Origin of the sequence: Streptomyces sp. NPDC088810, from assembly GCF_044750305.1 — a bacterium.
In the GTDB taxonomy this organism is placed as follows: Bacteria; Actinomycetota; Actinomycetes; order Streptomycetales; family Streptomycetaceae; genus Streptomyces.
Genome location: NZ_JBIVJQ010000009.1, coordinates 55,121 through 109,435 on the forward strand (window position 1 = coordinate 55,121; position 54,315 = coordinate 109,435).

Below are 54,315 nucleotides of genomic sequence, written 5' to 3' on the forward strand. Positions count from 1 at the left end.
GTCACCTACCGGGTCGTGTCCGGCGTGATGCTCGCCAGCGGCGACCCCATCGGGGACGTCGAGGCCTGGCCGGGCGCCATCGAGCGCTTCATGGACGAGGCCAAGGCCCACTCCTGGACGCCCGCGGTCATGGGCTGTTCGGAGACGGGCGGCGAGGTGTGGACCCGCGAGACCGGCCTGGACGCCCTGGAACTGGGTGACGAGGCGGTGGTGGATGTGGCGGATTTCTCGCTCGCCGGACGCGCGATGCGCAACGTGCGCCAGATGGTCAAGCGCATCGAGCGGGCCGGCTACGAAACCCGGGTCCGGCGCATCCGTGACCTCGGCGAGGCCGAGCTGGAGCGGATCCGCCGGGCGGCGGAGGACTGGCGCGGCACGGACACCGAGCGCGGCTTCTCCATGGCTCTCGGCCGCATCGGCGACCCCTCCGACAGCGACTGCCTGATCGCCACCGCCCACAAGCAGGACGACGAGCCGGGTGAGTACGGCGACCTCAAGGCGATCCTCCACTTCGTGCCCTGGGGCCCGGACGGCGCCTCGCTGGACCTGATGCGCCGTGACCGCAGCGCCGACCCCGGCATGAACGAACTGCTCATCGTCGCCGCCCTGCAGGCCGCCCCGAAGTTCGGCATCACCCGGGTCTCGCTGAACTTCGCGATGTTCCGCTCGGCCCTCGCGCGCGGGGAGAAGATCGGCGCCGGTCCGGTGCTGCGCGCCTGGCGCGGGCTGCTGGTGTTCCTCTCGCGCTGGTTCCAGATCGAGTCGCTGTACAAGTTCAACGCCAAGTTCCAGCCCCGCTGGGAGCCGCGGTTCGTGGTCTACCGGGCCTCCGCCGACCTGCCCCGCATCGGCTTCGCCGCCATGCAGGCGGAGGGCTTCGTCAACTTCGCGCTGCCGATCCCGCGCTTCCTGCGCCGGCGCCGGGCCGCCGCCGGACGCCCGTGCGCGCACGCCGTGGCCGAACGGGACGTCCGAGCCGCCTGAGCCGCGGACGCGCCGGATGGTACGGCCCGAAGACCGGCCCGGGCGGAAGCCCCTCCCCCTCCAGCCCGGGGGCTTCCGCCCGGGCCGCCGGGCGTTCCCGGCATCCGCCTGGGCCTACGCTGAACGTATGAACAACCTCAGCGGGCGCGGCCGAGTGGCCGGCCTTCCGGCATGGGACCGGTGCGCGGTCATGGGGGTCGTGAACGTGACCCCCGACTCCTTCTCCGACGGCGGCCGCTGGTTCGACACGACCGTCGCCGTCAAGCACGGCCTGGACCTCGTCGCCGAGGGCGCGGACCTGGTCGACGTCGGCGGGGAGTCCACCCGGCCCGGCGCCACGCGCGTGGACGAGGCCGAGGAGCTGCGGCGGGTCATCCCCGTGGTGCGCGGCCTCGCCTCCGAGGGAGTCGTCGTCTCCGTCGACACCATGCGCGCCTCCGTCGCCGAACAGTCCCTCGCGGCCGGCGCCGCCCTCGTCAACGACGTCAGCGGCGGCCTCGCCGATCCCGCGATGATCCCGGTGGTCGCCGAGGCGGGCGCCCCCTTCGTCGTCATGCACTGGCGCGGCTTCCTCCAGGGCGGCAACGTCAAGGGCGTTTACGAGGACGTCGTCGGCGAGGTCGTGGACGAACTGCACGCGCGCGTGGAGGCCGTTCTGGCCGGCGGCATCGCCCCGGACCGCATCGTCGTCGACCCCGGCCTGGGCTTCTCCAAGCAGGCCGAGCACGATCTCACGCTCCTCGCCCACCTGGACCGGCTGCGCGCCCTCGGCCACCCCCTGCTGGTCGCCGCCTCCCGCAAGCGGTTCCTCGGCCGGGTTCTCGCCGGGCCGGAGGGCGCGCCCCCGCCGGCCCGGGAGCGCGACGCGGCCACGGCCGCCGTCTCCGCCCTCGCGGCGCACGCCGGTGCCTGGGCAGTGCGCGTGCACGAGGTGCGCGCCACGGCGGACGCGGTACGCGTCGCCCGGGCCGTGGAGCAGGCGCGCGCGGCAGAACCCACGCGCGGGACGGACAGCGAGCGCCGGGCGGAAGGAGAGCGGTGAGCGCCCCCCATACCGACGTGGAGCAGGTCGAGGCCGCGAACACCGCCTTCTACGAGGCACTCGAACGCGGCGACTTCGAGGAGGTCTCCTCCCTCTGGCTGACCCCCGCCGACCTGGGCGTGGACGAGACCTACCACGATCCCGCGGACTCGGGCGTGATCTCCTGCGTGCACCCGGGCTGGCCGGTGCTCACCGGCCGCGGCGAGGTCCTCCGGTCGTACGCGCTGATCATGGCCAACACGGACTACATCCAGTTCTTCCTCACCGACGTGCACGTCTCGGTGACCGGCGACACCGCGCTGGTGACCTGCACGGAGAACATCCTGAGCGGCGGCCCCGCGCAGGAGGGCGCGGAACTGGGCCCGCTGGTCGGCCAGCTCGTCGTCGCCACGAACGTGTTCCGGCGCACGCCGTCGGGCTGGAAGCTGTGGTCCCACCACGCCTCCCCGGTGCTGGCCGAGACCGACGAAGGCGACGACGAGAACCACGTCAACGGCGTGAACCCGGACGACGACCCCCTGGCCTGACCCGGGGCTGTCGCGAACCTGATCCGGGAAGTGGTTGGAATCACCTACCCCGGGGTAGGAGCGGCTACCAGCCCATGACAGGGCCGGGTTCCCCAGGGGAAACACCCGGTGAACCCTGCGGGGAGCGGTGCGCGCCCGCGCGCCCGCGGCCCGGCTCTGTCGGTGCCCGCAGGTAGATTCGTCTGAGGCCGGTGTGCCGCCCGCACGCGGTACGGGCCGGTCGTTCCCGACGATTGCAGGAGTGATTCGCGTGGATCGTGTCGCGCTGCGCGGCCTCAAGGCCCGCGGGCACCACGGTGTGTTCCCCAAGGAGCGCGAGGAGGGCCAGACCTTCATCGTGGATCTCGTCCTCGGCCTGGACACCCGGCCGGCCGCGGCCGACGACGACCTGGCGAAGACCGTGCACTACGGCATCGTGGCCGAGGAGGTCGTGGCCGTGGTCGAGGGCGAGCCGGTGGACCTCATCGAGACCCTCGCCGAGCGGATCGCCCGGACCTGCCTGAAACACGAAGGGGTCCAGGAGGTCGAGGTCTGCGTGCACAAGCCGGACGCGCCGATCACCGTCCCCTTCGACGACGTGACCGTCACCATCACCCGGAGCCGAGCATGACCCGACCTTTCCGCCAGGGTCACAGCGACCCGACCGTCCAGCCGGTGCCCGCCTCGGTCGTCGAGAAGGTGGACGCCGCCGACACGACGCTGAGCAACCCGAAGTGGGCCGTGATCTCCATCGGCTCCAACCTCGGCAACCGCCTGGAGACCCTCCAGGGCGCCGTCGACGCCCTGGAGGACACCCCGGGGGTCCGAGTGAAGGCCGTCTCCCCGGTGTACGAGACGGAGCCGTGGGGCGTGGCGCCCGGCAGCCAGCCGTCGTACTTCAACGCGGTCGTGGTCCTGAAGACGACCCTGCCCCCCTCCTCACTGCTGGAGCGGGCGCACGCCGTCGAAGAGGCCTTCCACCGCGTCCGGGACGAGCGCTGGGGCCCGCGCACGCTGGACGTCGACATCGTCGCCTACGCCGACGTCACCTCGGACGACCCGCACCTCACCCTGCCCCACCCGCGCGCCCACGAGCGTGCGTTCGTGCTCGCGCCCTGGCACGACGTGGACCCGCAGGCACAGCTCCCCGGCCGCGGTACGGTGGCCGATCTGCTGTCCGGCGTCACCCGTGAAGGTGTCGCGCCGCGCGCGGACCTGGAACTCCGGTTGCCCGAGTAGTCGTTAAGGTCGAGACGGATCACGACCACGACGACCACCGTCCGTCCGGGACGGTCCGGGTGAAGCGACCCGGGATGGTCCGGGGGAACTGAAGGGACACCGTGAGAGAGCTGCGCATCAGGGTGCTGGCGGGCGTGTTCGTCGTGGCCGGCGTCCTGTCCTGGGCGGGCGCCCGCCTCTGGAACTCGATCGGGACCCTCCCCAGCGTCCCCCTGGCCGCTCCGGTCGTCCTCGCGCTGATCTCAGTGGTCCTGCTGGCCACGGCGCTCTCGCTGCGCGCCCGGCTGAAGGCCCAGCGCGAGCGCCGGCCCGGCGCCAAGGGCGTGGACCCGCTGATGGCCGCCCGGGCGGTCGTCTTCGGTCAGGCCAGCGCCCTGGTCGCCGCCCTCGTCTCCGGTATGTACGGCGGCACGGGCGTCTTCCTGCTGGAGCTGCTGGACATCCCGGCCCGCCGGGACCAGGCGCTCTACGCCGGTTTCTCGGTGCTGGCAGGCATCGGCGTGATAGCGGCCGCCCTGTTCCTGGAGCGGGTCTGCAAGCTCCCGGAGGACGACGACCAGAACCACCCGGGAGCGGAGCCGGTGGCCTGAACCCCGGCTCCCCCGCCCGGCGGCGCGGTCGGTGCGGTCAGCGCGCCATGATGAGGCTCATCGCCTCGTTCCGCGTGGCGGCGTCCCGCAGCTGACCGCGCACGGCGGACGTTATGGTCTTCGCGCCCGGCTTGCGGATGCCGCGCATGGACATGCACATGTGCTCGCACTCGACCACCACGATGACGCCCCGCGGCTCCAGGATCTCCATCAGGGAGTCCGCGATCTGCGTGGTGAGGCGCTCCTGCACCTGCGGCCGGCGGGCGTAGACGTCGACCAGCCGGGCGAGCTTGGACAGGCCGGTGATCTTGCCGGTCTCGGACGGGATGTAACCGACGTGGGCGACGCCCCGGAACGGCACCAGATGGTGCTCACAGGTCGAGTACACCTCGATGTCCTTCACCAGGACCATCTCGTCGTGCCCCAGGTCGAACGTCGTCGTCAGGACGTCCTCCGGCTGCTGCCACAGGCCGGCGAAGATCTCCTTGTAGGCCCGCGCGACCCGGGCCGGCGTCTCCCGCAGCCCCTCGCGGTCCGGGTCCTCACCGACCGCGATCAGCAGCTCCCGCACGGCGTTCTCGGCGCGCTTCTCGTCGAACTCGCCGATGCGGCCCTCGCCGTCCAGCGTCACCGGGTCGGTCATCTGGTTCCTCGTTCCTGTGCCTCGCACGCGCGTTTGCCTCGCGTTCCGTCTGCGGACATGCGAAATGCCGCGCCCCCCAGGCTAGAACCTGGGGGGCACGGCATCCATTCCGGCCCTGTTGGCCGAAACACGGTCACTCGCCGTCAGTTCTCCCGGCGGTCCTCCGGGGCCTGCTCGGTCACCGGGGCGGACTCCGCCGGCGTCGACTTGGCCGTGCTGATCGCCGCCGTCGCGCCGTTCGCACCGTTGGTCAGTGCCAGCTCCTTCGGGGAGAGCACCGGCGGGCGGGTGGACGGGGTACGGCGGGAGGAGCCGGTCCAGGCGGGCCGCGGCGGGCGCTTGACGATGGGGGCGAAGATCTCGGCGATCTCCTCCTTGCCCAGCGTCTCCTTCTCCAGCAGCTGGAGGACGAGGTTGTCGAGCACGTCGCGGTTCTCGACCAGGATCTCCCAGGCCTCGTTGTGCGCCGTCTCGATCAGCTTCTTGACCTCCTCGTCCACCAGCGCGGCGACCTCTTCCGAGTAGTCGCGCTGGTGAGCCATCTCACGGCCGAGGAAGGGCTCGCTGTTGTCGCCGCCGAACTTGATCGCGCCGAGGCGCTCGGTCATGCCGTACTGCGTGACCATCGCGCGGGCCAGGTTGGTGGCCTTCTCGATGTCGTTCGCGGCACCGGTGGTCGGATCGTGGAAGACCAGTTCCTCGGCCGCCCGGCCGCCCAGCATGTAGGCGAGCTGGTCGAGCATCTCGTTGCGGGTGGTCGAGTACTTGTCCTCGTCCGGCAGGACCATCGTGTACCCGAGGGCACGGCCGCGGGACAGGATCGTGATCTTGTGCACCGGGTCGGAGTTCGGCGAGGCCGCCGCGACCAGGGCGTGACCGCCCTCGTGGTACGCGGTGATCTTCTTCTCCTTGTCCGACATGATCCGGGTCCGCTTCTGCGGGCCCGCGACCACGCGGTCGATCGCCTCGTCCAGCGCCTTGTTGTCGATCAGCTTCTGGTCGCCTCGGGCGGTGAGCAGCGCGGCCTCGTTCAGCACGTTGGCGAGGTCGGCACCGGTCATGCCCGGGGTGCGGCGGGCCACGGCGGACAGGTCGACGTCGGGCGCGACCGGCTTGCCCTTCTGGTGGACCTTGAGGATCTCCAGACGGCCCTGCAGGTCCGGCGGGTCGACCGCGATCTGCCGGTCGAAGCGGCCCGGGCGCAGCAGCGCCGGGTCGAGGATGTCCGGGCGGTTCGTGGCGGCGATCAGGATGACGCCGCCCTTGACGTCGAAGCCGTCCATCTCGACCAGCAGCTGGTTCAGGGTCTGCTCGCGCTCGTCGTGACCGCCGCCGAGGCCGGCGCCGCGGTGGCGGCCGACCGCGTCGATCTCGTCGACGAAGACGATCGCCGGAGCGTTCGCCTTGGCCTGCTCGAACAGGTCACGGACCCGGGAGGCACCGACACCGACGAACATCTCGACGAAGTCGGAGCCGGAGATCGAGTAGAAGGGGACGCCCGCCTCGCCGGCGACGGCGCGCGCGAGCAGGGTCTTGCCGGTACCCGGGCGGCCGTACAGCAGCACGCCCTTGGGGATCTTGGCGCCGACGGCCTGGAACTTGGCCGGCTCCTGGAGGAACTCCTTGATCTCCTGGAGCTCCTCGACGGCCTCGTCGCAGCCCGCGACGTCGGAGAAGGTCGTCTTCGGGGTGTCCTTGGTGATGAGCTTCGCCTTGGACTTCCCGAAGTTCATGACCCGGGAGCCGCCGCCCTGCATCTGATTCATCAGGAACAGGAAGACGACCACGATCAGGACGAAGGGCAGCAGGGAGAGCAGGACGCCGACGAACGGGTTCTGCTTGGACGGCGAGACCGTGTAGCCGTCCGGAATCTGCTTGTCCTGGTACTTGGTCTGCAGCGAGCCGGCGAGCTGCACGCCCTGGTCGCCGATGTAGCTCGCCTGGATCTTGGAGCTGCCGTCGACCTTCTGGCCGTCCTTGAGGGTGACCTTGATGGTCTGCTCGTCGCCTGTGGTCAGTTTGGCCGACTGGACCCTGTTGTCATTGATCGCCGCAACGACCTGGCCGGTGTCCACCGTCTTGTAGCCGCCGGACGAGCCGACGACCTGCATCAACACGACCACGGCAAGGACGGCCAGCACGATCCACATGACCGGCCCACGGAAGTATCGCTTCACGTCCATCCATACGGAGCGGTGCCGCCCCGTCCCTCCTGCCATAGTGAGTTTGATAAGACAGTTCTTCTGACGGTACCCCAGCAATGTTGCCCGAAGCCGCACGGAGCCGTTTCGACGGCTGGGAATCCCGTCTCTGCATGCTTCAACGGAACGGAACCCGCTGGGGTTCCCGATCGTCCTACCGGGCTTGGGCCGAGTGGCTCAGCCCACGGCCCGGGGCGGCTCAGCCGCCGTAGACGTGAGGCGCGAGCGTACCGACGAACGGCAGGTTGCGGTACTTCTCGGCGTAGTCGAGTCCGTAGCCGACGACGAACTCGTTGGGGATGTCGAAGCCGACCCACTCCACGTCGATGGCCACCTTCGCGGCGTCCGGCTTGCGCAGCAGCGTGCACACCTTCAGGGAGGCGGGCTCGCGCGAGCCGAGGTTGTTGATCAGCCACGACAGGGTCAGGCCGGAGTCGATGATGTCCTCGACGATCAGGACGTGCTTGCCCTTGATGTCGGTGTCGAGGTCCTTGAGGATCCGCACGACCCCGGAGGACTGGGTGCCCGCGCCGTAGGAGGACACGGCCATCCAGTCCATGGTGACGGGGGTGGACAGCGCCCGGGCGAGGTCGGCCATGACCATCACCGCGCCCTTGAGGACGCCGACGATCAGCAGGTCCTTGCCCGCGTATTCCGCGTCGATCTTCGCGGCCAGCTCGGCCAGCTTCGCGTCGATCTCTTCCTTGGTGATGAGCACCTGCTGGAGGTCGGCACCCATGTCTTTCGCGTCCACCCGCATCACTTTCGGTCGTCCCGCACTTAAGGCCGCGTGCGCGGCCACCGGCTCCGGCCGCATGCACGGCCTCCGGCCGCCCGGCCCGCCGGAGGGTCGCTCCGGGAGGGTCGGGATTCAGCCTTGCCGAATCACCAGTCTGCCACCCTGCCGCTGGGCGACGACTTTGCCCGGGAGATTGATGGCCCCCTGGCCGCGCCAGCCGGTGATCAGGCGGTCGACTTCCTCGATGTGGCGGGCGAACAGCGCGCCGGCCGGGGCACCGGCCTCGATGGCGGCCCGGCGCAGGATCCGGCGGCGCACGGCGGGCGGGAGGGCGTACAGCTTGGCGCACTCCAGCAGGCCGGCGGCGTCCCGTACCGAGGCCTCGGCCTGGCGGGCCCAGGCGTCCAGGGCGTCGGCGTCGTCGCGGGAGAGCTGGGCGGTGCGGGCGAGCGCCTCCACGACCCCCTTGCCGAGGGCCTTCTCCAGCGCGGGCAGGCCCTCGTGCCGGAGCCGGGAGCGGGTGTAGGCGGGGTCGGCGTTGTGCGGGTCGTCCCAGACGGGCAGGGACTGGACCATGCAGGCCTTGCGGGCGGTCTGCCGGTCCAGCTGCAGGAAGGGCCGCCGGTAACGGCCGCCGGCCCCCGAGACCGCGGCCATGCCGGACAGGGAGCGGATGCCGGAGCCGCGGGCGAGGCCCAGCAGGACGGTTTCGGCCTGGTCGTCGCGGGTGTGGCCGAGCAGGATCGCGGCGGCGCCGTGGCGTTCGGCGGCGGCGTCCAGGGCGGCGTAGCGGGCGTCCCGGGCGGCGGCCTCGGGGCCTCCCTCGCGGCCGACGGTCACGGCGACGGACTCGACCGGATCGAGTCCCAGTCCGCGCAGCCGCAGGGCGACCTCGTCGGCGCGGAGGTCGGAGCCGGGCTGGAGACCGTGGTCGACGGTGACCCCGCCGGCCCGGATGCCGAGCTTGGGGGCCTCGAAGGCGAGGGCGGAGGCGAGGGCCATGGAGTCGGCGCCGCCGGAGCACGCGACGAGGACGAGCGGGGAGGGGGGCCGCTCGGCGGTCCGGTCCGGATGCGCGCCGGAGGGCTGCGGGCCCGGGTGCACGCGGGACGTCTCGTGGTCGTTCAGGATGTCGTGGAGGACGCGGCGGACCGCCAGGCGTATCGCCGCGACCGCAGGATGGGGACCCATGTCCGGTTCCCTTCATGAAGTTTTTCGGGGGGTGAGCCCGAGCCGGTCACTCAGAGTGTGTAGATGGTGACAGAAGCGGGCGGTTCCCCGAGCATTGCACGCCTACGCATGGCTCACGGTCCCTCGGACGGGTGATTGAAGGGGCGTTCGCCTGCCGTCGGCCGGATTCGTTTCACGACTTCCCCACGCCGTTCACGCCTCGGGCCTGCGGTGCACCCGCGCGACCCAGTCCGCCGGTTTGGCGATCTCCGCCTTCGTGGGCAGGGTGTTGGGCGAGGTCCACACGCGGTTGAAGCCGTCGACGCCGACCTGCTCGACCACGGCCCGCACGAAGCGTTCGCCGTCCCGGTACTGCCTGAGTTTGGCATCCAGACCGAGCAGCTTGCGCAGGGCCACGTCCAGGCGGGAGGCACCCTTCGCGCGGCGCTGCTGGAACTTCTCGCGGATCTCCGCGACGGTCGGTACGACGCTCGGGCCGACGCCGTCCATGACGTAGTCGGCGTGCCCCTCCAGCAGGGACATCACGGCCGTCAGACGGCCGAGGATCTCCCGCTGGGCAGGGGTCTGCACCAGTTCCACGAAGGAGCGTCCGCCGTCCTCCTCCTCGCCCTCGGGCCGGCCGCCGGCGAGGGACTGGGCGGCTTCCCTGATGCGCTCGAGGAAGGTCATCGGATCGACGTCGGTCTCCGCCAAGAACGACTGGATTTCACCCTCCAGGTGGTCCCGGAGCCAGGGCACGGCGGTGAACTGCGTGCGGTGGGTCTCCTCGTGCAGGCACACCCACAGGCGGAAGTCGTGCGGCTCGACGTCGAGTTCGCGTTCCACGTGGACGATGTTGGGCGCGACGAGCAGCAGCCGGCCGCCGCCGTTCCCGCCGGCCGGGAGGTCGCGGGCGGCGGGGGCGAAGGTCTCGTACTGGCCGAGGACGCGGGAGGACAGGAACGACAGGAGCATGCCGAGTTCCACGCCGGTGACCTTGCCGCCGACGGCGCCGAGGACCGCGCTGCCCGGGTTGTTGCCGCGCCGTTCCTGCATCTTCTCCAGGAGCGGTTTGAGGATCTCCCGGAAGCCGGCGACGTTGGCGCGGACCCAGCCGGGCCGGTCGACGACGAGGACCGGGGTGTCGTGGGTGTCCTCGGTGCCCATACGGGTGAAGCCGCGGACGTGTCCTTCCGAGGCTTTCGCGTGCCGGCGCAGCTCCGCGACGACGGACCTGGCCTCGTCGCGGCTGACGTCGGGACCGGGGCGTACGAGCCGTGTCGCGGTTGCCACCGCGAGGTTCCAGTCGACCATCCCGGGAGATGCGGTGCCGCCGAAGCCAGTCATGCTGTCAACCGTACGTGAGCGTTCCCGCTTCGGGCAGGCCGTGTGGGCCTGCGGGTGCCGGAGGTGTCGGCGGGGCCCTCGGTGCGGCCCTCAGCCCGCCAGTGCCGTCGCCGCCTTGTCCAGGGCCGCCTGGGCCTCCAGTGCGTTGGTGGTGTCCGAGGCCAGGAAGGCGAAGGCCAGGAGGCGGCCGTTGGCGTCCACGACCGTGCCGGCGAGGGTGTTCACGCCGGTCAGGGTGCCGGTCTTGGCGCGTACGACACCGGCGGCGCCGTCGGTGTACCGGGTGCTCAGGGTGCCGGTGAAGCCGGCCACGGGCAGGCCGGTGAGGACCGGGCGCAGGCCGGGGCGGTGCGGGTCGCCCGCCTTGACCAGCAGGGCGGTCAGGAGGTCGGCCGTGAGCCGGTCGTCGCGGTCGAGGCCGCTGCCGTCGTGGAAGGCGGCGCCCGCCATGGGCAGGCCGAGCTTGCGCAGCTGCGTGGCGATGGCCTCGGCACCGCCGTCGAAGCTCGCCGGCTGCCCGCCGGCCAGGGCCGTGTGCCGGGCCAGGGCCTCCGCGATGTCGTTGTCGCTGTTGGTCAGCATCCGCTCCACCAGGGCGGACAGCGGGGGCGAGGAGACCGTGGCGAGGTTCTCCGCGCGCGTGCTGGCCTTGGAGGGGCCGGGGGAGGTGGTGGTGATGCCGGCGTCCTTCAGGAAGCCCGCGAACCTGGCCGTCGCGTCCGCCGCCGGGTCGCCCACGCGGGTGACCGGGCCGCTGGCGGAGCCGTCGGTACGGCCCTCGTCGGCGGTGAGGGCGCTGACCGGGGCGAGGTTGTCGTTGACGCCGATGGGGTGCAGGGCCGGGCCGGTGAACAGAGTGGTGTCGTAGGAGAGGGTGATCTTGTGGATGCCGCGCCGGCCCAGCGCCTCGGCGGTGTCCGCCGCCAGCGCCCGCAGGCTCGCCCAGCCGTCGGCCCGGGTGTGCGCGGTGAGGGTGGGGTCGCCGCCGCCGACCAGGACCAGCTCCCGGGTGTCGGGTTCGAGGGCGGTGCGGGTGGTGAGGCGGTGGTCGGGGCCGAGGGCGGACAGCGCGGCGACGGCGGTGGCGATCTTGGTGGTGGAGGCGGGGGTGAGGGCCTGGCCGGCGTCGGCGCCGTACAGCTGGGCGCCGGTCGTGACGTCGACGACGGCCGCCGCGTGGGGGCCGTGGAGCGCGGGAGCGTCCAGGAGGGGCCCCAGGAGGCCGGAGAGGTCCTTGGGGGCCGGGGCGGCCTTCTTGGTGCCGACGGCGCTCGCGGTGCCGCCCAGGCCCGCCAGGACGGGTGCGGCGCTCGGCGCGGGCCGGGGCGCCCCGGCCCGCGCCGTACCGGAGCGGCCGTGATCTGCGCCACCTGACCGCTCCAGGGCGGCGGCCCGGTCCCGCTCGGCCGTACGCTGACCGTTGGCGTCCCAGGGACCGGCAACGGTCACCACGCCGGCGGCCAGTGCCAGGCCGGCGGTGGCGGCGCCCGCGGTGTACTGCCAGGTCCTGACGGTCCGCGGACGGGGGAGACGGGGGAGGTGCGCAGGCCTGACACGCACGGCTCTCGTCAGCCGTGCGAGGCGTGGCCCGGCGGCCGTCACGGCGCTCGCCAGACGCGGTCGTACGGCGTTCGCGATCCGCACCATCTGCGGTCCCGCGGCTCGCCAAGGCCTCAGCTCTGGCACGACCACCAGCCCCTTTCGCGATCACACACCTGCGTGAGGGACACTTAACCACCAGAACTATGTGCTGATCATGGAGGAGCCACCGGTGGAGTTCGACGTCACGATCGAGATCCCGAAGGGTTCGCGGAACAAGTACGAGGTGGACCACGAGACCGGTCGGATCCGCCTGGACCGTCGCCTCTTCACCTCGACCGCCTACCCGACCGACTACGGCTTCGTCGAGAACACCCTCGGCGAGGACGGCGACCCGCTGGACGCGCTGGTCATCCTGGACGAGCCGACCTTCCCGGGCTGCCTCATCCGCTGCCGCGCGATCGGCATGTTCCGTATGACGGACGAGGCGGGCGGCGACGACAAGCTGCTGTGCGTCCCGGCCACCGACCCGCGGGTGGAGCACCTGCGCGACATCCACCACGTGTCGGAGTTCGACCGCCTGGAGATCCAGCACTTCTTCGAGGTCTACAAGGACCTGGAGCCCGGCAAGTCGGTCGAGGGCGCCAACTGGGTGGGCCGCACGGACGCCGAGGTGGAGATCGAGCGGTCGTACAAGCGCTTCAAGGAGCAGGGCGGCCACTGACCGGCCGGTTTGTCTTCCGCGGGCCGCGGCACCCTGCGTGGGGTGGCGCGGCCCGTTTGCGTACCCATGCGCATACTGAGGCCTACGGAAGGTGTCGTTCAGGGAGCGGTGCGAGTGACGGAGGCGGAGGACCGCAAACCCCGGTCCGACGAGGCGCGGTACGACCCGGAGATCACGTCCGAGTTCGCCATTCCCCGGGGTCTCGACGTTCCCAAGGGCGAGGACTCGGAGACGACCTCCGAGTTCGCCCTGCCGGAGGGGCTGCTGACGCCGCAGCCGCCGAGTGCCGAGCCGGAGGGGTCGGCGTTCAGTCCGCCGAGCACCTACAGCGCGGATCACCCCCCGGCCGCGTTCACGCCGGCCACCGGGGTGCCGCTGGTGAGTCTGGTCAAGGACGCGCCCTGGCAGGACCGGATGCGCACGATGCTGCGCATGCCGGTGGCCGAGCGGCCGGCGCCGGAGCCGGTGCAGCGGGTGGAGGAGGACGGTCCGGCCGTCCCGCGCGTGCTGGACCTGACCCTGCGCATCGGGGAGCTGCTGCTGGCCGGCGGCGAGGGCGCGGAGGACGTGGAGGCCGCGATGTTCGCGGTGTGCCGGTCCTACGGCCTGGACCGGTGCGAGCCGAACGTCACCTTCACGCTGCTGTCGATCTCGCACCAGCCGTCCCTGGTGGAGGACCCGGTGACGGCGTCCCGGACGGTACGGCGGCGGGGTACGGACTACACGCGCCTGTCGGCCGTGTTCCGGCTCGTGGACGATCTGACCGACCCGGAGACCCATGTCTCGCTGGAGGAGGCCTACCGGCGGCTGGCGGAGATCCGCCGCAACCGGCACCCGTACCCCGGCTGGGCGCTGACCCTGGCGAGCGGGCTGCTGGCCGGTGCGGCCTCCGTGCTGGTCGGCGGTGACGTCATCGTGTTCGTGGCGGCCGCGCTGGGCGCGATGCTCGGCGACCGGCTCGCGTGGCTGTGCGCGGGGCGCGGGCTGCCGGAGTTCTACCAGTTCACGGTGGCCGCGATGCCGCCCGCGGCGATCGGGGTGGCGCTGGCGCTGGCGCACGTGGACGTGAACGGCTCCGCGGTGATCACCGGTGGACTGTTCGCGCTGCTGCCCGGGCGGGCGCTGGTGGCGGGTGTGCAGGACGGGCTGACCGGCTTCTACATCACCGCCTCCGCCCGGCTGCTGGAGGTCATGTACTTCTTCGTCGGGATCGTCGTCGGCGTGCTGGTCGTCCTGTACTTCGGCGTGAAGATCGGCGGGAAGCTCAATCCGGACGCGGTGCCGACCATCTCCGAGCGGCCGCTGATCCAGATCGCGGCCTCGATGCTGCTCTCACTGACCTTCGCGATCCTGCTCCAGCAGGAACGGTCCACCGTGCTCTGGGTGACCCTCAACGGGGGTGTCGCCTGGTCGGTGTACGGCGCGATGCACTACGTGGGCGACATCTCGCCGGTGGCCTCCACGGCCGTGGCGGCGGGCCTGGTGGGGCTGTTCGGGCAGCTGCTGTCCCGCTACCGGTTCGCCTCCGCGCTGCCGTACACGACGGCGGCGATCGGGCCGCTGCTGCCCGGTTCCGCGACCTATTTCGGGCTGCTGTCCATGGCGCAGAACGACATGGACAAGGGGCTGGTGTCGCTGGCCAAGGCCGCGTCGCTGGCGATGGCCATCGCCATCGGGGTCCACCTCGGGTCGGAGATCTCCCGGCTGTTCCTGCGGGTCGGCTCCGCAGGGAAGCGGCGGGCCGCCAAGCGGACCAGGGGGTTCTAGGCGGGTTTGGGTCCACCCGCGCCCGTTGCTACTGCTGGCGGTAGTCGTACGGGTACTGGTCCTGCTGGTTCCGGTCGTACTGCTCGGGGCCGTACTGGTCCTGGCCGTACTGGTCCTGGCCGTACTGGTTCTGGCCGTACTGGTTCTGGCCGTACTGGTTCTGGTTGTACTCCTGCTGGGGGTACTGCTGCTGGTCGTAGTACTCGTCGTAGCCCTGCTGCTGGCTCCAGTCCTGCTGCTGCGGCTGCTGGTACTGCTGCTGCTCGGGCTCGATGCGGCGCAGGCGGGTCGTGGCGTCGTCCATGACCGGGGGCTGCTGGTACTGCGGCTGCTGGTAGGCGGGCTGCTGCGGGGACTGCGGCCGGGGCTCGGGCCGGGTCTGCTCGGCCTTCTTGTTCTTGCCGCGGGCGCGGAGGAACTCGATCGCGATCGGGACCACGGAGACGAGGACGATCAGGATGAGGATCGCCTCGATGTTGTTCTTGACCAAGCCGATGTTGCCGAGCCAGGAGCCGAGCAGGGTGACGCCCGCGCCCCACAGGACGCCACCGATGACGTTGAAGATCAGGAACGAGCGGTACTTCATGCCGCTGACGCCCGCGATGATCGGCGTGAACGTCCGCACGATCGGCACGAACCGGGCCAGGACCAGGGACTTCGGACCGTACTTCTCGAAGAACTCGTGCGCCTTGGTGACGTTCTCCTGCTTGAACAGGCGCGAGTCCGGGCGGTTGAACAGGGACGGTCCGACCTTCCTGCCGAACATGTAGCCCGCCTGGTCGCCGAGGACCGCGGCGAGGCAGATCAGGGCGATCGCCGCCCACAGCGGGAAGTCCAGGTCGCCGGAGGTGATCAGCAGGCCGCAGGTGAACAGCAGCGAGTCACCCGGCAGGAAGAAGCCGATGAGCAGGCCGGACTCGGCGAAGACGATGAGCAGCAGGCCCCAGATGCTGTAGGTGCTGAGCAGATAGTTGGGGTCCAGCCAGCTCGGGCCGAGGGCGAGTGTCATCACGGGTCCGGGCTCCTGAGGGGTGAAGGCGGCTGCGGCGGCTGAACTCGATGGGGCGCCGTACAAAACTATCAACGTGAGGGGACCGCCCCGGGTTCCACCGCGGTACCGACCGGTGCCCGGGCCCCGGGGTCGGCCCCCGGGCCCCGGGCACCGGACGTCAGGACGTGGTGTGCCGGTCCGCGTTGGCGAGGATCGCCTCGCGCAGGTGTTCGGCGAGCCCGGGACGCAGGGAGTCGTAGAACGCCTTGAAGCGCTCGTCGGAGACGTACATCTCGGCGAAGCACCGGTGCATCTCGTACGGGACCTCGAAGTAGTACCGGCTGATGTGCCGGCGGTGCTCCTCGGCCAGATCCATGGCCGCCTCGCCGGCCGGCTGCTCGCCGGCGGCGACCAGGGCGGCGTACCGCTCGCCCCAGTCGTCGACCTCGGCCGTGATGCGCTTCCAGTCCTCCTTGGTGTACGTCGCCGCGCGGCGCTGTGACTCGGCGTACGCCTCGGTTCCGCCCCAGCGCTGCTCGGCCTCCTCGGCGTACTGCTCGGGGTCCTTGTCCCCGAACACCTCGAACCGCTCCTCCGGCGTCAGGTTGATGCCCATCGTGCGTGCCTCCAAGGCTTGCTCCACGGCCGCGGCCATCTTCTGCAGCTTCTCGATCCGGGCGGTCAGCAGGTGGTGCTGGCGGCGCAGGTGGGTGCGCGGGTCCGCGTCCGGGTCGTCGAGCAGGGCCGCGACCTCGTCGAGCGGGAAGCCGAGCTCGCGGTAGAACAGGATCTGCTGGAGCCGGTCGAGGTCGGCGTCGCTGTAGCGCCGGTGGCCGGCGTACGTCCGCTCGCTGGGGGCGAGCAGGCCGATCTCGTCGTAGTGGTGCAGGGTGCGCACCGTGACGCCGGCGAACCCCGCGACCTGTCCCACGGAGTAGCTCACTTTCCGCTCCTTGTCGTCGGTACGCGTCCACGCTGAGGCCTCACGTCACGTGAGGTGCAAGCCGGATTCGGTTCGGGATGTTGCATGCGTTTTGTCCGTTTATGGTGAGCGCGTGGCCCAGGAGACGACGCAGGCGCCCCCGAGCGCTCCGACCGCCCCGGCGCGGGCTCTGCTGCCGTTCATCCTGCCCGCCGTCGTCGTGGGCGTGGCCGCGAGCCTGGTCTTCGTCGGGGTGAGCACGGCGGCCGAGCAGCTCCAGGGCGTGCTGTGGGGGCCGCTGCCGGACGCCCTGGGCGTGGGCCGCTGGTCCGTGCTGTGGATGTTCGTCATGCTCACCGCCACCGGGATCGCCGTGGGGCTGGTGGTCTGGAAGGTGCCCGGCCACGCCGGTCCCGACCCCGCGACCCTCGCGCTGAACGCCCCCGTCCTGCCGCCCGCCGTGCTGCCGGGCCTGGTGCTGGCCACCGGGCTCATGCTGGCCGGCGGACCCAGCCTCGGCCCGGAGAACCCGATCATCGCCGCGAACATGGGCCTCGCCGCCTGGCTCGGCGGGCGCCTCATGCCCCGGACGCCGGGCACCCTGTGGCCCGTACTGGCGGAGTCCGCGACGATCGGCGCGCTGTTCGGCACGCCCGTGGCGGCGGCGCTGGTCATCTCCGAGGCGCTGGCGGGGCGGCCCATGCGGGGCCGGCTGTGGGACAACCTGTTCGCCCCGCTGACCGCCGGCGCGTGCGGGGCCATGACGACCACCCTGGTGGCCCACCCGACCTTCGACCTGGGCCTGCCGCCCCTGGGGCACCCGAACGGCACGGACCTGCTGGCCGCGCTGGTGATCGCCCCGGTGGCCGCGGCGCTCGGCCTGTGCGCCGTCTACGCCTTCCCCTACGTCCACACGGCTTTGGGACGGCTGCGGCACCCGATGCTGATGCTTCCGGCCGGCGGGGTCCTGCTGGCCGGCCTGGCGGCCCTGGGCGGGCATCTCACGCTGTTCAAGGGGCTGTCCGAGGTCGGGCAGCTGGCCCGCGATCCGGCGGGCTGGTCGGCGGGACAGTTCGTCACCATGACGGTGGTGAAGCTGGCCGCGCTGCTCGTCGCCGCCTCCTGCGGCTTCCGGGGCGGCCGGATCTTCCCCACGGTCTTCGTCGGCACCGCCCTCGGCCTCGCCGCCCACGCGCTCGTGCCGGCCGTGCAGCCCTCGCTGGGCGTGGCCACCGGCGTCCTCGGCATGCTCCTGGCGATCACCCGGCAGGGCTGGGTGAGCCTGTTCACCGCCGCCGTCCTGGTGGCCTCGCCCGCCGTCCTCGCCCTGCTGTGCATCGCCTCGCTGCCGGCCTGGCTGCTGGTGACCGGCCGTCCGCAGATGCAGCTGCGCGAGGACGGCACCCCGGTCCGCTGACCCTCATACCCCTGGAGGCACCTGATGGCCCTGCACAAAGGCCCCGAGCGGCACGAGGCGCGGACGGTGTCGGTCAACCCGTTCTTCGGGGAGGCCGACCCGGTCGGCGGCATGATCGAGGCCCCGCCCACCCACCGGCTGCCGGACGCCCCGCTGCCCCCGTCCACGGCGTACCAGCTGGTGCACGACGAGCTGATGCTGGACGGCAACGCCCGGCTGAACCTGGCCACCTTCGTCACCACCTGGATGGAGCCGCAGGCCGGGGTGCTGATGGCGGAGTGCCGGGACAAAAACATGATCGACAAGGACGAGTACCCGCGCACGGCCGAGCTGGAGCGGCGCTGCGTGGCCATGCTCGCCGACCTGTGGAACGCGCCGGACCCGGCGGCCGCGGTGGGCTGTTCCACGACCGGGTCCAGCGAGGCGTGCATGCTCGCCGGTATGGCCCTGAAGCGGCGCTGGGCGAAGCGGAACGCCGGCCGGTACCCGGGCGCGCGGCCCAATCTGGTGATGGGGATCAACGTCCAGGTGTGCTGGGACAAGTTCTGCAATTTCTGGGAGGTGGAGGCCCGGCTGGTCCCCATGGAGGGCGAGCGCTTCCACCTGGACCCGCAGGCCGCCGTCGAGCTGTGCGACGAGAACACCATCGGGGTCGTCGGCATCCTCGGCTCCACCTTCGACGGCTCCTACGAGCCGATCGCCGACCTGTGCACGGCCCTGGACGCCCTCCAGGAGCGCACGGGGCTCGACGTCCCGGTGCACGTGGACGGCGCGTCCGGCGGGATGGTGGCGCCCTTCCTGGACGAGGACCTGGTGTGGGACTTCCGGCTGCCGCGCGTGGCGTCGATCAACTCCTCCGGCCACAAGTACGGCCTGGTGTACCCGGGCGTCGGCTGGGCGCTGTGGCGGGACCGGGAGGCGCTGCCCGAGGAGCTGGTGTTCCGGGTGAACTACCTGGGCGGCGAGATGCCGACCTTCGCGCTGAACTTCTCCCGGCCCGGCGCCCAGGTGGTCGCGCAGTACTACACGTTCCTGCGGCTGGGCCGGGAGGGCTTCCGCGCGGTGCAGCAGTCGACGCGGGACGTGGCGCGCTCGCTCGCCGACCGGATCGCCGCGCTCGGCGACTTCCGGCTGCTCACGCGCGGCGACCAGCTTCCGGTGTTCGCGCTGACCACGGCCGACGACGTCACGTCGTACGACGTCTTCGACGTCTCCCGGCGGCTGCGCGAGAGCGGCTGGCTGGTGCCCGCCTACACCTTCCCGCCCCACCGGGAGGACCTGTCCGTGCTGCGGATCGTGTGCCGCAACGGCTTCTCGCACGACCTGGCCGACCTCTTCGTCGACGACCTGGCCCGCCTGCTGCCGGAGCTACGGCGCCAGCCGCACCCGCTGACCCGGGACAAGGGCGCGGCCACCGGGTTCCATCACTGACCCTCCGCGTCCTCGGCGAGCAGGCCGGCGAACGGTTCGCCCTCGTCGGCGAAGGTGTAGGCGCCCTGCTCGATGCGGGCGACGAGGCCACGGGTCCACTCGGCCTCGGAGTCGGCCGTGTGGATCCACATGTTCATGATCTCGCCGATGTGGCCGAGCTGTTCGGGGCCGTCCTCGGGGATGTAGTGCTCGGTGACCGAGGACCGCCACTCCTCGATCCGCCGGGTGCGTTCCTTCAGCAGGGCCACCGTCTCGGCCCTCGGCAGGTCCACCATGAAACCGATGGCGGCCGTCTTCACGTCGCCGCGCTGGTCGTAGGTGACCAGCGCCTCGCGCAGCAGGCCGAAGTACTCCTCGGTGCCCTTGCCGGTGAGCTCGTACTCGACCCGCGGCGGTCCGCCCGCCGTGGAGGGCGCGATCTCGTGCGCGTGCAGCAGCCCCTGCTTGGCCATCTGCTTCAGGGCGTGGTAGATCGAGCCCGGCTTGGCGTTGGACCACTCGTGCGCGCCCCAGTACTCCAGGTCGCCCCGGACCTGGTAGCCGTGGGCCCGCCCGTGCTGGCGGACCGCGCCCAGCACGAGGAGTCGGATCGCTGACATGGGGTCCAGGTTATGGCCGGACGGCTAACCGGCCTGCTCCAGTGCCACCAGCTCGAACGCGGTCTTGCCGTCCAGGGACTCGCGGATGATGTCGGCGTGACCGGCGTGCCGGGCCGTCTCGCGGATCAGGTGCAGGCAGACCCAGCGCAGCGAGACACGGCCCTCCGGCGGGAACCAGGGGTCGGGCGGCAGCGGGAAGGTGTCGTCCAGGCTGGGCGCGGAGCGGATGAACTTCTCCGTCTCGGCGGCCACCTGCTCCCAGTACGCCAGCTGCGAGGCGACCGTCTCGTCACCGAGCAGCTGGAAGGTCTCGTGCCAGTTCGACTCGTCGCGCCGCACCGCCGGCGACTCCTGCTTCGCCCGGGCGATCCAGCCCTGCTCGGTCTCGGCGACGTGCTTGAGCAGACCGCCCAGGGACAGCTCGCTGGCGCTGGGGCGGATACGGGCCTGCTCCTCGGTCAGCCCGAGCAGCGCCCGGCGGATCCCGCCGCGCTGCTCCTCGATGAACGCGAGCAGCGCCCCGCGCTCGTCACCCTTCGCCTCCGCCGGAACGTGCGTGACCATGGCGTGCCGCCTTTCGTGGGGCCGGTTCGCCGGGGGCCGTTTTCCCCGACACCGAAGACGCTACGGGCCATTGAGGACAGAACGTGTCCTCAATGGCCCGGGAACACCGAAAAGACCGGCCGGAGCGGAAGCCGGCTAGAACGGGAACCCGCTGCGGCCGTGCTGCACCGAGATCCACTTGACCGTGGTGAACGCCTCCAGCGTGGCCTCGCCGTTGAGGCGGCCGAGGCCGGAGTGCTTCTCGCCGCCGAAGGGCACGATCGGCTCGTCGTGGACCGTGCCGTCGTTCACGTGGAACATGCCGGTGTCGATCCGCTTGGCGAAGGCCACGCCCCGCTCGATGTCGCCCGTGTGCACGGCGCCGCTCAGGCCGTACGGGGTGTCGTTGACGATCCGGACCGCCTCCTCCTCCCCGTCGAAGGGGACCAGGAAGACGACCGGGCCGAAGACCTCCTGCTGGAGCAGCGGGGAGCCGGCGGGGACGCCGGTCAGTACGGTCGGCTCGACCAGGTTGTTGGTGGTGGTGCCGCGCACCAGGGCGGTGGCGCCCTCGGCGAGCGCCTGCTCCACGGTGCCCGAGACGGCGTTGGCCTGCGCGGAGTTGATCACCGGGCCGATCACGGTCTCCGGGTCGCGCGGGTCGCCGACCTTGAGGGTCCTGACCTTGGCGACGAATTTCTCGGTGAACTCCTCGACGACGGAGGTGTCCACGAGGACCCGGTTGGCGGCCATGCAGACCTGGCCCTGGTGCACGAACCGGCTGAAGACGGCCGCGTCCACCGCGTAGTCGATGTCGGCGTCGTCCAGCACCACCAGTGCGCTGTTGCCGCCCAGTTCGAGCACCGAGCGCTTGAAGTGCTTGGCGCAGATGGTGGCGACGTGCCGGCCGATCTTGTCGGAGCCGGTGAAGGAGATGACCTTCGGGACCGGGTGCTCCAGGAACGCGTCACCGATCTCGGCGATGTCGGTGACGACGACGTTGAGCAGGCCGCCGGGCAGCCCGGCCTCCTCGAAGATCTTCGCGAGCAGGGTGCCGCCGGCGATCGGGGTGTTCTGGTGCGGCTTGAGCACCACGGCGTTGCCCAGCGCGAGGGCCGGTGCGACCGACTTCAGCGACAGCAGGAAGGGGAAGTTGAACGGGCTGATCACGCCCACGACACCGACCGGCACCCGGTAGACGCGGTTCTCCTTGCCCTCGGTCGGGGAGGGCAGGATCCTGCCCTCGGGGCGCAGCGCGAGGTGGACCGACTCGCGCAGGAACTCCTTGGCCAGGTGCAGTTCGAAACCGGCCTTCACGCGCGTGCCGCCGAGTTCGGCGATGATCAGGTCGGCTATCTCCTGCTCGCGGTCCTCTATCAGCCGAAGCGCCCGCTCGAACACCGCACGCCGGGTGTAGGGGTTGGTCTCGGCCCACTTCTTCTGGGCGCGGGCGGCGGCCTGGTAGGCCTGGTCCACCTCGTCGACCGTGGCCACCGTGATCGAGGCCAGCTTCTCGTCGTCGTAGGGGTTGAAGTCGATGACGTCCCACGAGCCGGTGCCCGGTCGCCACTCGCCGTCGATGTACTGCCGGGCCAGCTCGGTGAAGTAGGACGACATGTGATCCCTCAATCGCTAGCGGACACCAGATCCGTGCATGCCTGAGCGGACGTCATCCTACTTGCTGGTAAAGGGAGTTGGGGCCGGTCAGGACAGTTGCAGCAGACCGCGCAGCAGGTCCCGGCTCTCGTCGGGCCCGGGACTGTCCTGCTGGAGTTCCTTCAGGGCCTGCTCGTACTGGGCGACGTCCTCGCGTTTGTCCAGGTAGAGGGCGCTGGTCAGCTGCTCCAGGTAGACCACGTCGGACAGGTCGGACTCGGGGAAGCTGAGGATGGTGAAGGCGCCGCTCTCGCCGGAGTGCCCGCCGAAGCTGAACGGCATGACCTGCAGGCGCACGTTGGGCCGCTCGGAGATGTCGATCAGGTGCTGGAGCTGGCCGCGCATCACCTCTCGGTCGCCGTAGGGGCGGCGCAGGGCGGCCTCGTCCAGGACGATGTGGAACTCGGGGGCGTTGTCGGCGAGCAGGTGCTTCTGCCGCTCCAGGCGCAGGGCGACCCGGCGTTCGACGTCGGCGGTGCTCGCGCCCTTCATACCGCGCCGGACCACCGCGCGGGCGTACTCCTCGGTCTGCAGCAGGCCGTGCACGAACTGCACCTCGTAGACGCGGATCAGCGAGGCGGCGCCCTCCAGGCCCACGTAGGTGGGGAACCAGCTGGGCAGGACGTCGGTGTAACTGTGCCACCAGCCCGCCACGTTGGCCTCCCGGGCGAGGGAGAGCAGCGACTCGCGCTCCGCGTCGTCGGTGATGCCGTAGAGGGTCAGCAGGTCTTCCACGTCTCTGGTCTTGAAGCTCACCCGGCCCAGCTCCATCCGGCTGATCTTCGACTCGGAGGCGCGGATCGAGTATCCGGCCTTCTCGCGCGTGATCCCCCGCGCTTCACGCAGTCGCCTGAGTTGCGAGCCGAGCAGCATTCGCCGCACCACCGATCCGGGCTCTCCCGCGCTCACCTTCGCCAGCCTCCCCAACCGTCTCCAGGGGCCGAAGTCTGCCACTAAAACACTCCGAGCAGTACTCGCCCGGTTACGGAAACGGAAAGAGCTCGGCCGCTTCTGCGGGGCTCCGATCGGGAAGAGGTCCGGACCTCTGGCGGAATCGTCGCCAAGATGGCAGAAAAAATGGCCAAGAAGTGGTACGGGCAGTGCCATTTCGGTCGCGTGCACGTGCATCTGCCCTTGCATCTGCTCTGCGCATCCGAAACCATGGTGCAGCGCCACCGCTGCATCGCAACGACCGCGAATTCCCGGGAGTGCCTCGCATGGGGACGAATGGATCGACCATGCTCAAGCCGTTACGGCAGGGCCTTCCGCCGCTGGATCCCGCGGCCGTGTCCGATGCCGCCTCCTGTGCCCTGCCCGCCCGTTACGAGGCGGTGCGCGAGGCCCGGCGCTTCACCCGTGACACCCTGGACCGGTGGGACGTCGGAGACCGCTTCGACGACATATGCCTCGTCGTCTCCGAACTCGTCACCAACGCCCTGCGGCACGCGGTGCCGGCCGCCCCGTGCCGGGGCGAGGCGCACCACCCGTCCGTGCGGCTGCACCTGATGCGGTGGAGCGAGCGGCTGGTGTGCGGGGTGCGCGACCCCAGTCACGAGACCCCGGTCCCGCGCGACTCGGACGACTTCTCCGCCGAGTCGGGCCGCGGGCTGTTCCTGGTCGAGTCCTTCGCCGACAGCTGGGGCTGGCATCCGCTCGCCGGCGCGCTCGAGGGCAAGGTGGTCTGGGCGATGTTCCGGCTGCCGACGGCCGGCTGATCCGTTCCGCACCGGCGAACGTGCTGTGTCTACGCGCGTCCGCCGTTCCCATGCGGAAGCCGGTGCATCCGACATCGTTGCCATCGGGGAACGCGGACGGATCGCCCGCGTCAGCTCGTGATGAGGTGGTCGAACTCGCCGTCCTTGATGCCGAGGAGCATCGCCTCGATCTCCGCGCGCGTGTAGACGAGCGCCGGCCCGTCCGGGAAGCGCGAATTGCGTACGGCGACCTCGCCGCCCGGCAACCGCGCGAACTCCACGCAGGATCCCTGCGAGTTGCTGTGCCTGCTCTTCTGCCAGGCCACTCCGTTCAGCTGCGTGGCAGCCATGCCGTTGTACACGTCGTACCCCCCGTACACGCCGTCGACGTCGCGGTCCACAGGTCGCTCCCCGGTGGTGCACTGGCTGGTGAGGCCATAGATGCTCTGGTCAACTGACCCGGATCATAACTTGGTTCACGTGCGGATGCATGAGCAAATGCACGTGCACGAGGAGTGGTCCTGCGGTTACAACCTTGACGTGCGCTTTACCGAAGCAGTTCCAGCGTCTGCCCGGCGAGCAGGCAGGACGAGTCCCGTCCCGCCCCCGCCCCGGCACTTCCGTGCCGTCAGCCGGACCGGGTCGTCCGCGTCGAACCCCGTGCACTAGGAAGAGACGCGTACCGGGCCCTTCATGTTCCAGGGTCCGGGTGACGGTCCCGTCGGCGGGGTTGGCCGGATCGGCATCCGCCCAGCGGAGGGAGAGCATCCGCTCACTGTCGTAGGCCAGCACCTCTACCTCTACGACGCCCGAGAGGCGGGCGCCCGGACGCCGAACGGAGGTCTTCCGGTACCGGCGGCCGACCCGGAGCCGGAAGTCCTCGGCGGCGGGTTCGGGTACCGGGCTCGTGACGGCTCATCGTCGGGCATGCGGTCGAGCAGATGCCTTCCGGTGTCCCGAAAGGCTCGGGCGGTGCATGTCGACGTGGGCGGCCAGGGCCTGTACGGGCTGCGGTCCGCGCGCGCAGCAGCCGCAGCACCTCGCGGCGGGCGGCGCCGGCGAGCGCGGTGAAGAGCGGTCCTCGGCGGCGGCACCGTACCGTTCGTGAGGCCCGGCAACCGCGGATCGTGCCGCGGTCGGAGATACCGCGCCTCCCGGCGACACCCCGGACCCCGGCTGCGGGAGCAGTTCCGCGTCCTCGGATGCCGGTCCACGGACTGGTGCGGGGAACACCGCCGGCCGCCGCCGGATCACCGCTCCCGTCAGCGAGAGGAATACGGCAGCAGCGCCATCTCCCGGGCGTTCTTCACGGCCCGCGCCAGCAACCGCTGCTGCCGGGCCGTGACCCGGGTGACCCGGCGGCTGCGGATCTTGCCGCGGTCCGAGAGGAACCCGCGCAGCAGGTCGGTGTCCTTGTAGTCGATGCAGGTCACGCCCGCCTGGTCCAGGGGGTTGGGACGGTGGCGGGCGGAGTCGCGGTCCCTCGTGCGGGGCATCAGACCTCCAGCAGGGTGTCGAAGGCGGGCGGGAGCTTCCTCCAGGAGTCCCGCCCGGCGGCGTACTCGGCGTCGGTGAGCAGGCAGGACTCCAGCAGGTGCGCGAGCCCGTCGCGGTCGAGGCCGGGTGAGGTGAAGACCAGGTGGTTGCAGCAGTCGCCGTGCTCGGGGTGCCAGTCCAGCGCGGCCGCGGCCCGGCGCACCGGTGGGACCACGTCCCAGGCCGCGTCCGGCAGCGCGGCCAGCCAGGGCCCCGCGCTCTCCACGCACAGCGCCCCGCCGGCCGCGTCCCAGTGCAGCAGCACATCGGGCTTGTCGGCGAGCCAGAACCGGCCCCGGCTGCGCGCGGCGGCGCAGGTCAGATCCTCCAGCGCCGCGTACAGCCGCTCCGGGTGGAAGGGCCGGCGGCGGTGCCAGACCAGGGTGGAGACGCCGTGGCCGTCGGCCTCCTGGGGCAGCAGCGCGCAGGCCGGGTGCTGCGCGGCCGCCGCGGCCTCCACGTCGAACCCGGCGAGGGCGGCCCGGGCGAGCGGCCCCGGGGAGTGCGCGCCCGCCGGGCCACCGTGGCCGATCGGGACCCGGCGGGCCGTCGGATGGAGCTGGGCGAGCAGCTCGCGGTCCTCCTCGTCGGCCTCCGGCGAGTCGGCGACGGCGAGCACGGGCGCGTATTCCAGCTGCCGCGCGAAGGTGTCGGCGACCGTGCGCTGGTCGGTGGCCGCCGCGGCGAGCCCGGCCTCGGCGAGATCGTCGCCGTTGCCGAGGTACGGCAGCACCAGCGCCGGGTCGACCGCGGTGATCACGGATGTGACGGTCAGCCCGCCGGACGCGATCACCTCGGCCATCGCCTTGGGCTCGACCGAGTCCCACAGTTCGACGACCGCCAGCCGGGTCGTGCCGGCGCCGGCGAGCCGCCGCAGCTCGGGCACCAGGTCCTCGCGCAGCGCACAGCACGCGCAGTCGTTGACCAGGGGCGTCTCCCCCGTCGACACGACACCGTGGCGGTCTCGGACCGTCCGCACGACCGTGCCGGCGGTGGCCGTCGCGAGGTCGTGGTGGAGTGCGACGCTCCCGGGCACGTCGGCGAGCAGCCGGTCGACGGCCGCCGTGCGGGCGGCGGCGTGCAGCCCGGCCACGACGGCCACCGGCAGGCTCACGCCGCGCCCCGCTTCCCGTACCGGCGCTCGAAGCGCTCCACGCGCCCGGCGGTGTCCAGCACACGCGCGGTACCGGTGTGGAAGGGGTGGCTGACGTCGGAGATCTCGACGTCCACGACCGGGTAGGCCGCGCCGTCCCCCCACTCGATCGTCTTGTCGCTCGTCATGGTCGACCGGGTGAGGAAGGCGTGGTTCGCGGCGCGGTCGCGGAAGACGACCGGTCCATAGGCGGGGTGGGTTCCCTTGCGCACGGCGGTCAGCGCTCCTCTCGGAAGTCGACGTGCCGGCCGGCGGCCGGGTCGTACTTGCGCAGCGTCATGCGGTCCGGGTCGTTGCGACGGTTCTTGCGGGTCACGTAGGTGTAGCCGGTTCCGGCGGTGGACCGGAGCTTGATGACGGGACGGAGTTCGTTGCGTGCCATGCTGCTACCTTACTGAAAATGAATTCCATTAGCATCGCCGTTTGAGGAGAGCTACGTCACCGTGTCCGCGCACTGCATGCTCACCGGGGCCCGACCGGGCTTCGGCAACCGCATCTCGCACTCCCACCGGCGCACCTCGCGCCGCTTCGACCCGAACCTCCAGACCAAGCGCTACTGGCTGCCGAGCGAGAGCCGGTACGTCCGGCTCCGGCTGAGCGCGCGGGCCGTCAGGACGGTGGACGCGATCGGCGTCGAGGCGGCCGTCGCCCGCATCCGCGCCCGGGGAGTGAGGGTCTGATGGCGAAGAAGAGCAAGATCGCGAAGAACGAGCGGCGCAAGGAGGTCGTCGCCCGGTACGCCGAGCGCCGCGCCGAACTGAAGGAGATCATCCGCCGGCCCGCCACCCCCGAGGCCGAACGGCTCGCCGCCCAGCGGGAACTGCGCAGCCAGCCCCGGGACGCCGGCGCCGCACGCGTCCGCAACCGCGACCAGGTCGACGGCCGTCCCCGCGGCTATCTGCGCGCCTTCGGCCTGTCCCGGGTCGGCCTGCGCGCACAGGCGCATCAGGGATACCTGCCCGGGGTGCGGAAGTCGTCCTGGTAACTCCTGGTAGCTTGCGCTGCGGGCCGTCCGGCGAGGGCGGCCGGCCGCTACCGCGGAGGGAGCTTTCCGGTGACTACTGCGAGTGCGAGGGTGCGGGGCGCGGCCCTGGCCGCGGGACTGGCGGGCGCGCTGGCGCTGACGGCGTGCAGCGGCGGTTCCGGGGACGGGGGTGTGGGAGGTTCCGGCGGGAAGACCGGCTCCCCCGCCTCGTCGGGCGCCTCCGCGGGTACGGCCCCGCCGGGTGTGACCGGCGCTTCCGCCAGGCTCCAGGGCAGCTGGATCACCACCGCCGACGGCAAGATCGTGGCCTTGGTGGTCACCGGGAAGCAGGCCGGGGTCTTCGTGACCGGCGGGACCGTGTGCAGCGGGACCGCGGGGGCCGAGGACGGCATGCAGATGATCCACCTGACCTGCCCCGGCGGCGGCAAGGAGCGGACCACCGGCATGGTCGACTCCGTCGACGGCACGACGCTGAAGGTGACCTGGTCGGGCAGGACCGGCCAGGAGACGTACACCAAGGCCGAGGGCGGCAGGCTGCCGTCGGGGCTGCCGACGGCGCCCGTCAAGCAGTGAAGGCGCCCGCAGGGAGGAAGCGGCGGAGCCTCCGGGGGGCAGCGACGGCGTCTGTGAAGCGGCGAAGGCACCCCTGAAGCGGTGAATCGGGCCGGGGCGCGTGATCGCGCCCCGGACGCAGGGGCCATGATGCGGGGAGACCGTCCCGACCTCGATGGGAATCTGCTCATGCGCGCCATTCCGCTCACCGTCACCGCCCTCGCCGCCGCTCTGCTGCTGACCGCCTGCAACGACAGCGGCGGGGACAAGAACGGCAAGAGCGGCTCCGCCTGCGAGATCGGCGGGGTCTCCGTGCAGATCGGCTCGGCGAGTGTGGCGCCGGCCGCCGGCGACACCGGCGAGATCCCGGTGAGCCTCACCAACCAGAGCGCGCCCTGCACCCTGGAGCACTTCCCGGCCGTCGTGCTGACCGGCGACGGCAGCAAGGCCACCGTGCCCGTGCTCAAGGGGGCGAAAGCACAGAAGCTGAAGCTGGCCAAGGGCGACTCCGCGTCCTTCTCCATCAGCTACGTGCGCGGCAAGGACGGCGCCGGGAACGCGCTGGCCGCCAAGACCGTGACGATCGCCCTGCCGGGCTCGGAGACCAGCCGCAGCTTCCCGTGGACGTACGGCCCGGTCGCCGCCAAGGCCGAGGGGAGCGGACCGGACGCCTCCGTGAGCGCCTTCCAGCAGGTCGGCGACTGAGCCTCACTCCAGCCGCGGGCGGGCTCCGACCTGCGCCCGGTCCGCCGCGCGGGCGCCCTCGGTCCAGCCCGCCGCGTCGCTCACCCCGCGCAGCCGGGTCGTGGTGGTCTCCGGGAACATCCGCTCCAGCCGGCCGGTGACGGCTATCGCGCGCGTGGCCAGCACCGGCAGCAGGTCCTGGGGCACCTGGGTCTCGGCGGCGGCCGCGAGCCGGTCGCCCACGCGGTGCGCGTAGGCCGCGAGGAACGACTGCCGGAAGGTCTTGGTCCGCTTGCGTCCGCCGGCCCGCTGGGCCGCCTCGGCCTTGGTCATCGCGTGCGTGGCCTGCACCAGCAGGGAGGTGTAGAGCATGTCGACCGCCTCCAGGTCCGCCTCGAAGCCGACGACCGTGGAGAAGCCGAGCGGTTCGTTCCACACCGCGCGGCAGTGGTTCGCCGTGGCCACCGCGTCCAGCAGGACCGCCTTGGCCTGTTCGTACGGCGGCTCGACCCCGATGCGGCAGGCGCCGGGCGCGTCCGGCGCGGGCGCCTCGGCGGCGAGCAGCGCCTCGTCGACGCTGTGCCGGGCCATCAGTTCCTGCGCCTTGGCGGTGAGCGCCTCGGCCTCCTCCGGGTAGCCGGTCGCCTCGGCCTTGGCGAGCAGCGCGCGGATGCGGCCGAGCATGCGGGAGGCGGCCGGTCCGGGGGTGCGGCGGGACTCGTCCTCCAGGGGCTCCAGGGCGGGCAGCCGCAGCAGCAGGCGGTACAGCTCCAGGACGGCCGTGGCGTGCGAGAAGCGGTCGGCGGTGCGGTCGGGGCCGGCGGGCAGCGCCGCCAGCTGGCCGGCCCAGCGGCGCCCGCGCGGACGGTCCCGTCCGGCCTGCGCGCGGATCAGGGCGGCGGCCAGGCGGACGTGCGCCTCGTCCAGCTCCCGCCGCACCAGTCGTACGACGTCGGCGGGCTGCCAGCCGCGCTGCCAGGCCGACGCCACGAAGTCCTCGCCGCGCCGCGCGAGTTCGGCGTCGGCGGCCGGGTCGGCGGCGAGCAGGGAGGCGCCCGTGTCGAGGCCGGTGTCGGTGTCGTCGTAGAGGGCGGCCCGGAAGGCCTGCTCGACGGTGCTGGCGGTACTGGTCACGCCGTCGATCGTGCCACGGCCGGCCGACAACGGGCGGCGGCCGTCCACAGGCTGTGGACAGTGGATCGGAATACCGGCGCGGCAGTGTCAACTGTCGGTTGACACTGGCGGGGAGGCAACCTACGGTTGACACTATGGCGACCAACCCGAACATCACGGCATCCGTGCGCCTCGACGACCTCATCGAGGCGATCAAGAAGGCCCACAACGAACCCCTCGAACAGCTCCAGGACGCGGTGATCGCCGCCGATCACCTCGGTGACGTGGCCGACCACCTGATCGGGCACTTCGTCGACCAGGCCCGCCGCTCCGGCGCGTCCTGGACCGACATCGGGCGCAGCATGGGCGTGACCCGGCAGGCGGCGCAGAAGCGGTTCGTGCCCAAGGAGTCCGCCGACCTCGACCCCAGCCAGGGCTTCAACCGCTACACCCCCCGCGCGCGGAACGTGGTCATGGCCGCGCACAACGAGGCGCTGGCCGCCCGCAACGCCGAGGGCCGCCCCGAGCACCTGGTCCTCGGCCTGCTGGCCGAACCGGACGGCCTGGCCGCGAAGGCGATCACGGCGCAGGGCATCCTGCTGGACTCCGTGCGCCAGGCCGCGACCGCCGCGCTGCCGCCCGCCGCGGACGACGTCCCCGACCTCGTCCCCTACGGCCCCGAGGCCAAGAAGGTCCTGGAACTCACCTTCCGCGAGGCCCTCCGGCTCGGCCACAACTACATCGGCACCGAGCACCTCCTGCTCGCCCTGCTGGAGCACGAGAACGGCCAGGGCGTCCTGAGCGGCCTCGGCCTCACCAAGCCGGCCGTCGAGGAGTACGTCGGCCGGATGCTGGCGCTGCTGCTGGAGCAGACGACCGAAGCAACCGGCGAGCAGGGGTAGAACCGCAGGTCACAGCGATTGTCAGACCCCCCTGCCACACTCGCAGTCATGACCGACCGGTGGGCTCTCGCACCGGCCGAGGACTCGGGCGCGGACATCGCCCCCCTCGGCCCGGACGGGCTGCCCGCCGGACCGGTGCGGCGGGAGAGCGATCTCGCCGAAGCGGTGCGGAGCCGCCCGGAGGTGACGCGCTGGGTGTGGCGGTCGACCCCCGAGGTCTACCCGCGACTGCTCGCCACGGGGGTGCGAGTGGAGCGGTGCTACGACATCGAGGACGCCGAAACACTCCTGCTGGGCCACGAGGGACGGTACGGCGAGCCACGCTCGGCCGCCGCCGCCCTGGCCCGCCTCCGCGGCGGCCCCGTCCCGCCCGACCCGCCGCAGCGCGCGGCCGAACCCGGCGCCCAGTCCCCGCTGTTCGAGCCCGCCGGCACCCGGCTGCCCCTGCCCGACCTGCTCGCCGTCTACGCCGAGCAGCTGCGGCGGCACGAGAAGACCGCCCACCCCGACCGGATGCGGCTGCTGACCGCCGCCGAGTCGGCCGGGATGCTGGTGGCCGCCGAGATGAACCACGCGGGCCTGCCCTGGAGCGCCGAGGTCCACCGCGAGCTGCTGCACGGCCTGCTCGGCGAGCGGTACGCGGGCGGGGGCGAACCGCGCCGCCTCGCCGAGCTGGCCGACCAGGTGTCCGCGGCCTTCGGCCGCCGGGTGCGGCCCGATCTGCCCGCCGACGTGGTCAAGGCCTTCGCGCAGGCCGGGATCAAGGTGAAGTCCACCCGCCGCTGGGAGATCCAGTCCGTCGACCACCCGGCCGTCGAACCGCTGCTGGAGTACAAGAAGCTGTACCGCATCTGGGTGGCGCACGGCTGGTCCTGGCTGCAGGACTGGGTGCGCGAGGGCCGGTTCCGCCCCGAGTTCCTCGCCGGCGGCACGGTCACCGGGCGCTGGGTGACCAACGGCGGGGGCGCCCTGCAGATCCCCAAGGTGATCCGCCGGGCCGTGGTCGCCGACCCCGGGTGGCGGCTGGTGGTGGCCGACGCCGACCAGATGGAGCCGCGCGTGCTCGCCGCGATCTCCCGCGACCCCGGCCTGATGGAGGTGGCCGGCCGCGACAGCGACCTCTACCAGTCCGTCTCCGACCGCGCCTTCGCCGGCGACCGGAACCAGGCCAAGCTCGCGGTGCTCGGCGCGGTCTACGGGCAGACCTCCGGAGACGGCCTGAAGAACCTCGCCGCTCTGCGCCGCCGCTTCCCGAAGGCCGTCGCCTACGTCGACGAGGCGGCCCGCGCGGGCGAGGAGGGCCGGCTGGTGCGCACCTGGCTGGGCCGGACCTGCCCGCCGGCCGCCGGGGCCGGCGAGGACGCGACCGAGGAGGCGGGCATCCCGGCCGGCGAGGAGGAAGGGGACGGCCAGACCGGCTGGGTCCCCGGATACGCCTCCACCAACTCCCGCGCGCGGGGCCGCTTCGCGCGCAACTTCGTCGTGCAGGGCAGCGCCGCCGACTGGGCCCTGCTGCTGCTCGCCGCGCTGCGCCGGACCCTGTGGGACATGCGGGCCGAGCTGGTCTTCTTCCAGCACGACGAGGTGATCGTGCACTGCCCCGCCGAGGAGGCCGACGCCGTCGTCGCAGCCATCCGCGAGTCCGCCGTCCTCGCCGGCCGGCTGACCTTCGGCGACACACCGGTGCGGTTCCCGTTCACGACGGCGGTGGTGGAGTGCTATGCCGACGCCAAGTAGGCCGGGGCCGTCAGGCGGTCGGGCTGTCACGGCGTCAGGGTGTCGGGTCGTCGTCCAGCAGTTCCCGCAGCTCCGCCAGGACCGCCTGCTCGTCCGTGCCGTCCAGCGCCGCGCGGGCCGCGCGCCAGGCGTCGTACGCCTCCGCCCGCCGCCCCTGCTCGCGCAGCAGCAGCCCGTGCTGGTGCAGGGCCAGCCCGCCCATGTAGCGGTCGGCGCGGGCGTCGGCCCGGTGCAGCAGCTCGGCGCACTCGCCGGCCGCCCGGCCGGTCTCCCCCAGCTGTCGCAGCGCGCGGACCAGGCCGAGCCGGGTCTGGGACTCGCCGTGCCAGTCGCCGTGGCCGCCGAGGATGCGCAGGCTCTCCTCGAAGTGCCGGGCGGCGGCGGCCGGTTCGCCGAGGGCGAGATGGGCGTAGCCGATGTTGCAGTGTGCCGAGTGCTGCACGATGACCGCGCCGATCGCGTCCCCGATCGCCAGCGAGCGCCGGTGCTGCTCCATGGCGGCGCGCGGGTCGGTGTGCTCGTAGAGGTTGCCGAGGTGGCTGCGGGTGACGGCCTCGCCGTAGGGGTCGTTCAGCAGCCGCGAGTAGGCGAGGCTCTGCCGCAGCGCCTCCCCGGACTCCTCGAACCGCCCCAGCCCCTCCAGCAGCAGCCCTCGGTTGTTCAGGCAGCGGCGGATCCGGGAGGCCGTGCCCAGCCGCTCCCAGATCTCCAGGGCCTGGTCGGTGAGGGCCAGGGCGTGGTTCTGCCGGCCGGTCAGGAAGTGCAGGCCCGCCAGGTCGCCGAGGGCGTACGCCTCGGCCGCCGCGTCCCCGAGCCGCCGCGCCGCACCGAGCCCGGCCCCGCCCAGCACCTCCATCTCGGCGACCCGGCCGCTGCGCTGCACATAGGGGAAGAGCAGCCGTACGAGCGCGGAGAGATGGGCGGCGGTGCGCGGCTCGTCGGCGTCCGCGTTCCGTGCCACCAGTGCGACGACGTTCTCCAGCTCCACCTCGCCCCAGGCGAAGGCCTCCTCGGCCGACTCGAAGGGCGCCAGGGCGGCCACGTCCGCCGCGTGCCCGGCCGGCTGCGCGGCGGTCGGCCGCCGCCGGTCGTCCTGGTCGAGCCCCGGCTCCACGACCGCCGTCAACACCCGCTCGGCCATGGCGGCGTACCAGCGCAGGGCGGTCAGGTCGGGGGTGCAGGTGCGTGCGGTGCCGGTGGGGTCGGCGGTGTCCCGGGGGCCGGCGCTGCGGTCCGGGCTCCCTGCGAAGCCCTCGGCCGGGGCCGGCTGGAGGCTGTCGGCGTCCGCCAGTTCGCGGGCGAAGTCGCGGACCAGGTCGTGGGGTGCGTAGCGGCCGTACGCCGTCTCCTCCAGGAGGGCGACGTCGACCAGGCGGTCCAGCGCGGCCTCGGCGCGGCGTTCGTCGGTGCCGGTGAGGCGGGCGATCAGCGGGGCGCCGTAGGTCGGCAGGTCGAGCGCGCCGATGTGGCGCAGGGCGAGGGCCGCGTCCCGGTCGGCCTCCCGCTCGGCGGCGGCGAGCGCGTCGTGGGCGACGGCCAGGGAGCGGCGGACGCTCAGGTCGTCGTACTCCAGGTGCCGCAACCGCCCGCCGGTCTCGGCGAGTTGGCCGGCCAGCACGTCCGGGGTGAGGGCGCCGCGGGCGGCGAGCCGGGCGGCGACGACGCGCAGCGCCAGCGGCAGCCTGCCGGTCAGCTCGACCAGCGCGTGGCCGGCGTCCAGTCCGGCGCGCCCGCTCACCGCGCGTAGCAGGGCCGCGCTGTCCTCGCCGGTCAGTGGGGAGAGCGGGAAGCGCCGGGCACCGTCGAGCGCGGTGAGCGGCGAACGGCTGGTGACGATCACCGCGCAGCCGGGTCCGGCCGGCAGCAGGGGCCGTACCTGGGCCGCGTTCGCCGCGTCGTCCAGGACCAGCAAGATGCGGGCGGGCGCGAGCAGGGAGCGGAGCAACGCGGCGGCGGCATCGGGGTGTTCCGGGATGTTCCGGGGCTCGGCGCCGAGGTCGCGCAGCAGCGCGGCGAGCGCCTGCGTGGCGGTGAGCGGGGTCATGCCGGGCGTGGCGCCGTGCAGGTTGACGTAGAGCTGTCCGTCAGTGAAACGCTCCCTCAGCTCGTGGGCGACGTACAGGGCCAGCGCGCTCTTGCCGACGCCGGCCATACCGCTGATCACCGCGACGGCGGGCGCCGGGGCGGGCGGCTCGGTCAGCGCGCGGCGCAGCTCGCTGCGCACGTCGGCACGGCCGGTGAAGTGGGCCGGCGGGGCCGGGAGCTGGGCCGGGCGCGGGGTCTGCCGCGCGGGCGGCCCGTCGCCGTCCCGCGCGGAGGGGGGCGTCGCCGGGGAGGCGGAGGGCGCGGGTGGCGCGGAGGCGGCCCGGTTCTCCGGGGACGCGGCCTTCCCGGCGGTGCCGGCGCCACCGCGCCGGTCGCCGCCGCGCCGCGGCTGTCCGTCGTGGCCGGCCGGCCGCTGACCGCCGTACTCCTCGTCCCGGCGCCCCTCGCCGCTCCCCCGCAGCACCTCGACGTGCGCCTCGCGGACCGCCGGGCCGGGTTCGATGCCGAGTTCCTCCACCAGGCGGGCGCGCAGATCACGGTGGACGGCGAGCGCCTCGGCCTGACGGCCGGTGCGGTGCAGGGCGAGCATCAGCTGACGGTGGTAGGCCTCGCGCAGCGGATGCTCGGCGACCAGCGCCGCCAGCTCCGGCACGAGCGCGGCCAAGCGGGCTCCGCCGAGGGCGAGTTCGGCGTCGTAGCGCCACTCCAGCAGGAGCAGCCGGGCCTCCTCCAGGCGCTGCACCAGCGCGTAGCCGCCGATGTCGGCGGGGAGTCCGCTGAGCGGGGTGCCGCGCCAGAGGGCGAGCGCGCAGGCGCAGGCCCGTACGACGCCCGGCCAGTCCCGTCGGGCGTGCGCGGACCGCGCCTCGGCGACCCGGGCGTCGAAGACGTGCACGTCCAGCTCGCCGTGGTCGACCCGCAGCACATAGCCCGGCGGTACGGCCCTGAGCCGCTCGGGGTCGTCCAGGAGCCGGCGCAGCCGGGTGACGTGGTTGTGCAGGGAGGCCTGCGCGGAGACGGGCGGCGCGCCGCCCCACAGCGCGTCCTTCAGCGCCTCGACCGACACGACCCGGCCGGGCTCCATCAGCAACGTGGCAAGCAGGGCACGGACCTTGGGGCTGCCGATGGCCCGGACGCCGTTGTCGGGGTGGTCGTCGCCGGAAGCCGGGGCGGCGGGTGCGTGGGCGGCACCGGCGCCGGTCTTCCCGGACGGGCCGCCGGCAGCGGGTCCGCTGGGGGTGGGGGTGCCGGGAGGGGGGTCGCCGGGGGTTCCGGAGGAAGGTTCGCCGGAGGTTCCCGGGGAAGAGGTACCGGAAGGTGCGGAGGAAGAGGTGCCGGAAGGTCCGGAGGAGGGCTCGCCGGGGGTTCCGGGAGGGGGGTCGTACGAAATCCCGTACGGCGGTCGGTCGTAGAGGACCGGTGGTCCCAGCAGTCCGAAGCGCAGCTCGCACCGCCGCATCACGCCGCTCCACTGCCTTCCCGCGCGGTCGGGGCCGACCGCGCTCCGCGGCGGGCGTGTGCCCGCCGTTGCCTGGCGGAATTCCGCCCTGTCCACAACGGTTTCCCGCCACCTTCCGCTCGCCGGCCGACCGCCGGTCCGGCACCGGAATCCGCCCGACCGTCGGGCTCTTGGCGCTACTGCCGGACGAGTTCCGGCCAACCGCTCCGCGCCCCGCCGACGAACCGTTGGCCACATGTTAGCGATCCGTTGGCGAATCCTGATGTGATCATTCCATCGGATCTGGCCCGACGGCGCGCGCGTAGGACGCGTAACTCGGGGGAGTGTCGCCGCAGGCTGGGTCCGGGGACGACAAGGGCCCCGGCCGGCGGAGGTGAACGACCGGGGCCCCGTCCCGCCTTTCTCTGTGCGGGCGTGCCGCCGTTCCCTTTTTCCCGACCCGCCTTGGCGGTCCTTTCCCTGGCCTCCCTTGGCGGTTCTTTCCCTGCCCCCCGTCGGCGGTTCGCCGCCGTCGGCTCAGATGACGGGCGGGCGTCCCAGCCGGGTCAGCCGCCACACCGTCCGCCAGCGCATCGGCCGCCGCTCGCCGGCCGGCTTCCGCAGCCCCTCGGCGAACCCGCCGAACCACGCCCTGAGCCCCGGCAGGGAGCGGGTGCGAGCGAGGGTGAGGAGCGTCCACAGCCCCAGGTGCACCGGGACGAGCGGCAGCGGCAGCCGGCGCCGGACGAGCCAGACGCGGTTGCGGGCGTTGACGCGGTAGTAGATGGCGTGCCGGGCCGGCGAGGTCTTGGGGTGCTGGAGGAGCAGTTCGGGGGCGTACAGGATCTTCCAGCCGGCGTCGGCGGCGCGCCAGGCGAGGTCGGTCTCCTCGTGCGCGAAGAAGAACTCGGCGGGCCAGTCCCCGGTCTCGGCGAGCATCGTCATGCGGAAGGCGTGCCCGCCGCCGAGGAAGCCGGTGACGTAACCACCACGCATCGGGTCCGACTTGTCCACGCGGGGCACGTGCCGCTGCTGGGTTTCGCCGTGCTCGTCGGCGATGCGGAAGCCGACGATGCCGAGGCGGGGGTCGGCGGCGTACAGGTCCCGTACCCGGCGCAGCACGTCGGCGTCGACGAGCAGCCCGTCGTCGTCCAGTTCCACGACGACGTCGACGTCCCCGAACTCCCGCAGTCGGGCGAGCGCGACGTTCCGGCCGCCCGGGCAGCCGAGGTTCTCCTCGACGTCGATGGTCGTGACCTCGCCGGGCAGGGAGAGCCGGCGGGCGAACTCGGGCAGCCGGCAGCCGTTGCCGACGATCACGATGCGGGCGGGGGCGAGGTCCTGCTTGGCCACGGACTCCAGCAGGGCGTCGACCTCGGCGGGCCGGTTGCCCATCGTCACCACGGCGACGGCGATCCTCGGCTCCGCCATGTTCCTCACCCCATCCGGCCGACGGCGGCACCGCGCTCCGACCGCGCGCTGCCCGCCGTTCACCAAGATGTTGCCTCAGCGGCGGGGGTTCACCTGACGCGAATTCACTTTGCCGCCTCTTTGATCCGGTGTGTCACCGTGTTTCCCTCCGGGGGGAGCGAAGGGTGTCTCCGGGGAGGGGTGACAGGTTGGCTCCCCAAGCCGCGGCAGCAGCGGGCCAGTCGTACCTGCCCTCCGGCCGCAGCGGCCTCGTCGGCGGCGACTGGTACGACTCCATCGCGCTGCCGGACAGCCGCACCCTGCTGGTCATGGGCGACGTGATGGGCCACGGCTTCCAGGCGGCGGTGGCCATGAGCCAGTACCGCTCCGTCCTGCTGCTCTGCACCAACGGCGTCGTGGAACAGCGGGGCGTGGACATCGACGACTCCGTCCACGCCCTCACCACGATGGACCTGTCGGCCGACGACCCCTTGGAGCACCTGCTCGACCCCGTCCTCACCCAGCTGACCGACGGCATGTGCGCGGACGGCACAGCCCTCCCGGCCGCCCGCCTCTGCCCCGAGGCCACGCATCCCCCCATCAGCAACAAAGTGGCTCCGGGCACTGAGGCATACCTCGGTCGCAGAGGGTGCTCACCCATTGGGGGGACGCGGCTCGTTCCGGCGGTTGATGCCGGGCTGCTGCGGTCGATGCCACGATCAGCGCATGGTCGATGCGACAGGGACGACGAGGGCGCCTTGGCGCATGTGGTGGCAGCGGTGGCCGTCCTGGGTGGGCCGGGTGGCAACGGCATGGGCGGTGGCATACGCCGGCTTCGGCCTGGCATGCGCGCTGAGCGGGACGCCGCTGCTCTACCTGGGCAGCCACCCGGGACCCTCGACGCTGGGCTGGGGGGTCGCGGGAGTGGGCGCACTGGCGGCCCTGGCCTGTGGCGCGGTGGCGCGGTACGGGCTGCAGCCGGCGTTACGGGTGCTGCTGTGGGTGGTCTGCGTTCTGGCCGCGACAGCCGCGTTCGGCCTGCTGATGGACGTCATCACACTGGTATTCGGTCAGGGGGTGGACAACGGCGTGGCCGCAGCGCACCACGTGCTGGCGGCGGCCGGGGTCCTGCTGCTCGCAGCCACTGCCCGGTCCCGCCGCATGCCCGCCGCGCCCGTCCTACAGGCCCCCTCCCCCGCCTCAGGGCCGGTCCAGCTCGTCGCCTGCGCCGGTACTGCGGCCTTCCTCCCCTACGCGGCGATGAAGATCACCTGGGCGTCCGGCGGTACCTTCGCCGGGATGACCGGTGAGGAAATGCTCGCGGTTTCCCAGCGCAACGGTGCGTCAGGAATATGGGTCACCCTGGAGTCCTGGGGCATGGACGGCACCGTGCTGCTGGCCGCGCTCGGCGCCTTCCTGTTGTGGGGCCTGGTCCGCCCGTGGGGCCAGGTCTTCCCGCGCTGGACGCTGTGGCTACGCGGCCGGCGCGTCCCCCGCTGGCTCCCTCTGGCACCGGCCTTGATCGGCGCCGCTACGCTGGCTCCGTACGGGGTGTTCGGCGTCGGCTACCTGACACTGGCCACGGCCGGCATGGTGACGATGCGGCGAGGCGACTTCCACTCCTCGAGCGACGCACTGCTGGTCGCCTGGATCGGCCTGGCCGCGTTCGCCGCCTATGGAATCGCACTGATTGTCGCTGCCCGCTCGTACTGGCTCCGGACCCATTCCACCCGCCGGACGCGCGTTGACGCGGAGTGACCGCTGGCGGCCGGTCAACTCCCCACCAGTGGCTGCCCGTTTCTCGGTGGGCGGCACGCTCCGGGTCGTCTACGATCCACAGGACGCTCAGCAACGTCCTGGTGCCCGACGACATCACGGCTGACAGAACCGCGCTTCTCGGAAGGGTGCCCAAGTGATCGGAATCCTTGTCTTCCTGCTTGTGGTCCTGACGTCTCTGATCGTCAACCACGTCACCCGCAGCACCCTGAGGCGCAGAGGTGTGCAGGTGCGAGCCACCTGCGTGAACCAGGTTCGGGGCTCGGACGGCAAGTACCGCATCCACATGGAGTACGTCGACACCGACGGCGCCACGGTGCGGAAGGTCCTGGGGACGATCTACAAGGCGCCGCCCGTTTCCCTGTACGCCGAGACGGACATCGTGTACGACCCCGAGGGCCGTAGGGCCCCGCTCTTCTCCGTGGACGCGTACGGCGGGAAATGGGCCCCGGTGTGGATCGCGGTGGTGGGTACCCTCACCGTCCTGACGACGCTGGCGCTCTTCGCATGACTGGCACGCGACAGCGGGCGCAGCTTGCTCACCTGGGTCAGTCTGCCCAGTCCGCACTTCGCGTCGTCGCGTCCGCTGAACGACGAAAGACCAGCTAGGAACGTTCCTGGCTGGTCTTTCCGATGGAGCCGCTTTCGGGATTCGAACCCGAGACCTACGCATTACGAGTTGTCCGATCTTGGTCCGAGGGCTTCCACGGACGTCCGAGAAGCATGCAACGTCCCTGCTCAGATAGCTCATCGGACTCCAGTGGACGACATCGGACAGCCGTGGAAGTGGACTCGATTGAGACCACGTTTGAGACCGGGTCGGGGCGGACACCACCCCATGCCCTAACTTCCACTCAGGAGACCGAGCGCCTCACCTGATCCGCGCAAAGCTCGATTAGGGTCACCCTCAAAGCCGGGGTAGGACGCCGTGGTTAGCTGCATTCTCCACAACAGCCCTTGAACTCTCACGCATTTTCTCTCAAGGAAAGCCCCAACAGCTTCAGATGGATGCTCCGCGTAAGCCCCTTCAAGTTCACCGATTATAGAATGGAGCTCTTTTGGTCCGTTGCTCAACTTCGCAAAGCCTCCGTGACGCTCCAGGATACGCCACAACCTCGCAACATCAGCCGAAAACACCGACACCAGATCAAGAATCCAGCTTTCACTTGGTACGGATGGCACGCAAAGGTTCCCAAGAGTGCAATCATACTTGAGCGATGCCAATGCCAGGTGGCGACTCGCAACAGTTACGGGGTAACCAGTCCACTCCCCAACTGTCCCACTCTCTACGACGGCCAGTTCCGCTGCCGCAATCCCGATATGATCCACCAGGGGAAGCAAGCCACCATAGCGGTCAGCCTGATTAAGATCGACTAGGCCCTCTATCATCTTTGCATCTCGCACGCCGTCGACAAAGTCGAACAGATTGCTTTGCTGCAGCACCGCTATGGTCGTATCTGTCATTTAGACACCCCTTACATGACCGAGCTAACCAGGCAGGTGAGCCCGTATGTGAAAGTCCACATGGCGATCGTGAAGAGTAGCGATGCGAATTTGCGAGTCCGGCGCCCCGGTATCGAGATAGACGCAACGTTCACGAGGAGCAACCCTACAGCCACGCCGAAAGCGAGAGAAGTTACGGCGACCTTGACCGTCAGGGTCATGGACCCCTCTTTGAAGAACGCGAATATGAAACCCAGAACGACACCCTGCACGGTGACCGCAAGGCCGGCACCCGTCGTCACTACCCCAGGCAATTTGTCTCCAACACCCTGAGGCTGCGCGGCGACCTGTTGAGCAACAGGCTGATGGGCGGCTGCTTGCTGGGCGGCTGCTTGCTGGGCGGCGTTTTCCGCTTTGTCTTGTCGTGACATCCTCCCCCACCATGCTTGGATGGAGTAGAAGAAGGAGATGAAGCCACTGAGTACACCTGTTGCCGCGACAAGACTGACGTCGACGCCCAATACAGCCAAGAATGCGGTAGCGCCACCAGCAAGAAATGTTCCTACGAGGCTCGCCCACCCGAGGAGATGCGTCCAGGCGTCATGTATTTCCTGCTGCTGCGGCTGCCCCTGTGCCATTGCCATGAGACCTCCCGCGGCTTGCCGCGTCGGGCATTCACTGGGGCCCTTTTCCATGTTGCTCCAACCACCGATGGGCTGCCACTCGACCCCGAGAGCGGGGCATCCCAGCCCTCAACCGACCCGTGGCCGGACCCCGCAGGCTGCACGGCGCGGCCTCCCGGCTCGACCGCGGCTGCGGGCGGTTCCAGAGCTCTCCCACGGAAGAGAGTTGCCACGGGGCGAACGGCCTGATCGGCACGTTCTTCCGTCGTAGGGAGCCGGAGATCTGCGAGCACATCGCACGTACGACGTGCGACTCTTGTGGTTGACATCGGGCGAGCAGAGAGGGAGATCGAGTGTCGCAGCAGGCCAGCCCTCGGGGGACCTTCCTGAAGGTTGCCGACTCGGTAAGGGCTCTGATCGAGGGCAACCCGGAGATGACTGAGCTGCCATCCCTGCCTGAGGTCATGCGCGAACACGGCGTCTCCCGCGGGGTCGCTATCCGCGCCTACGGCGTGCTGCGGCAGGAAGGTCTAGCCGCGCCCACGCCAGGGGCTCGCTGGCGCGTTGTTCGGTCCGATACGCAAGTCGACCGACGTCCTCTCCATGAGCGGATTGCCGAGGTCATTGCGACTGACGGTCTCCAAGCCGGGGAAGCGTTCCCGAGTGCTTCCGCGCTGGCCGAGCGGTTCGACGTCTCACGCCCCACGGTGACTAAGGCGTTGGAGAAGCTGGAGGCCGCCGGAGTGTTGGCGGGGGGTGGACAAGGCAAGGTGCGGACGGTCCGTGCCGTGCCGACACGAGAGGAGCGTTCGTAGCTTGCCGAAGTTGACCGAGTGGGCCTATCCCCTGGCCGAGTCCCTGCTCGCCGAGCCGTTGCCCCGGCGTTGGAAGCACTGTCTTGGGGTCGCCGAGCGGGCGCGCACCATCGCGCTGATCCTGGGCCACGACGCGGACCTGCTGGAAGCCGCGGCCGTCCTGCACGACATCGGGTACGCGCCGGACCTCGCCAAGACGGGGTTTCACCCGCTGGACGGCGCACGGTATCTCCGGGACGTTGCCGGCGCCGACGAGCGAGTCATCAACCTGGTCGCTCACCACTCCTGCGCCTGGATGGAGGCGGAGGCGCGCGGTATGCGCGAGGAGCTGCACGGCGAGTTCCCACGGGAGCAGGAGCACCTCAACGACGCGCTCTGCTACTGCGACATGAACACCACGCCGGACGGCACCCCCACGAACCCGGTTGATCGGATCAACGAGATTGCCGGCCGGTACGGGCCGGACAGCCTCATCGGGACGTTCATCCGCCGGGCCGAACCCGAAATCCTGGCGTGCACGTCCCGGGTGCTCGAACGCGTCGGTGCCGCCAAGCGTCAGCCGATGTAGGGCGCCGTGCGCGCCTTGTCCTGGGCGTGCTCGATACGCAGCCGCATCGTGGGGTGCACGTCCAGCTCCGTCAGGTCCGCCGGGTCGACCCAGCGGACCTGAGTCGTCTCGTTGCTCGTACGGAGTTCGCCGCCGACCGGCCGCGCACGGAAGCAAATGCTGAACTGCTGGCGCACCTCGCCGTCGTCGTACTGCATCACGTGTCCGGGATCCGTGTAGAGGCCGGACATGTCGACCACTTCCACCTTGATGCCGGTCTCTTCCCAAACCTCGCGCACGACGGTGTCGCTGATGGACTCGCCCACGTCGTGGCCACCGCCCGGCAGCGCCCAGCGCCCGTTGTCGGACCGCTGGATCATCAGCACCTGGCCACCATCGTTTTGGACGAAGGCGACGACGGACGGCACCACCGAGTTTGCCGGCGGGGCGTCGGGATCGTGCAGGTAGTCGATGCGTCCCATGGTTCAGGCTCCCGTGATGCTGGCTATGTCCTGGGCGGTGATCGGTCGGGCGTTCTCCCACGTGTGGTCGATGCTATTCGCGTACGTGTCGAAGAGTCCCCCGCCCGGTAGGCGACGCAGGTGCAGGACGGGCGCCAGATAGGCGCCGATGCCGTAGACGTGGGGGTTCACCAACATCTCGTCGTCGGCGCGGTAGATGGAGTTGTAGAGCGTCGAGTCGTGCAGCCGGAAACCGATGTCCGGGTGGCTGCGCATGAGCGGGCGGTACAGCAACAGGGCGTTGCGGATCTTGCCGTCCATGATCTGGTGACCCTCGTCGATGCCACGCTGTCGGACGGCTGCGCAGTCAGGGTCCCCCAGCAGGATGCGCACCTGGGCGCCGGCCTCCACCTTCGCCTTCACCAGGTCGTGGAACAGGGGATCCTCGGAGAGGAACAAGCCGGAGTACACGAGTACGTCCAAGTTCCGCTCGGCGCGGCCGTAGAGCTCTCGCCACAGCCCCGACGGCACGGTGTGCCGGTGCGGGTAGACGGTCGCTATCTCGGCTTTCGTGAGGTCCGTCGCGCTGTCGACGGTCCGGCCGTCTTCCCACAGCGTCGTGACGTCGACCTTGAGTACCGCAGCTGTCGCGTACTGGTGACGTCGATACGGCACCTTGTCCTGAGTGATCCAGCGTTCGACCGTCTTCGGGTTGACCGCGATCGCTTCAGCGAGGCTCTGCACGGTCATACCGCGGGCGAGGAGGGCCGACCGTAACCGCTCGTTCGACATCTGCACCCCCGTTGGGACCTCTAGGGACTTCTTGACCGTAGCCAGAAGTCCCACAGCTGTCTACGCATGGGGTGACCAACTCCCCTGACGTGCAGCGATTCTGAATGCGCGTCGAGAAGTCCCGGCGTGACACCAGGAGGGTTCGTCGGCCTACTTGACGGCCTCTCATGCAGTACCTGTAAAACAGGTACTGCACAGCCGAACGCAACACCTCGGCTGGTTGGTGGCTTCATGCCGCATGCGCAGAAGGCGGGGACGCTGCAATCCCGCTGAAGGCCAGGCAGAACAGGGCTACGGCCCGTACTGGCGAGGTGGCCCGGCGACCGCGAGCAACGGCCGGAGGGTGGGGACGTGGTCCCCCTTGCAGTGCTTCACCCCTGTTGACCAAGGCTGATGGAAACCTCGTGCACCGACGAAGACTCTGGGCGCCGCCGCTATGGACCGGCCGGCAGGCGTCAGTACGTCATCCCGGTCCGCTCCTTACCTGCCATCGCGGCGGCTAGCGCTGCGGCCGGTTGCCTCCCTCGCCCGTCCGGGCCCCGCTGTCCGGGGTTGCCGTACGGGCGGGGTGTGGGGAGCCGGAAACGATCCGACTTCAACGGCGCGCGGCTCCGGTGCTGGAACACCGGAGCCGCTGTTCGGGCCGTTCACCCGTCGAGAGGAACACGACCCATGAAGCCCATCGTTGCACTTCAGGCGGTTGTTACCGCCGATGACTCCGATCGTGAGCCGACACCGGCCGAGCTGGACGCGGTGGCGGCGGAGATGCCGCTGGTCCTGGCGGACGTTGAGTTGCTGGACGTCGAGATCAGTCTGCTGGACCGGCCGGCCACCGAGTGGGACATGCGTCGGTTGCGGCGGGCCCGGCGCAGGGTGCTCGCCGCCCGACGCACGCTGACCAATCGGGGTGCGGCAGCCGCGCCGGGGGTGGCGTGATGGCGCGGGAGTTCACCGCGCAGATGTCCATGAACCGCGGCCGGTGGCGCCTGTACGTGGTGCTGCTGAACACCACCGAGCGGTGGCCCGAGTACGGCTTCGACCGTGCGCTGCCGGTGCCGACGTTCACCGAGCGGACGGACGCGCTTCGCGTGCTGGGATTCGAGCCGGTGCCGGGTGCGGCGTGGCAGTGGACGGAATGCAGCCAGGACCCCGACGACCCGGCGTCGCCGGTGGTGCTGATCGCCGCCGCTCGAGTGCGTTCATGGGCGGGGGTGAGCGCGTGAACAGCGTTCAGATCCGTTCAGCCGAGCGGGCCCTGTCCGCGGGCACGTGGTTGATCGTGGCCGGCGCCATGCTCTACTCCATCCTCACCGTGACGCCGCTCGCCGCGGAGCACACCGCCCGTGAATGGGCGTGGACGGCCCCGATTCTGCCGCTGGTCGTGGACGCGGCCGTCGTGATCGTGGTGCGCCTGGACGCCGTACTGGCCCGTCTGGGCGGGCGTGGGGGCCGGTGGCCGGTGGTGCTGCGCTGGATGACCGGCGCGATGACCCTGGCCCTGAACGTCGCCGACTCCGCCCTGAACAGGGACCCGGTCGGCGTCGCGGTTCACGCGGTCGCTCCGCTGCTGCTGATCGTCACCGCGGAAACCGGGCTGGCCTACCGACGTGCGATCACGCGGGCCGTGGCCGAGCTGGAGGAGAAGCGGCAGGCGGAGCGGGATGCGCGGGAGCGGGCCGCCGTCGACCGGCGGGAAGCGGCCGAGCGGCGGGCCCGTGAGGAGCGCGAGCACGCGGCCATGCTGGCGCGTGAACAGCGTGAACACGAAGCTGCTATGGCTCGTGAGGCTGCGGAGCGGCAGGAGCGGCGCTGGCGGGAGGAGCAGGAGCGGAAGGCCGCTGTGGAAGCGGCGGAGCGCGAGGAACGTGAACGCCATGAACGCGAGCGTGAACAGCGTGAGCGGGAACGTGAGCGCGCCGAGCGGGAGGCCGCGGAGCGCCGCGAGCGTGAGGCCGCGGAGCGGGCCGAGCGTGAACGCCGTGAACAGCGCGAGCGTGAGGAGCGGGCGGAGCGTGAACGCGCGGCACTGCTCGCTGCCGGCCCGGCCACCGAGAAGCAGCCCGAGGAACAGGCCCGGCTGACGGTGCGGGCCGCGTTCGACGCTGGCCTGCCGGTGCGGGCCGCGGCCGAGTTGTGCGGCTGGTCGGTCGGGTGGGTCTCCGCCCGTTACGCCGAGCACCGCGACCCCGGCACGGGCGGGGCTGATCTGGCGATCGCGGGCCGCTGATGGGCACCCTCCCCGTCTACCCGTGGCGCCTGGCTCCGGACGGGCTGGCGACGCTGCGGCAGTTGCGCGCGGCCGGACTCCGACCGGGCGGGCAGGACGTCGTCGCACAGATCGAACGCCCCCGCCGCAAGGGGCGTCCGCCGCTGGTCGCCTACCTGTACCGCATCGACCAGGCCCGGCCGGTGCGCCCGATGACCCCGGCGAAATGGGCCGCGCTGGAGCGGGCGAACACGGCCCGTCGTACCTGCCCCGAGTGCCGCCGGGACGCCGGATACGTCATCCCGGCCGCGCTCGGCATGTGCACCCCGTGCGCCTACCCGGACGACCAGGCCGCTGCGGCCTGACAGCACAGCACACCCCAACCTGACCACCTCCAGCGAGGAGATTCGCTGTGTCCAGCCGTACCCGTGCCCGCGGCATCAAGGCCGCGGGCGTCCACACCGTCCACATCCCCCGCCAGCGCGGGCGCCGCGGCGCGCAGCCGTTCGTGATCGTCGTCCCCGAGCGGCCGTCCCTGACCTGGGAGGCCGCCGGATGGGTGGGCCGCATGCTGTGGCGCCACCGCGGCGCCCTCGCCCCGACCGGCCTGGCCGTGTTCGCCCTCGCCGCGGCCGGGCTGCTGCACGTCGTGGCGCCGTGGGCCGGCCTGATCCTCGCCGCCCTCGCCGCCGGCCCGGCCGTGTGGGTGCCGCTCATGCAGCGCCGCCGCCCCGGAACCGGAACGGTCCTGGCCTGGCGCATCGGCCTGGCCCTGCTCGCGACCCTGGCGGGCGGCTGGCTCGCCGCCGCGGCCGGGTTCGGGCCGCTCACCGGCCCGCTCGGCTGGCTGTGGCTGCTGCTCTGGGGCACCGCGCAGACCGTCTGGCTCATCGTCCGCCGCACCCACTGACCCGCGAAGGAGTTGACCGATGGCTTCCACCAACAGCAACAGCCGGGGCGGCAGCAGCGCCAACGGAGCGAAGTCCAACAAGTTCGCCAACGTCGGGGCCGCGGCCGGCGGCTTCGTCGGCGGACTGGGCAGCTCGTTCGCGCCCCCGGTGAACGTCACCATCAACCGGACCACCAACAACCACCGCGGCGGCACCGGCAGCGGGGGCCGTCCGCACGCCGAAGCGCTGCTGCCGGCACCGGAGTTCACCTCCCCGGCGCAGGTGCGGCAGTACTGCAACGCCCTGCGGGCCGCCGCGGTGACGTTGTCCATCGAGGTGGCCATGGGCGCCGAGATCATGAAGGGCGTCCTCGCGGCCGTGCCGGACCTGGAAGGGCGGGCGTTCGGCTCGCGGATCCGGGCGCAGAAGGTGGCCCGCAAGATGCAGCGCTCTGCGGACGCGCTGCGGGACGCGGCGAAGAACGCCGCCGCCTGCTACGCGACCTTCCAGCAGGAGTTCGAAGAGGAGATCAACCGCGTCCGTCACCGTGCCCGCCGGCCGCAGCAGCCGGTCATGAACTGGGCTCAGCAGTAGGGAAGGGGTGATCGTTCATGGCGCGCAACAGCCGTTCGGTGGCCTACGGCCACGACGGAGCCACCGCCTACCTCGCCGACCCGTACGCCACCAGGGCGGGCGGCAGCGTGGGCATCTACCTGCTCAACCGGGTCATGCCGCACCTGCCGCCCTGGCTCGGCTGGGGCGGCACGGGGCTGGCCGGCGCGCTGGGCTCGCTGCGATGGGAAGCGTCTGCCCCGGCCGGGGTCGGCCTCACCCTCGCCTCCGTCGCCCTCACCGGAGCCACCTGGTGGGCGGGGAAGTCCACCACCCAGCAGCGCCGCCTGCACTCGGCCATCACCGTGGCGGCAGGGTCGGCGTGGGTGACCGCGGCCTGCCTCGCCGGCCCCACCGCCGAACCGCTGGGTGACCTGTTCCTGATGGGCGGGCCGGTCGTGGCCCTGTCCTGGAACGTCCGCATGATCCTGCGCCGCAACGACACCGATCCGCAGGGAGGCGGCGGCGACAAGGGCCTGCTGGAAAAGGTCGGCCTGGCGCGTGCGCAGATCGGGCAGACGAAGGTGGAGCCGAACCGGGTCACGGCACCGCTGGCGCTGGAGCCGGGCGAGCAGACCAACGACGACGTCTCGAAGGCACTGGCCCGGATCGCGTCCGCGCTGGACCTACCTGTCTCCGCCGTCCGTTACCACCCCTCGCCGGACTCCAGCCGGCGCGGGGAACTGGTTATCGTCCCCGAGGACATGCTCGCGCAGCCCGCCGAGTGGGAGGGCCCGTCGAACCTCGGGGGTTCGATCGCGGAACCGCTGGTCATCGGCCGGTACGACGACGGCTCCCCCCTCGTGATCTGGCTCCCCGGCGACCCGGAAACCAAGCGGAACAGCACCCACGTCCTGATCGCAGGCGGCACCGGATCCGGCAAGGGCGAGACCGCCCTGAACCTCCAGACCGAGATCCTCTCCCGCCGAGACGTGCTGCTGTGGGTGTCCGACCCCAAGGCCTTCCAGGACTTCGCTCCGCTGCGGCCCGGCATGGACTGGTCCGCGGAAGGCGGGGCGGACACGGAAGTCATGGTCGAGGCGGTCAAGGCAGTCATCCCCGCCCGCACCCGCTGGCTCGGCGCCCACGGCTACCGGCAGTGGGTCCCCGCCGCAGCCGAGACCCAGAACGACGTCGACCATTCCTGCCAGTCCGGCCGGGCGTGCGGGTGCGCCGGTATGCCGTTCCTGGTGGCCTGGTTCGAGGAAGCGGCGAACACCCTGCGCAACCTCGGCGACGACGCGTTCACCGGGATCGCGCAGGAAGCCCGTTCCGCCGGCGTCTCCCTGATCGTGTCCCTGCAGCGTCCCTCCTACGACCAGATGTCCACCAGCACCCGGGCCTCTCTGCCGTCCGTGGTCGCGCTCGGCTGCGACCCCCGCGACGAGGGTTTCTCACTGCCCGAGGTGGTCATCGACGCCGGCGCCCACCCCGGAGCATGGGGCAACCGGCGCCCCGGCTACTGCTACGTCGTCTCCCCGGGCATCCCCGAGGACCGCTACCCCTCCCCGGGCCGCACCTTCGCCTTCCCCGCCCGCGCCGTCCCGCTCATGGAACAGCTCGCGGCATGGGCACTGCGGGAAGGCGCGAACGCCGACCCGGTCACGGCCAGCGCGGTTACCGCGGTCGCCGGCCGCGCCTACACCGGCCGCACCACCCCCGACCCCGCCCCGGCCGCGGGCAGCCTGCGGCTGACCGCCGTACAGGGAGACCACGACATGAACGACGGGCAGGGACACGGACTGCTGGTCGACCCCGAGGACGCCGGCATCGACCCCGAAGCCGAGTTGCCGGATGACGAGGAAGGCGACGACGCGCCGATCTTCGGACGGGAGACCGGCCGCAAGCCGTCCCCCGACGAGGCCCGGGAACTGTTCGCGCTCGCGCTGGAGGAGTTCGAGCGGGCCGGACAGATGATCGTGGGCCCGAAGGACTTCATGGACTGGTGCGACCGGCACAACCTGTCCCGTCCGTGGGTGTCCGCACGTCTGAAGGAAGCCGCCAGGGACGGACGACTGGAGCCGACGAACAGCACCGGCCGCTGGCGCATCGTCCCCACTCTCGCCGCCGCCTGACACCTGACACCGTCACGGCCCCTGACACCCAAACCCCTAGGCAGACCCGCTGTCACACGCGTCTGACACCCCTGTGACACCCCGTCTCGCACTCGGCCCTGACACCCAACCGGCCGGGCCGCGCCACGCCGGCGCGGCCCGGCCGGCTCACTTGAAGGGAAGCCCCGCCATGCCGCACCGCGACCCGCCGGGGATCATCGCCCCGCACATCCCTGCCGACGCCTACCGTCGCGCCGAATCCACCGGGCAACCGGTCGTCATCGTCGTCCACACCACCGACGGCACCGGCCGCCCGCTCAGCCACTTCCTGTACCCGCTCGCCGTCGCGGGCGCCGGCGCCCTCGGCATCTTCGCCACCATCGCCGCGCTGCTGGCCCTGCTCGACTTCGCCGTCCACACCGCGGTGTCCATCGCCGCCGCAACCGGCCCGGTCAGCGTCGGCGGCATCACCGTCAAGCTCTTCGGCTCCAAGCGCTGACAGGAGACCACCCGTGATCCGACTCCGCATCCAGCTCACGCACTGGCCCCGCCGGGCCCTGGTCCTCACCGACACCCCGCACCCCGACTGCCCGGAGTGCGACGGGGACGGTGGCATCGGCAACGCCTACGGCGACCCCGAGACCGGCGAGTACGCGGGCACCGACTGGGAGCCCTGCACCTGCTGGAACGAGACCCGCCGCTGGGTCCTGCTGCCCCTGCCGCGCTCGTTGCGGCGGACCCGGCCCGACGGCTACACCACCGAGCCCCCCTTCTAGCTACGCCAAGGGCGGCCCCCCATTCCGCCAAGAACCGGGGCCGCCCTTGCCCAGCCAGAACCCGTCAAGGAACTGGAGACACCCAGCATGACCCAACCCATCACCCTCCCGCGAGCCTTACCGCCGGGAGCTCCCGCCGTGGGCGGGATGCAGTTCTATCTGACCACGCACAAGCGGCACTGGCTGCGGCTGACCGACGTGCCACTGTTCCTCAAGGCTGAGCACTTCGACCGCGCCATCAAGTGGGACGAAGCCCGCGGCCCCTACGCCATCGACTCCGGCGGCTTCATGGAGCTGAAGAACAAGGGCACCTGGACCCGCACGCCCCGCCAGTACGTCGATGACCTGCGCCGCATCTGGGAGCACGTCGGCCCCTACGACTGGGCCGCACAGCAGGACTGGATGTGCGAGGACGCCATCATCAACGGTGGCACCTTCCAGGGACAGCATTTCGTCGGCACCCACCTGAGTGTTGCCGAGCACCAACGGCGCACGGTTCAAAACTTCCTCGAACTGCGCTCTCTCGCCCCCGACCTGCGCATCGCACCCGTGATCCAGGGCGACAACATCCCGGCCTACGAGCGGTGCGTGGAGTTGTACGAGAAGGCGGGCGTCGACCTGCGGCGTGAGCCCGTGGTGGGGCTCGGGTCGGTATGCCGCTTGCAGTCCACCCGGCAGGGTGCCGCGATCGTCACCGCGATGGCCGCGCACGGCTTCAAGCTGCACGGCTTCGGCTTCAAGATCCTGGGCCTGGAACGCGTCGGGCACCTGCTCACCTCCGCCGACTCCGCCGCCTGGAGCTCCCACGCCCGCCGCCGCCCACCCCTGCCCGGCCACACCACGCACAAAAACTGCGCGAACTGCATCGAGTACGCCCTGCGCTGGCGCAGGCGCGTCCTGGCCGCAATCCCCACCCAGTCCCAGATGCTCCTGATCGACCGGTGCGCAGCATGACTGAACTCCTGACCACCGACCTACCGGGCCTGGAACTGCTGGCCTGGGCGATCGAGGCGGGCGGGCGCGGCTGGCGCGTCTTCCCGCTCCGCCCCGGCGACAAGCGGCCCGCCGGGCACGCCGAGAAGTACTGCCCCGGCACCGGACGCTGCGCCGGCGGACACAAGACGCCGGAGCAGCGCGCGACGACGGACGTGGACCTGATCACCGCCGCCTGGGCCCACCACCCGTACAACGTCGGCATCGCCACCGGCCCCTCCGGGCTGCTGGTGATCGACCTCGACATGCCCAAACCGCAAGAGCCGAAAGGAACGCCTGACGGCGTCACCAACTTCCAAGCGCTCTGCGAGCGCGCCGGGCAGCCCGTCCCGGACACCTACCGGGTGCGGACCGCGCGCGGCGGCGAACACCTGTACTTCACCCAACCCCCCGGCACCCGGCTGCACTCCACCGCCGGGCGCCTTGCCAAGAAGATCGACACCCGGGGCTGGGGCGGGTACGTCGTCGCTGCCGGCAGCATCACCCCCGACGGCCCCTACACGGTCCTGGACCCGCGTCCCCCCGCCCCACTGCCCGACTGGCTGCACGACGCGCTGAAGCCCCGTCAGCGGCCCGTGCAGGCCGTACCGGAGACCACCGTGCACGCGAGCGGGTACGCCGCCGCAGCGCTGCGCAACGAGGTACAGAACGTCGCCACGGCCGCCGACGGCACCCGCAACGCCACCCTGCTGCGGGCCGCCCGCGCCCTGGGGCGGCTGGTGGCGTCCGGCCACCTCACCCGCGCCGAGGTTGAGCAGGCTCTTAGTAGGGCGGCAGTGGGCAACGCCACCCAGTCCCAGCGCTACTACGACGACGTAATCACGCGAGGACTGGACTGGTCCATCGCCCACAACCCGACTGGACGGCGGGTGCCGGCATGACCAATCCCCCGCCTACTAAGAGCCTCACGCTCACCCTCGCCGGGCCGTCCGCCGCCGGACCGGCCGCGCCCCGGCCGGCCGTGGGCGAGCCGAAAGGCGCCGCCCGCAAGGGCGTCCCTTCTGCTCTTCGCCCTGACCCGCACCCGCAGGACGGCCGCTGGCCCGTCGCGTGGCTGTCCATCACGTCCCCGCGGTACGGCCACATGCCCACCGCCGCCTCCCAGTGCCAGTGCGGCTGGAACCGCAGCGCCATCGGCCACGCCCAGGTGGCCGCGCTGATCGAAGCCCATACCACCCACCGCGACACCTGCCCGCTCCGCCACCCCCAGGAAGGGAGGGCCGCCGCATGACCGCACCCGCCACCATCGACGGGGCCGCACTGCTCAACGAGGTGGAAGCCTTCCACCGCCGCTTCAACGTCTTCCCCACCGAAGCCGCCTACGTCGCGGTGACCCTGTGGGACGCCCACGCCCATCTGCTGGACGCGTTCGACTCCACCCCGCGGCTCGCGTTCCTCTCCCCCGAGCCGGGGTCGGGCAAGTCCCGGGCGCTGGAGGTGGTGGAAACCCTCGTGCCGCGCTCCATGGCGGCCGTGGACGCGTCCGCTGCCGCCCTGTTCCGGTCCGTGTCCGGCATCGACGGCGGACGACCAACGATCCTGTTCGATGAGATCGACACCGTCTTCGGCCCGAAAGCCGGGGAAAACGAACAGCTCCGGGGGTTCATCAACGCCGGCCACACCCGCGGCCGGGTGATGTACCGGTGCGTCGGGGACGGAGCGAACCAGCAGGTGCAGGGCTTCCCCTCGTACTGCGCCCTGGCCGTCGCCGGTCTCGGCAACCTCCCCGACACGATCATGACCCGCTCCGTCATCGTCCGCATGCGCCGACGGGCGCCGAACGAGACGGTGGAACAGTTCCGCACCCGGATCCACGTGCGGGAGGGCAATGCGCTGCGTGACCGCCTCGCTAAGTGGGCGGAAGCCATCCAGAAGCAGGTCATGGACGCGTTCCCGGAGATGCCCGACGGGGTCACCGACCGGCCCGCGGACGTGTGGGAACCCCTCCTCGCCGTCGCGGACGCGGCCGGCGGCGACTGGCCGAAGCGGGCCCGGGAAGCCTGCCTCACCCTGGTCAAAGCCTCCCGGGTCAACGACAAGGGCAGCATCGGAATCCGCCTGCTCACCGACCTGCGCGACCACGTCATGAGCGGCATCGACCGCCTGCCCACCGTCGCCATCCTGGACCGGCTCAACGCCATGGACGACGCCCCGTGGGCGGACATGGGCGGCAAGCCGCTCGACTCCCGCCGCCTGTCCCGGATGCTCTCCGAGTACGTCACCGCCGACGGAGACCCGATCACCTCCCGCAACATCAAGACCGGTGGAGGGGTCCTCAAGGGCTATTACGCGACCGATCTGCACGACGCCTGGTCCCGCTACTGCCCCCCGCCCCGGCAGAATCCGCTACCTCCGCTACCCGGCACCGAAAACACGGTCTGACCAGCCCAGATCCGGTAGCGGATACCGCCCCCGCGATCCGCTACCGGACCGCTACCCATCCGCTACCGCTACCCCCATCCGCTACCACCCACAGGCCCCTGACCTGCGCGGTAGCGGAGGTAGCGGAAGTAGCGGACTTCCCGGAAGGGGGCCTAGTGCCCCGATGCGCTGCTGAGGAGAGATCCACGTGAACAGCACCGTCGTCGCCCGCATCGACCGCCTGCTCTACACCCCGGAGGAAGCCGCCGAGGTGCTGAGCTTCGGTCGTTCCACCGTCTACGAGCTGATGGCCGCCGGAGAACTGAAGTTCGTCAAGCGGGGCCGCTCGCGCCGCATCAAGCGGTGCCACCTCGAAGAGTTCGTCAACGCCCTGGAAGCGCAGTCCTGCTGAGCATGCGCGATGGGACCCCGGGCCGCCCGCCCGGGGTCCCATCGCGTTCGGAGGAGTACATGAGCCCCCGCAAGGCCAACATGGAGTCGTCCATCTACCTCGGTGCTGACGGCTGGTGGCACGGCCGCGTCACGATGGGCGTCAAGAACGACGGAAGCCCCGACCGACGCCACCGACGTGCGAAGACCCAAGCGGAGGTGCGCCGCAAGGTCCGCGAGCTGGAAGCGCTGCGCGATAAGGGCCGCGCCCCGAAG

At 71.5% G+C, this 54,315-nt stretch carries 60 protein-coding genes and 2 pseudogenes (2 of these 62 only partly in view); 37 read left to right on the forward strand and 25 right to left on the reverse strand.

Annotation, left to right across the window (positions count from 1 at the left end):
* The 6 genes from ACIP4Y_RS26405 to ACIP4Y_RS26430 form a co-directional block, all read left to right on the forward strand.
* Nucleotides 1–984 carry the 3' portion of a phosphatidylglycerol lysyltransferase domain-containing protein gene (locus tag ACIP4Y_RS26405; protein ID WP_401397962.1) on the forward strand. It extends 831 nt beyond the left edge of the window, so the window shows 984 of its 1,815 coding nt (coding positions 832–1,815); its start codon lies off the left edge, out of view; it ends in the stop codon at nt 982–984.
* Nucleotides 985–1,111: 127 nt separating this feature from the next.
* Nucleotides 1,112–2,026: a dihydropteroate synthase gene (gene folP, locus ACIP4Y_RS26410; RefSeq protein ID WP_401397964.1), complete on the forward strand. Its 915-nt coding sequence runs from the start codon at nt 1,112–1,114 to the stop codon at nt 2,024–2,026.
* On the forward strand, nt 2,023–2,553 hold the full coding sequence (locus tag ACIP4Y_RS26415; RefSeq protein ID WP_401397966.1) for a nuclear transport factor 2 family protein: 531 nt from the start codon (nt 2,023–2,025) through the stop codon (nt 2,551–2,553). The genes folP and ACIP4Y_RS26415 overlap by 4 nt, the downstream gene beginning before the upstream one ends.
* A gap of 250 nt (nt 2,554–2,803) precedes the next feature.
* Nucleotides 2,804–3,163, forward strand: a complete 360-nt coding sequence (gene folB, locus ACIP4Y_RS26420) for a dihydroneopterin aldolase (protein WP_401397968.1) — start codon at nt 2,804–2,806, stop codon at nt 3,161–3,163.
* Nucleotides 3,160–3,771: a 2-amino-4-hydroxy-6-hydroxymethyldihydropteridine diphosphokinase gene (folK, locus tag ACIP4Y_RS26425; protein WP_358637731.1), complete on the forward strand. Its 612-nt coding sequence runs from the start codon at nt 3,160–3,162 to the stop codon at nt 3,769–3,771. Before folB ends, folK begins: the two co-directional genes overlap by 4 nt.
* A 101-nt stretch (nt 3,772–3,872) precedes the next feature.
* Nucleotides 3,873–4,361 (forward strand): DUF3180 domain-containing protein, encoded by a 489-nt coding sequence (locus ACIP4Y_RS26430; protein ID WP_401397970.1) that lies wholly within the window; start codon nt 3,873–3,875, stop codon nt 4,359–4,361.
* A 37-nt stretch (nt 4,362–4,398) separates the two neighbouring features.
* Here the strand turns inward: ACIP4Y_RS26430 and folE are convergent, their stop codons facing one another.
* The 6 genes from folE to dacB all read right to left on the reverse strand — a co-directional run bounded on the left by folE (nt 4,399) and on the right by dacB (nt 12,108).
* On the reverse strand, nt 4,399–5,004 hold the full coding sequence (folE, locus tag ACIP4Y_RS26435) for a GTP cyclohydrolase I FolE (RefSeq protein WP_030342684.1): 606 nt from the start codon (nt 5,002–5,004) through the stop codon (nt 4,399–4,401).
* Nucleotides 5,005–5,147: 143 nt separating this feature from the next.
* Entirely contained in the window at nt 5,148–7,187 is a 2,040-nt protein-coding gene (ftsH, locus tag ACIP4Y_RS26440; RefSeq protein ID WP_401397972.1) for an ATP-dependent zinc metalloprotease FtsH, read from the reverse strand.
* A 217-nt stretch (nt 7,188–7,404) separates the two neighbouring features.
* Entirely contained in the window at nt 7,405–7,965 is a 561-nt protein-coding gene (gene hpt / locus ACIP4Y_RS26445) for a hypoxanthine phosphoribosyltransferase (protein ID WP_031165039.1), read from the reverse strand.
* Nucleotides 7,966–8,076: 111 nt separating this feature from the next.
* Nucleotides 8,077–9,135: a tRNA lysidine(34) synthetase TilS gene (gene tilS / locus ACIP4Y_RS26450; protein WP_401397975.1), complete on the reverse strand. Its 1,059-nt coding sequence runs from the start codon at nt 9,133–9,135 to the stop codon at nt 8,077–8,079.
* A 192-nt stretch (nt 9,136–9,327) separates the two neighbouring features.
* Complete coding sequence (locus tag ACIP4Y_RS26455; protein ID WP_401397977.1) at nt 9,328–10,461, reverse strand: zinc-dependent metalloprotease; 1,134 nt, start codon at nt 10,459–10,461, stop codon at nt 9,328–9,330.
* A 90-nt stretch (nt 10,462–10,551) separates the two neighbouring features.
* On the reverse strand, nt 10,552–12,108 hold the full coding sequence (gene dacB / locus ACIP4Y_RS26460) for a D-alanyl-D-alanine carboxypeptidase/D-alanyl-D-alanine-endopeptidase (RefSeq protein ID WP_401397979.1): 1,557 nt from the start codon (nt 12,106–12,108) through the stop codon (nt 10,552–10,554).
* A gap of 124 nt (nt 12,109–12,232) precedes the next feature.
* Here dacB and ACIP4Y_RS26465 point away from each other — a divergent pair, with 124 nt between their 5' ends.
* A complete protein-coding gene (locus ACIP4Y_RS26465; protein WP_030342671.1) occupies nt 12,233–12,724 on the forward strand; it encodes an inorganic diphosphatase in 492 nt (163 codons plus the stop codon).
* A 114-nt stretch (nt 12,725–12,838) separates the two neighbouring features.
* Nucleotides 12,839–14,491 (forward strand): threonine/serine exporter ThrE family protein, encoded by a 1,653-nt coding sequence (locus ACIP4Y_RS26470; RefSeq protein ID WP_401397981.1) that lies wholly within the window; start codon nt 12,839–12,841, stop codon nt 14,489–14,491.
* A gap of 28 nt (nt 14,492–14,519) precedes the next feature.
* Here the strand turns inward: ACIP4Y_RS26470 and ACIP4Y_RS26475 are convergent, their stop codons facing one another.
* Together ACIP4Y_RS26475 and ACIP4Y_RS26480 are read right to left on the reverse strand one after the other, a co-directional pair.
* The gene (locus ACIP4Y_RS26475) at nt 14,520–15,503 is read right to left on the reverse strand and encodes a DedA family protein (protein ID WP_401397983.1); all 984 of its coding nucleotides are present in this window, start codon (nt 15,501–15,503) and stop codon (nt 14,520–14,522) included.
* A gap of 157 nt (nt 15,504–15,660) precedes the next feature.
* Nucleotides 15,661–16,425, reverse strand: a complete 765-nt coding sequence (locus ACIP4Y_RS26480) for a MerR family transcriptional regulator (RefSeq protein ID WP_401397985.1) — start codon at nt 16,423–16,425, stop codon at nt 15,661–15,663.
* 112 nt (nt 16,426–16,537) lie between these two features.
* Between ACIP4Y_RS26480 and ACIP4Y_RS26485 the strand changes: the two genes are divergently transcribed.
* Both ACIP4Y_RS26485 and ACIP4Y_RS26490 read left to right on the forward strand, forming a co-directional pair.
* Nucleotides 16,538–17,821: an ion channel protein gene (locus ACIP4Y_RS26485; protein ID WP_401397987.1), complete on the forward strand. Its 1,284-nt coding sequence runs from the start codon at nt 16,538–16,540 to the stop codon at nt 17,819–17,821.
* A 24-nt stretch (nt 17,822–17,845) separates the two neighbouring features.
* Complete coding sequence (locus tag ACIP4Y_RS26490; protein WP_401397989.1) at nt 17,846–19,252, forward strand: glutamate decarboxylase; 1,407 nt, start codon at nt 17,846–17,848, stop codon at nt 19,250–19,252.
* On the opposite strand, the gene ACIP4Y_RS26495 is transcribed toward ACIP4Y_RS26490, so the two are convergent.
* The 4 genes from ACIP4Y_RS26495 to ACIP4Y_RS26510 form a co-directional block, all read right to left on the reverse strand.
* Nucleotides 19,246–19,851, reverse strand: coding sequence for a PadR family transcriptional regulator (locus ACIP4Y_RS26495; RefSeq protein WP_358637753.1), 606 nt, complete (start codon nt 19,849–19,851; stop codon nt 19,246–19,248). The two genes, ACIP4Y_RS26490 and ACIP4Y_RS26495, sit on opposite strands and share 7 nt — an antisense overlap.
* A 24-nt stretch (nt 19,852–19,875) precedes the next feature.
* Complete coding sequence (locus tag ACIP4Y_RS26500; protein ID WP_401397991.1) at nt 19,876–20,415, reverse strand: DinB family protein; 540 nt, start codon at nt 20,413–20,415, stop codon at nt 19,876–19,878.
* A gap of 135 nt (nt 20,416–20,550) precedes the next feature.
* A complete protein-coding gene (locus ACIP4Y_RS26505; protein ID WP_401397993.1) occupies nt 20,551–22,011 on the reverse strand; it encodes an aldehyde dehydrogenase family protein in 1,461 nt (486 codons plus the stop codon).
* 87 nt (nt 22,012–22,098) lie between these two features.
* Entirely contained in the window at nt 22,099–22,923 is an 825-nt protein-coding gene (locus ACIP4Y_RS26510; protein ID WP_401398423.1) for a helix-turn-helix domain-containing protein, read from the reverse strand.
* 344 nt (nt 22,924–23,267) lie between these two features.
* Between ACIP4Y_RS26510 and ACIP4Y_RS26515 the strand changes: the two genes are divergently transcribed.
* The gene (locus tag ACIP4Y_RS26515) at nt 23,268–23,765 is read left to right on the forward strand and encodes an ATP-binding protein (RefSeq protein ID WP_401397995.1); all 498 of its coding nucleotides are present in this window, start codon (nt 23,268–23,270) and stop codon (nt 23,763–23,765) included.
* A gap of 110 nt (nt 23,766–23,875) precedes the next feature.
* Here the strand turns inward: ACIP4Y_RS26515 and ACIP4Y_RS26520 are convergent, their stop codons facing one another.
* The 6 genes and pseudogenes from ACIP4Y_RS26520 to rpmG all read right to left on the reverse strand — a co-directional run bounded on the left by ACIP4Y_RS26520 (nt 23,876) and on the right by rpmG (nt 26,815).
* Nucleotides 23,876–24,145, reverse strand: coding sequence for a DUF397 domain-containing protein (locus ACIP4Y_RS26520; RefSeq protein ID WP_030342654.1), 270 nt, complete (start codon nt 24,143–24,145; stop codon nt 23,876–23,878).
* A 49-nt stretch (nt 24,146–24,194) separates the two neighbouring features.
* A pseudogene (locus ACIP4Y_RS26525) lies at nt 24,195–24,569 on the reverse strand (hypothetical protein); the annotation flags it as partial.
* Between the two features lie 437 nt (nt 24,570–25,006).
* Complete coding sequence (gene rpsR, locus ACIP4Y_RS26530) at nt 25,007–25,240, reverse strand: 30S ribosomal protein S18 (protein ID WP_401397998.1); 234 nt, start codon at nt 25,238–25,240, stop codon at nt 25,007–25,009.
* A complete protein-coding gene (locus tag ACIP4Y_RS26535; protein ID WP_401398000.1) occupies nt 25,240–26,394 on the reverse strand; it encodes a CobW family GTP-binding protein in 1,155 nt (384 codons plus the stop codon). The genes rpsR and ACIP4Y_RS26535 overlap by 1 nt, the downstream gene beginning before the upstream one ends.
* Nucleotides 26,391–26,645, reverse strand: coding sequence for a type B 50S ribosomal protein L31 (locus ACIP4Y_RS26540; RefSeq protein WP_401398002.1), 255 nt, complete (start codon nt 26,643–26,645; stop codon nt 26,391–26,393). Before ACIP4Y_RS26540 ends, ACIP4Y_RS26535 begins: the two co-directional genes overlap by 4 nt.
* Nucleotides 26,646–26,650: 5 nt before the next feature.
* Complete coding sequence (rpmG, locus tag ACIP4Y_RS26545) at nt 26,651–26,815, reverse strand: 50S ribosomal protein L33 (protein WP_030651373.1); 165 nt, start codon at nt 26,813–26,815, stop codon at nt 26,651–26,653.
* 61 nt (nt 26,816–26,876) lie between these two features.
* Between rpmG and rpmB the strand changes: the two genes are divergently transcribed.
* The 4 genes from rpmB (at nt 26,877) to ACIP4Y_RS26565 (ending at nt 28,675) form a co-directional block, all read left to right on the forward strand.
* Nucleotides 26,877–27,113, forward strand: coding sequence for a 50S ribosomal protein L28 (rpmB, locus tag ACIP4Y_RS26550; RefSeq protein ID WP_358637765.1), 237 nt, complete (start codon nt 26,877–26,879; stop codon nt 27,111–27,113).
* On the forward strand, nt 27,113–27,418 hold the full coding sequence (rpsN, locus tag ACIP4Y_RS26555; RefSeq protein WP_401398004.1) for a 30S ribosomal protein S14: 306 nt from the start codon (nt 27,113–27,115) through the stop codon (nt 27,416–27,418). The genes rpmB and rpsN overlap by 1 nt, the downstream gene beginning before the upstream one ends.
* A 69-nt stretch (nt 27,419–27,487) precedes the next feature.
* Nucleotides 27,488–27,991, forward strand: a complete 504-nt coding sequence (locus tag ACIP4Y_RS26560; RefSeq protein WP_401398006.1) for a hypothetical protein — start codon at nt 27,488–27,490, stop codon at nt 27,989–27,991.
* 168 nt (nt 27,992–28,159) lie between these two features.
* Nucleotides 28,160–28,675, forward strand: a complete 516-nt coding sequence (locus tag ACIP4Y_RS26565; RefSeq protein WP_401398008.1) for a DUF4232 domain-containing protein — start codon at nt 28,160–28,162, stop codon at nt 28,673–28,675.
* 3 nt (nt 28,676–28,678) lie between these two features.
* Here the strand turns inward: ACIP4Y_RS26565 and ACIP4Y_RS26570 are convergent, their stop codons facing one another.
* A complete protein-coding gene (locus ACIP4Y_RS26570) occupies nt 28,679–29,788 on the reverse strand; it encodes a DUF2786 domain-containing protein (protein ID WP_401398010.1) in 1,110 nt (369 codons plus the stop codon).
* A 134-nt stretch (nt 29,789–29,922) separates the two neighbouring features.
* Between ACIP4Y_RS26570 and ACIP4Y_RS26575 the strand changes: the two genes are divergently transcribed.
* Nucleotides 29,923–30,669 (forward strand): Clp protease N-terminal domain-containing protein, encoded by a 747-nt coding sequence (locus ACIP4Y_RS26575; RefSeq protein ID WP_358637774.1) that lies wholly within the window; start codon nt 29,923–29,925, stop codon nt 30,667–30,669.
* A 48-nt stretch (nt 30,670–30,717) separates the two neighbouring features.
* On the forward strand, nt 30,718–32,406 hold the full coding sequence (locus ACIP4Y_RS26580) for a bifunctional 3'-5' exonuclease/DNA polymerase (protein WP_401398012.1): 1,689 nt from the start codon (nt 30,718–30,720) through the stop codon (nt 32,404–32,406).
* Nucleotides 32,407–32,440: 34 nt separating this feature from the next.
* Here the strand turns inward: ACIP4Y_RS26580 and ACIP4Y_RS26585 are convergent, their stop codons facing one another.
* Together ACIP4Y_RS26585 and ACIP4Y_RS26590 are read right to left on the reverse strand one after the other, a co-directional pair.
* On the reverse strand, nt 32,441–35,911 hold the full coding sequence (locus ACIP4Y_RS26585) for a BTAD domain-containing putative transcriptional regulator (protein WP_401398014.1): 3,471 nt from the start codon (nt 35,909–35,911) through the stop codon (nt 32,441–32,443).
* Nucleotides 35,912–36,427: 516 nt separating this feature from the next.
* Nucleotides 36,428–37,321 carry a glycosyltransferase family 2 protein gene (locus ACIP4Y_RS26590; RefSeq protein WP_401398016.1) on the reverse strand — a complete coding sequence of 298 codons (894 nt, stop codon included), beginning with the start codon at nt 37,319–37,321 and terminating at the stop codon, nt 36,428–36,430.
* A 164-nt stretch (nt 37,322–37,485) separates the two neighbouring features.
* Here ACIP4Y_RS26590 and ACIP4Y_RS26595 point away from each other — a divergent pair.
* From ACIP4Y_RS26595 to ACIP4Y_RS26605, 3 genes and pseudogenes are all read left to right on the forward strand, one after another.
* Nucleotides 37,486–37,683 (forward strand): annotated as a pseudogene (locus tag ACIP4Y_RS26595) (SpoIIE family protein phosphatase); the annotation flags it as partial.
* A 343-nt stretch (nt 37,684–38,026) separates the two neighbouring features.
* Nucleotides 38,027–39,058 (forward strand): hypothetical protein, encoded by a 1,032-nt coding sequence (locus ACIP4Y_RS26600; RefSeq protein WP_401398018.1) that lies wholly within the window; start codon nt 38,027–38,029, stop codon nt 39,056–39,058.
* A gap of 154 nt (nt 39,059–39,212) precedes the next feature.
* Nucleotides 39,213–39,587, forward strand: a complete 375-nt coding sequence (locus ACIP4Y_RS26605; RefSeq protein WP_401398020.1) for a hypothetical protein — start codon at nt 39,213–39,215, stop codon at nt 39,585–39,587.
* 332 nt (nt 39,588–39,919) lie between these two features.
* Here ACIP4Y_RS26605 and ACIP4Y_RS26610 read toward each other — a convergent pair whose 3' ends face one another.
* A complete protein-coding gene (locus tag ACIP4Y_RS26610) occupies nt 39,920–40,540 on the reverse strand; it encodes a hypothetical protein (RefSeq protein ID WP_401398022.1) in 621 nt (206 codons plus the stop codon).
* 11 nt (nt 40,541–40,551) lie between these two features.
* A complete protein-coding gene (locus tag ACIP4Y_RS26615; RefSeq protein ID WP_401398024.1) occupies nt 40,552–41,163 on the reverse strand; it encodes a hypothetical protein in 612 nt (203 codons plus the stop codon).
* Between the two features lie 443 nt (nt 41,164–41,606).
* Between ACIP4Y_RS26615 and ACIP4Y_RS26620 the strand changes: the two genes are divergently transcribed.
* Nucleotides 41,607–41,957, forward strand: a complete 351-nt coding sequence (locus tag ACIP4Y_RS26620) for a GntR family transcriptional regulator (RefSeq protein ID WP_401398425.1) — start codon at nt 41,607–41,609, stop codon at nt 41,955–41,957.
* A 1-nt stretch (nt 41,958) separates the two neighbouring features.
* A complete protein-coding gene (locus tag ACIP4Y_RS26625) occupies nt 41,959–42,525 on the forward strand; it encodes an HD domain-containing protein (protein ID WP_401398026.1) in 567 nt (188 codons plus the stop codon).
* Here ACIP4Y_RS26625 and ACIP4Y_RS26630 read toward each other — a convergent pair.
* Nucleotides 42,513–42,986, reverse strand: a complete 474-nt coding sequence (locus ACIP4Y_RS26630; protein WP_401398027.1) for an NUDIX domain-containing protein — start codon at nt 42,984–42,986, stop codon at nt 42,513–42,515. The two genes, ACIP4Y_RS26625 and ACIP4Y_RS26630, sit on opposite strands and share 13 nt — an antisense overlap.
* Before the next feature lie 3 nt (nt 42,987–42,989).
* Complete coding sequence (locus ACIP4Y_RS26635) at nt 42,990–43,715, reverse strand: XRE family transcriptional regulator (protein ID WP_401398029.1); 726 nt, start codon at nt 43,713–43,715, stop codon at nt 42,990–42,992.
* A gap of 714 nt (nt 43,716–44,429) precedes the next feature.
* Between ACIP4Y_RS26635 and ACIP4Y_RS26640 the strand changes: the two genes are divergently transcribed.
* The 15 genes from ACIP4Y_RS26640 to ACIP4Y_RS26710 all read left to right on the forward strand — a co-directional run.
* Nucleotides 44,430–44,693 carry a DUF6284 family protein gene (locus ACIP4Y_RS26640; protein ID WP_401398031.1) on the forward strand — a complete coding sequence of 88 codons (264 nt, stop codon included), beginning with the start codon at nt 44,430–44,432 and terminating at the stop codon, nt 44,691–44,693.
* On the forward strand, nt 44,693–44,980 hold the full coding sequence (locus ACIP4Y_RS26645) for a DUF6303 family protein (RefSeq protein WP_401398033.1): 288 nt from the start codon (nt 44,693–44,695) through the stop codon (nt 44,978–44,980). Before ACIP4Y_RS26640 ends, ACIP4Y_RS26645 begins: the two co-directional genes overlap by 1 nt.
* Nucleotides 44,977–45,984, forward strand: coding sequence for a DUF2637 domain-containing protein (locus ACIP4Y_RS26650; protein WP_401398035.1), 1,008 nt, complete (start codon nt 44,977–44,979; stop codon nt 45,982–45,984). Before ACIP4Y_RS26645 ends, ACIP4Y_RS26650 begins: the two co-directional genes overlap by 4 nt.
* Complete coding sequence (locus ACIP4Y_RS26655) at nt 45,984–46,328, forward strand: RRQRL motif-containing zinc-binding protein (protein ID WP_401398037.1); 345 nt, start codon at nt 45,984–45,986, stop codon at nt 46,326–46,328. The genes ACIP4Y_RS26650 and ACIP4Y_RS26655 overlap by 1 nt, the downstream gene beginning before the upstream one ends.
* 47 nt (nt 46,329–46,375) lie before the next feature.
* Nucleotides 46,376–46,873, forward strand: coding sequence for a hypothetical protein (locus tag ACIP4Y_RS26660; RefSeq protein ID WP_401398039.1), 498 nt, complete (start codon nt 46,376–46,378; stop codon nt 46,871–46,873).
* Between the two features lie 19 nt (nt 46,874–46,892).
* The gene (traA, locus tag ACIP4Y_RS26665; protein WP_401398041.1) at nt 46,893–47,447 is read left to right on the forward strand and encodes a plasmid transfer protein TraA; all 555 of its coding nucleotides are present in this window, start codon (nt 46,893–46,895) and stop codon (nt 47,445–47,447) included.
* Between the two features lie 17 nt (nt 47,448–47,464).
* Entirely contained in the window at nt 47,465–49,540 is a 2,076-nt protein-coding gene (traB, locus tag ACIP4Y_RS26670; RefSeq protein WP_401398043.1) for a plasmid transfer protein TraB, read from the forward strand.
* A gap of 169 nt (nt 49,541–49,709) precedes the next feature.
* A complete protein-coding gene (locus ACIP4Y_RS26675; protein ID WP_401398045.1) occupies nt 49,710–50,018 on the forward strand; it encodes a hypothetical protein in 309 nt (102 codons plus the stop codon).
* 13 nt (nt 50,019–50,031) lie between these two features.
* Nucleotides 50,032–50,295, forward strand: a complete 264-nt coding sequence (locus ACIP4Y_RS26680; protein WP_401398047.1) for a hypothetical protein — start codon at nt 50,032–50,034, stop codon at nt 50,293–50,295.
* 147 nt (nt 50,296–50,442) lie between these two features.
* Entirely contained in the window at nt 50,443–51,249 is an 807-nt protein-coding gene (locus ACIP4Y_RS26685; RefSeq protein ID WP_401398427.1) for a hypothetical protein, read from the forward strand.
* The gene (locus tag ACIP4Y_RS26690) at nt 51,246–52,169 is read left to right on the forward strand and encodes a bifunctional DNA primase/polymerase (RefSeq protein WP_401398049.1); all 924 of its coding nucleotides are present in this window, start codon (nt 51,246–51,248) and stop codon (nt 52,167–52,169) included. The genes ACIP4Y_RS26685 and ACIP4Y_RS26690 overlap by 4 nt, the downstream gene beginning before the upstream one ends.
* On the forward strand, nt 52,166–52,519 hold the full coding sequence (locus ACIP4Y_RS26695) for a hypothetical protein (protein ID WP_401398051.1): 354 nt from the start codon (nt 52,166–52,168) through the stop codon (nt 52,517–52,519). Before ACIP4Y_RS26690 ends, ACIP4Y_RS26695 begins: the two co-directional genes overlap by 4 nt.
* Entirely contained in the window at nt 52,516–53,670 is a 1,155-nt protein-coding gene (locus ACIP4Y_RS26700; protein ID WP_401398053.1) for a DUF3631 domain-containing protein, read from the forward strand. The genes ACIP4Y_RS26695 and ACIP4Y_RS26700 overlap by 4 nt, the downstream gene beginning before the upstream one ends.
* Before the next feature lie 187 nt (nt 53,671–53,857).
* Nucleotides 53,858–54,061 (forward strand): helix-turn-helix domain-containing protein, encoded by a 204-nt coding sequence (locus tag ACIP4Y_RS26705; RefSeq protein WP_401398055.1) that lies wholly within the window; start codon nt 53,858–53,860, stop codon nt 54,059–54,061.
* 59 nt (nt 54,062–54,120) lie between these two features.
* Nucleotides 54,121–54,315, forward strand: the start of a protein-coding gene (locus tag ACIP4Y_RS26710) for a tyrosine-type recombinase/integrase (RefSeq protein ID WP_401398057.1). The gene runs 1,191 nt beyond the window's last position; the window shows 195 of its 1,386 coding nt (coding positions 1–195); the start codon lies at nt 54,121–54,123; the stop codon falls past the right edge of the window.

What these genes read in the sequence shown, in the direction of transcription:
- ACIP4Y_RS26615 (WP_401398024.1), bottom strand. Translation starts at nt 41,163, where the DNA reads ATGGCAATGGCACAGGGGCAGCCGCAGCAGCAGGAAATACATGACGCC.
- hpt (WP_031165039.1), bottom strand. Translation starts at nt 7,965, where the DNA reads ATGCGGGTGGACGCGAAAGACATGGGTGCCGACCTCCAGCAGGTGCTC.
- ACIP4Y_RS26575 (WP_358637774.1), top strand. Translation starts at nt 29,923, where the DNA reads ATGGCGACCAACCCGAACATCACGGCATCCGTGCGCCTCGACGACCTC.
- ACIP4Y_RS26490 (WP_401397989.1), top strand. Translation starts at nt 17,846, where the DNA reads ATGGCCCTGCACAAAGGCCCCGAGCGGCACGAGGCGCGGACGGTGTCG.
- ACIP4Y_RS26635 (WP_401398029.1), bottom strand. Translation starts at nt 43,715, where the DNA reads ATGACCGTGCAGAGCCTCGCTGAAGCGATCGCGGTCAACCCGAAGACG.
- ACIP4Y_RS26600 (WP_401398018.1), top strand. Translation starts at nt 38,027, where the DNA reads ATGGTCGATGCGACAGGGACGACGAGGGCGCCTTGGCGCATGTGGTGG.
- ACIP4Y_RS26510 (WP_401398423.1), bottom strand. Translation starts at nt 22,923, where the DNA reads ATGCTGCTCGGCTCGCAACTCAGGCGACTGCGTGAAGCGCGGGGGATC.
- ACIP4Y_RS26700 (WP_401398053.1), top strand. Translation starts at nt 52,516, where the DNA reads ATGACCGCACCCGCCACCATCGACGGGGCCGCACTGCTCAACGAGGTG.
- ACIP4Y_RS26505 (WP_401397993.1), bottom strand. Translation starts at nt 22,011, where the DNA reads ATGTCGTCCTACTTCACCGAGCTGGCCCGGCAGTACATCGACGGCGAG.
- ACIP4Y_RS26495 (WP_358637753.1), bottom strand. Translation starts at nt 19,851, where the DNA reads ATGTCAGCGATCCGACTCCTCGTGCTGGGCGCGGTCCGCCAGCACGGG.
- traA (WP_401398041.1), top strand. Translation starts at nt 46,893, where the DNA reads ATGGCTTCCACCAACAGCAACAGCCGGGGCGGCAGCAGCGCCAACGGA.
- folP (WP_401397964.1), top strand. Translation starts at nt 1,112, where the DNA reads ATGAACAACCTCAGCGGGCGCGGCCGAGTGGCCGGCCTTCCGGCATGG.
- dacB (WP_401397979.1), bottom strand. Translation starts at nt 12,108, where the DNA reads ATGGTGCGGATCGCGAACGCCGTACGACCGCGTCTGGCGAGCGCCGTG.
- ACIP4Y_RS26685 (WP_401398427.1), top strand. Translation starts at nt 50,443, where the DNA reads ATGCAGTTCTATCTGACCACGCACAAGCGGCACTGGCTGCGGCTGACC.
- ACIP4Y_RS26640 (WP_401398031.1), top strand. Translation starts at nt 44,430, where the DNA reads ATGAAGCCCATCGTTGCACTTCAGGCGGTTGTTACCGCCGATGACTCC.
- rpsN (WP_401398004.1), top strand. Translation starts at nt 27,113, where the DNA reads ATGGCGAAGAAGAGCAAGATCGCGAAGAACGAGCGGCGCAAGGAGGTC.
- folE (WP_030342684.1), bottom strand. Translation starts at nt 5,004, where the DNA reads ATGACCGACCCGGTGACGCTGGACGGCGAGGGCCGCATCGGCGAGTTC.
- ACIP4Y_RS26585 (WP_401398014.1), bottom strand. Translation starts at nt 35,911, where the DNA reads ATGCGGCGGTGCGAGCTGCGCTTCGGACTGCTGGGACCACCGGTCCTC.
- ACIP4Y_RS26695 (WP_401398051.1), top strand. Translation starts at nt 52,166, where the DNA reads ATGACCAATCCCCCGCCTACTAAGAGCCTCACGCTCACCCTCGCCGGG.
- ACIP4Y_RS26500 (WP_401397991.1), bottom strand. Translation starts at nt 20,415, where the DNA reads ATGGTCACGCACGTTCCGGCGGAGGCGAAGGGTGACGAGCGCGGGGCG.
- ACIP4Y_RS26620 (WP_401398425.1), top strand. Translation starts at nt 41,607, where the DNA reads ATGCGCGAACACGGCGTCTCCCGCGGGGTCGCTATCCGCGCCTACGGC.
- rpsR (WP_401397998.1), bottom strand. Translation starts at nt 25,240, where the DNA reads ATGCCCCGCACGAGGGACCGCGACTCCGCCCGCCACCGTCCCAACCCC.
- rpmG (WP_030651373.1), bottom strand. Translation starts at nt 26,815, where the DNA reads ATGGCACGCAACGAACTCCGTCCCGTCATCAAGCTCCGGTCCACCGCC.
- ACIP4Y_RS26455 (WP_401397977.1), bottom strand. Translation starts at nt 10,461, where the DNA reads ATGACTGGCTTCGGCGGCACCGCATCTCCCGGGATGGTCGACTGGAAC.
- ACIP4Y_RS26690 (WP_401398049.1), top strand. Translation starts at nt 51,246, where the DNA reads ATGACTGAACTCCTGACCACCGACCTACCGGGCCTGGAACTGCTGGCC.
- ACIP4Y_RS26610 (WP_401398022.1), bottom strand. Translation starts at nt 40,540, where the DNA reads ATGACAGATACGACCATAGCGGTGCTGCAGCAAAGCAATCTGTTCGAC.
- ACIP4Y_RS26515 (WP_401397995.1), top strand. Translation starts at nt 23,268, where the DNA reads ATGGGGACGAATGGATCGACCATGCTCAAGCCGTTACGGCAGGGCCTT.
- traB (WP_401398043.1), top strand. Translation starts at nt 47,465, where the DNA reads ATGGCGCGCAACAGCCGTTCGGTGGCCTACGGCCACGACGGAGCCACC.
- ACIP4Y_RS26565 (WP_401398008.1), top strand. Translation starts at nt 28,160, where the DNA reads ATGCGCGCCATTCCGCTCACCGTCACCGCCCTCGCCGCCGCTCTGCTG.
- tilS (WP_401397975.1), bottom strand. Translation starts at nt 9,135, where the DNA reads ATGGGTCCCCATCCTGCGGTCGCGGCGATACGCCTGGCGGTCCGCCGC.
- ACIP4Y_RS26590 (WP_401398016.1), bottom strand. Translation starts at nt 37,321, where the DNA reads ATGGCGGAGCCGAGGATCGCCGTCGCCGTGGTGACGATGGGCAACCGG.
- folK (WP_358637731.1), top strand. Translation starts at nt 3,160, where the DNA reads ATGACCCGACCTTTCCGCCAGGGTCACAGCGACCCGACCGTCCAGCCG.
- ACIP4Y_RS26675 (WP_401398045.1), top strand. Translation starts at nt 49,710, where the DNA reads ATGCCGCACCGCGACCCGCCGGGGATCATCGCCCCGCACATCCCTGCC.
- ACIP4Y_RS26580 (WP_401398012.1), top strand. Translation starts at nt 30,718, where the DNA reads ATGACCGACCGGTGGGCTCTCGCACCGGCCGAGGACTCGGGCGCGGAC.
- ACIP4Y_RS26655 (WP_401398037.1), top strand. Translation starts at nt 45,984, where the DNA reads ATGGGCACCCTCCCCGTCTACCCGTGGCGCCTGGCTCCGGACGGGCTG.
- ACIP4Y_RS26630 (WP_401398027.1), bottom strand. Translation starts at nt 42,986, where the DNA reads ATGGGACGCATCGACTACCTGCACGATCCCGACGCCCCGCCGGCAAAC.
- ftsH (WP_401397972.1), bottom strand. Translation starts at nt 7,187, where the DNA reads ATGGACGTGAAGCGATACTTCCGTGGGCCGGTCATGTGGATCGTGCTG.
- ACIP4Y_RS26645 (WP_401398033.1), top strand. Translation starts at nt 44,693, where the DNA reads ATGGCGCGGGAGTTCACCGCGCAGATGTCCATGAACCGCGGCCGGTGG.